Annotated in this window: 56 protein-coding genes and 1 pseudogene (1 of these 57 only partly in view); 28 read left to right on the forward strand and 29 right to left on the reverse strand. The window is 67.7% G+C overall.

What is annotated here, in order from left to right; all coding sequences use genetic code 11:
• Window positions 1-190: 190 nt before the first annotated feature.
• A complete protein-coding gene (locus ACWDKQ_RS01340; protein ID WP_450136780.1) occupies window positions 191-1,186 on the reverse strand; it encodes a LacI family DNA-binding transcriptional regulator in 996 nt (331 codons plus the stop codon).
• Window positions 1,187-1,432: 246 nt separating this feature from the next.
• Between ACWDKQ_RS01340 and ACWDKQ_RS01345 the strand changes: the two genes are divergently transcribed.
• The 3 genes from ACWDKQ_RS01345 (at window position 1,433) to ACWDKQ_RS01355 (ending at window position 5,557) form a co-directional block, all read left to right on the forward strand.
• Window positions 1,433-2,848, forward strand: a complete 1,416-nt coding sequence (locus ACWDKQ_RS01345; protein WP_450136781.1) for an L-fucose/L-arabinose isomerase family protein — start codon at window positions 1,433-1,435, stop codon at window positions 2,846-2,848.
• Between the two features lie 190 nt (window positions 2,849-3,038).
• Window positions 3,039-4,538, forward strand: a complete 1,500-nt coding sequence (locus ACWDKQ_RS01350) for an FGGY-family carbohydrate kinase (protein WP_450136782.1) — start codon at window positions 3,039-3,041, stop codon at window positions 4,536-4,538.
• Between the two features lie 80 nt (window positions 4,539-4,618).
• Window positions 4,619-5,557, forward strand: coding sequence for an alpha/beta hydrolase fold domain-containing protein (locus ACWDKQ_RS01355; RefSeq protein WP_450136783.1), 939 nt, complete (start codon window positions 4,619-4,621; stop codon window positions 5,555-5,557).
• Between the two features lie 22 nt (window positions 5,558-5,579).
• Here the strand turns inward: ACWDKQ_RS01355 and ACWDKQ_RS01360 are convergent, their stop codons facing one another.
• The gene (locus ACWDKQ_RS01360; RefSeq protein ID WP_450136784.1) at window positions 5,580-6,524 is read right to left on the reverse strand and encodes a DNA recombination protein RmuC; all 945 of its coding nucleotides are present in this window, start codon (window positions 6,522-6,524) and stop codon (window positions 5,580-5,582) included.
• A 332-nt stretch (window positions 6,525-6,856) separates the two neighbouring features.
• Between ACWDKQ_RS01360 and ACWDKQ_RS01365 the strand changes: the two genes are divergently transcribed.
• The 4 genes from ACWDKQ_RS01365 to ychF all read left to right on the forward strand — a co-directional run bounded on the left by ACWDKQ_RS01365 (window position 6,857) and on the right by ychF (window position 12,588).
• The gene (locus tag ACWDKQ_RS01365) at window positions 6,857-8,041 is read left to right on the forward strand and encodes an exonuclease SbcCD subunit D (protein ID WP_450136785.1); all 1,185 of its coding nucleotides are present in this window, start codon (window positions 6,857-6,859) and stop codon (window positions 8,039-8,041) included.
• Complete coding sequence (locus ACWDKQ_RS01370; protein WP_450136786.1) at window positions 8,038-10,989, forward strand: AAA family ATPase; 2,952 nt, start codon at window positions 8,038-8,040, stop codon at window positions 10,987-10,989. Before ACWDKQ_RS01365 ends, ACWDKQ_RS01370 begins: the two co-directional genes overlap by 4 nt.
• 187 nt (window positions 10,990-11,176) lie before the next feature.
• A complete protein-coding gene (locus tag ACWDKQ_RS01375) occupies window positions 11,177-11,413 on the forward strand; it encodes a hypothetical protein (RefSeq protein WP_450136787.1) in 237 nt (78 codons plus the stop codon).
• Between the two features lie 95 nt (window positions 11,414-11,508).
• A complete protein-coding gene (gene ychF / locus ACWDKQ_RS01380) occupies window positions 11,509-12,588 on the forward strand; it encodes a redox-regulated ATPase YchF (protein WP_450136788.1) in 1,080 nt (359 codons plus the stop codon).
• A 178-nt stretch (window positions 12,589-12,766) separates the two neighbouring features.
• On the opposite strand, the gene ACWDKQ_RS01385 is transcribed toward ychF, so the two are convergent.
• From ACWDKQ_RS01385 to ACWDKQ_RS01440, 12 genes are all read right to left on the reverse strand, one after another.
• Window positions 12,767-13,933 carry a tyrosine-type recombinase/integrase gene (locus tag ACWDKQ_RS01385; RefSeq protein WP_450136789.1) on the reverse strand — a complete coding sequence of 389 codons (1,167 nt, stop codon included), beginning with the start codon at window positions 13,931-13,933 and terminating at the stop codon, window positions 12,767-12,769.
• Between the two features lie 3 nt (window positions 13,934-13,936).
• Complete coding sequence (locus tag ACWDKQ_RS01390) at window positions 13,937-14,116, reverse strand: helix-turn-helix transcriptional regulator (protein WP_450136790.1); 180 nt, start codon at window positions 14,114-14,116, stop codon at window positions 13,937-13,939.
• Window positions 14,117-14,118: 2 nt separating this feature from the next.
• The gene (locus tag ACWDKQ_RS01395; RefSeq protein WP_450136791.1) at window positions 14,119-15,600 is read right to left on the reverse strand and encodes a replication initiator; all 1,482 of its coding nucleotides are present in this window, start codon (window positions 15,598-15,600) and stop codon (window positions 14,119-14,121) included.
• 117 nt (window positions 15,601-15,717) lie between these two features.
• Window positions 15,718-16,644, reverse strand: a complete 927-nt coding sequence (locus ACWDKQ_RS01400) for a hypothetical protein (RefSeq protein ID WP_450136792.1) — start codon at window positions 16,642-16,644, stop codon at window positions 15,718-15,720.
• A 13-nt stretch (window positions 16,645-16,657) separates the two neighbouring features.
• Window positions 16,658-16,846, reverse strand: coding sequence for a hypothetical protein (locus ACWDKQ_RS01405; RefSeq protein ID WP_450136793.1), 189 nt, complete (start codon window positions 16,844-16,846; stop codon window positions 16,658-16,660).
• A gap of 11 nt (window positions 16,847-16,857) precedes the next feature.
• Window positions 16,858-17,436 carry a GGDEF domain-containing protein gene (locus tag ACWDKQ_RS01410; protein ID WP_450136794.1) on the reverse strand — a complete coding sequence of 193 codons (579 nt, stop codon included), beginning with the start codon at window positions 17,434-17,436 and terminating at the stop codon, window positions 16,858-16,860.
• Window positions 17,437-17,518: 82 nt separating this feature from the next.
• A complete protein-coding gene (locus ACWDKQ_RS01415) occupies window positions 17,519-19,015 on the reverse strand; it encodes an FtsK/SpoIIIE domain-containing protein (RefSeq protein WP_450136795.1) in 1,497 nt (498 codons plus the stop codon).
• 90 nt (window positions 19,016-19,105) lie between these two features.
• Entirely contained in the window at window positions 19,106-19,285 is a 180-nt protein-coding gene (locus tag ACWDKQ_RS01420) for a hypothetical protein (RefSeq protein WP_450136796.1), read from the reverse strand.
• Window positions 19,285-19,539, reverse strand: a complete 255-nt coding sequence (locus tag ACWDKQ_RS01425; RefSeq protein WP_450136797.1) for a hypothetical protein — start codon at window positions 19,537-19,539, stop codon at window positions 19,285-19,287. Before ACWDKQ_RS01425 ends, ACWDKQ_RS01420 begins: the two co-directional genes overlap by 1 nt.
• A gap of 48 nt (window positions 19,540-19,587) precedes the next feature.
• Window positions 19,588-19,779 carry a hypothetical protein gene (locus ACWDKQ_RS01430; protein WP_450136798.1) on the reverse strand — a complete coding sequence of 64 codons (192 nt, stop codon included), beginning with the start codon at window positions 19,777-19,779 and terminating at the stop codon, window positions 19,588-19,590.
• Between the two features lie 164 nt (window positions 19,780-19,943).
• Complete coding sequence (locus ACWDKQ_RS01435) at window positions 19,944-20,183, reverse strand: hypothetical protein (protein WP_450136799.1); 240 nt, start codon at window positions 20,181-20,183, stop codon at window positions 19,944-19,946.
• 342 nt (window positions 20,184-20,525) lie between these two features.
• Window positions 20,526-20,891, reverse strand: coding sequence for a hypothetical protein (locus tag ACWDKQ_RS01440; RefSeq protein WP_450136800.1), 366 nt, complete (start codon window positions 20,889-20,891; stop codon window positions 20,526-20,528).
• 168 nt (window positions 20,892-21,059) lie between these two features.
• On the opposite strand from ACWDKQ_RS01440, the gene ACWDKQ_RS01445 reads away from it, so the two are divergent.
• Together ACWDKQ_RS01445 and ACWDKQ_RS01450 are read left to right on the forward strand one after the other, a co-directional pair.
• A complete protein-coding gene (locus tag ACWDKQ_RS01445) occupies window positions 21,060-21,827 on the forward strand; it encodes a GntR family transcriptional regulator (RefSeq protein WP_450136801.1) in 768 nt (255 codons plus the stop codon).
• 21 nt (window positions 21,828-21,848) lie between these two features.
• Entirely contained in the window at window positions 21,849-22,517 is a 669-nt protein-coding gene (locus tag ACWDKQ_RS01450; protein ID WP_450136802.1) for a YdcF family protein, read from the forward strand.
• A gap of 760 nt (window positions 22,518-23,277) precedes the next feature.
• Here the strand turns inward: ACWDKQ_RS01450 and ACWDKQ_RS01455 are convergent.
• Both ACWDKQ_RS01455 and ACWDKQ_RS01460 read right to left on the reverse strand, forming a co-directional pair.
• Window positions 23,278-24,657: a PIN domain-containing protein gene (locus ACWDKQ_RS01455; RefSeq protein WP_450136803.1), complete on the reverse strand. Its 1,380-nt coding sequence runs from the start codon at window positions 24,655-24,657 to the stop codon at window positions 23,278-23,280.
• A 583-nt stretch (window positions 24,658-25,240) separates the two neighbouring features.
• Window positions 25,241-25,801: a hypothetical protein gene (locus ACWDKQ_RS01460; protein ID WP_450136804.1), complete on the reverse strand. Its 561-nt coding sequence runs from the start codon at window positions 25,799-25,801 to the stop codon at window positions 25,241-25,243.
• 146 nt (window positions 25,802-25,947) lie between these two features.
• Here ACWDKQ_RS01460 and ACWDKQ_RS01465 point away from each other — a divergent pair, with 146 nt between their 5' ends.
• Window positions 25,948-26,097 (forward strand): hypothetical protein, encoded by a 150-nt coding sequence (locus ACWDKQ_RS01465; protein ID WP_450136805.1) that lies wholly within the window; start codon window positions 25,948-25,950, stop codon window positions 26,095-26,097.
• A gap of 641 nt (window positions 26,098-26,738) precedes the next feature.
• Window positions 26,739-27,704, forward strand: a complete 966-nt coding sequence (locus ACWDKQ_RS01470) for an FAD-dependent oxidoreductase (protein WP_450136806.1) — start codon at window positions 26,739-26,741, stop codon at window positions 27,702-27,704.
• Between the two features lie 116 nt (window positions 27,705-27,820).
• Here the strand turns inward: ACWDKQ_RS01470 and ACWDKQ_RS01475 are convergent, their stop codons facing one another.
• Window positions 27,821-28,114, reverse strand: coding sequence for a 4a-hydroxytetrahydrobiopterin dehydratase (locus ACWDKQ_RS01475; RefSeq protein ID WP_450136807.1), 294 nt, complete (start codon window positions 28,112-28,114; stop codon window positions 27,821-27,823).
• A gap of 52 nt (window positions 28,115-28,166) precedes the next feature.
• Window positions 28,167-28,580, reverse strand: coding sequence for a GNAT family N-acetyltransferase (locus ACWDKQ_RS01480; RefSeq protein ID WP_450136808.1), 414 nt, complete (start codon window positions 28,578-28,580; stop codon window positions 28,167-28,169).
• Between the two features lie 973 nt (window positions 28,581-29,553).
• On the opposite strand from ACWDKQ_RS01480, the gene ACWDKQ_RS01485 reads away from it, so the two are divergent.
• The 3 genes from ACWDKQ_RS01485 to ACWDKQ_RS01495 all read left to right on the forward strand — a co-directional run bounded on the left by ACWDKQ_RS01485 (window position 29,554) and on the right by ACWDKQ_RS01495 (window position 32,609).
• Entirely contained in the window at window positions 29,554-30,240 is a 687-nt protein-coding gene (locus tag ACWDKQ_RS01485) for a response regulator transcription factor (RefSeq protein WP_450136809.1), read from the forward strand.
• Entirely contained in the window at window positions 30,237-31,610 is a 1,374-nt protein-coding gene (locus ACWDKQ_RS01490) for a sensor histidine kinase (protein ID WP_450136810.1), read from the forward strand. The genes ACWDKQ_RS01485 and ACWDKQ_RS01490 overlap by 4 nt, the downstream gene beginning before the upstream one ends.
• Window positions 31,611-31,760: 150 nt before the next feature.
• Window positions 31,761-32,609, forward strand: a complete 849-nt coding sequence (locus ACWDKQ_RS01495; RefSeq protein ID WP_450136811.1) for an NUDIX domain-containing protein — start codon at window positions 31,761-31,763, stop codon at window positions 32,607-32,609.
• Here ACWDKQ_RS01495 and ACWDKQ_RS01500 read toward each other — a convergent pair whose 3' ends face one another.
• Both ACWDKQ_RS01500 and trpS read right to left on the reverse strand, forming a co-directional pair.
• Complete coding sequence (locus tag ACWDKQ_RS01500) at window positions 32,610-33,269, reverse strand: Uma2 family endonuclease (protein ID WP_450136812.1); 660 nt, start codon at window positions 33,267-33,269, stop codon at window positions 32,610-32,612.
• A 136-nt stretch (window positions 33,270-33,405) separates the two neighbouring features.
• The gene (gene trpS / locus ACWDKQ_RS01505; protein ID WP_450136813.1) at window positions 33,406-34,371 is read right to left on the reverse strand and encodes a tryptophan--tRNA ligase; all 966 of its coding nucleotides are present in this window, start codon (window positions 34,369-34,371) and stop codon (window positions 33,406-33,408) included.
• A gap of 209 nt (window positions 34,372-34,580) precedes the next feature.
• Here trpS and ACWDKQ_RS01510 point away from each other — a divergent pair, with 209 nt between their 5' ends.
• Window positions 34,581-34,892, forward strand: a complete 312-nt coding sequence (locus tag ACWDKQ_RS01510; protein WP_029535177.1) for a YciI family protein — start codon at window positions 34,581-34,583, stop codon at window positions 34,890-34,892.
• Window positions 34,893-34,934: 42 nt separating this feature from the next.
• On the opposite strand, the gene ACWDKQ_RS01515 is transcribed toward ACWDKQ_RS01510, so the two are convergent.
• The gene (locus tag ACWDKQ_RS01515) at window positions 34,935-35,141 is read right to left on the reverse strand and encodes a hypothetical protein (protein WP_450136814.1); all 207 of its coding nucleotides are present in this window, start codon (window positions 35,139-35,141) and stop codon (window positions 34,935-34,937) included.
• A 279-nt stretch (window positions 35,142-35,420) separates the two neighbouring features.
• Here ACWDKQ_RS01515 and typA point away from each other — a divergent pair, with 279 nt between their 5' ends.
• From typA to dapC, 7 genes are all read left to right on the forward strand, one after another.
• Window positions 35,421-37,340, forward strand: a complete 1,920-nt coding sequence (gene typA / locus ACWDKQ_RS01520; RefSeq protein WP_450136815.1) for a translational GTPase TypA — start codon at window positions 35,421-35,423, stop codon at window positions 37,338-37,340.
• A 410-nt stretch (window positions 37,341-37,750) separates the two neighbouring features.
• On the forward strand, window positions 37,751-39,343 hold the full coding sequence (locus ACWDKQ_RS01525) for an ABC transporter family substrate-binding protein (protein ID WP_450136816.1): 1,593 nt from the start codon (window positions 37,751-37,753) through the stop codon (window positions 39,341-39,343).
• A 279-nt stretch (window positions 39,344-39,622) separates the two neighbouring features.
• Window positions 39,623-40,534: an N-acetyl-1-D-myo-inositol-2-amino-2-deoxy-alpha-D-glucopyranoside deacetylase gene (gene mshB / locus ACWDKQ_RS01530; protein ID WP_450136817.1), complete on the forward strand. Its 912-nt coding sequence runs from the start codon at window positions 39,623-39,625 to the stop codon at window positions 40,532-40,534.
• Window positions 40,531-40,893: a hypothetical protein gene (locus ACWDKQ_RS01535; protein ID WP_450136818.1), complete on the forward strand. Its 363-nt coding sequence runs from the start codon at window positions 40,531-40,533 to the stop codon at window positions 40,891-40,893. The genes mshB and ACWDKQ_RS01535 overlap by 4 nt, the downstream gene beginning before the upstream one ends.
• 15 nt (window positions 40,894-40,908) lie before the next feature.
• On the forward strand, window positions 40,909-41,676 hold the full coding sequence (locus ACWDKQ_RS01540) for a hypothetical protein (protein ID WP_450136819.1): 768 nt from the start codon (window positions 40,909-40,911) through the stop codon (window positions 41,674-41,676).
• A 140-nt stretch (window positions 41,677-41,816) separates the two neighbouring features.
• On the forward strand, window positions 41,817-42,137 hold the full coding sequence (gene fdxA / locus ACWDKQ_RS01545; RefSeq protein ID WP_010694171.1) for a ferredoxin: 321 nt from the start codon (window positions 41,817-41,819) through the stop codon (window positions 42,135-42,137).
• Complete coding sequence (gene dapC, locus ACWDKQ_RS01550) at window positions 42,134-43,258, forward strand: succinyldiaminopimelate transaminase (protein ID WP_450136820.1); 1,125 nt, start codon at window positions 42,134-42,136, stop codon at window positions 43,256-43,258. The genes fdxA and dapC overlap by 4 nt, the downstream gene beginning before the upstream one ends.
• Window positions 43,259-43,502: 244 nt before the next feature.
• Here dapC and ACWDKQ_RS01555 read toward each other — a convergent pair whose 3' ends face one another.
• The 7 genes and pseudogenes from ACWDKQ_RS01555 to ACWDKQ_RS01585 all read right to left on the reverse strand — a co-directional run bounded on the left by ACWDKQ_RS01555 (window position 43,503) and on the right by ACWDKQ_RS01585 (window position 49,883).
• On the reverse strand, window positions 43,503-44,444 hold the full coding sequence (locus ACWDKQ_RS01555; protein WP_450136821.1) for a CHAD domain-containing protein: 942 nt from the start codon (window positions 44,442-44,444) through the stop codon (window positions 43,503-43,505).
• Between the two features lie 368 nt (window positions 44,445-44,812).
• Window positions 44,813-45,799: a 2,3,4,5-tetrahydropyridine-2,6-dicarboxylate N-succinyltransferase gene (gene dapD, locus ACWDKQ_RS01560; RefSeq protein ID WP_450136822.1), complete on the reverse strand. Its 987-nt coding sequence runs from the start codon at window positions 45,797-45,799 to the stop codon at window positions 44,813-44,815.
• 179 nt (window positions 45,800-45,978) lie between these two features.
• A pseudogene (locus ACWDKQ_RS01565) lies at window positions 45,979-46,434 on the reverse strand (LppA family lipoprotein); the annotation flags it as partial.
• A gap of 18 nt (window positions 46,435-46,452) precedes the next feature.
• Window positions 46,453-47,061 (reverse strand): alpha/beta hydrolase, encoded by a 609-nt coding sequence (locus ACWDKQ_RS01570; protein WP_450136823.1) that lies wholly within the window; start codon window positions 47,059-47,061, stop codon window positions 46,453-46,455.
• 196 nt (window positions 47,062-47,257) lie between these two features.
• Complete coding sequence (locus tag ACWDKQ_RS01575; RefSeq protein ID WP_450136824.1) at window positions 47,258-47,797, reverse strand: LppA family lipoprotein; 540 nt, start codon at window positions 47,795-47,797, stop codon at window positions 47,258-47,260.
• A complete protein-coding gene (locus ACWDKQ_RS01580; protein ID WP_450136825.1) occupies window positions 47,794-49,569 on the reverse strand; it encodes an alpha/beta hydrolase in 1,776 nt (591 codons plus the stop codon). The genes ACWDKQ_RS01575 and ACWDKQ_RS01580 overlap by 4 nt, the downstream gene beginning before the upstream one ends.
• A gap of 8 nt (window positions 49,570-49,577) precedes the next feature.
• Entirely contained in the window at window positions 49,578-49,883 is a 306-nt protein-coding gene (locus ACWDKQ_RS01585) for a hypothetical protein (protein ID WP_450136826.1), read from the reverse strand.
• A gap of 205 nt (window positions 49,884-50,088) precedes the next feature.
• Between ACWDKQ_RS01585 and dapE the strand changes: the two genes are divergently transcribed.
• Window positions 50,089-51,165 carry a succinyl-diaminopimelate desuccinylase gene (dapE, locus tag ACWDKQ_RS01590; RefSeq protein ID WP_450136827.1) on the forward strand — a complete coding sequence of 359 codons (1,077 nt, stop codon included), beginning with the start codon at window positions 50,089-50,091 and terminating at the stop codon, window positions 51,163-51,165.
• A 32-nt stretch (window positions 51,166-51,197) separates the two neighbouring features.
• Here the strand turns inward: dapE and ACWDKQ_RS01595 are convergent, their stop codons facing one another.
• Complete coding sequence (locus ACWDKQ_RS01595; protein ID WP_450136828.1) at window positions 51,198-52,214, reverse strand: slipin family protein; 1,017 nt, start codon at window positions 52,212-52,214, stop codon at window positions 51,198-51,200.
• Window positions 52,215-52,437: 223 nt separating this feature from the next.
• Here ACWDKQ_RS01595 and ACWDKQ_RS01600 point away from each other — a divergent pair, with 223 nt between their 5' ends.
• From ACWDKQ_RS01600 to ACWDKQ_RS01620, 5 genes are all read left to right on the forward strand, one after another.
• Complete coding sequence (locus tag ACWDKQ_RS01600; protein WP_450136886.1) at window positions 52,438-53,223, forward strand: LOG family protein; 786 nt, start codon at window positions 52,438-52,440, stop codon at window positions 53,221-53,223.
• Window positions 53,220-53,804, forward strand: coding sequence for an LOG family protein (locus ACWDKQ_RS01605; protein WP_450136829.1), 585 nt, complete (start codon window positions 53,220-53,222; stop codon window positions 53,802-53,804). The genes ACWDKQ_RS01600 and ACWDKQ_RS01605 overlap by 4 nt, the downstream gene beginning before the upstream one ends.
• Before the next feature lie 298 nt (window positions 53,805-54,102).
• Window positions 54,103-54,942, forward strand: coding sequence for a dihydropteroate synthase (folP, locus tag ACWDKQ_RS01610; protein WP_450136887.1), 840 nt, complete (start codon window positions 54,103-54,105; stop codon window positions 54,940-54,942).
• A gap of 602 nt (window positions 54,943-55,544) precedes the next feature.
• A complete protein-coding gene (locus ACWDKQ_RS01615) occupies window positions 55,545-55,877 on the forward strand; it encodes a PadR family transcriptional regulator (protein ID WP_450136888.1) in 333 nt (110 codons plus the stop codon).
• Between the two features lie 43 nt (window positions 55,878-55,920).
• Window positions 55,921-56,043 carry the 5' portion of a DivIVA domain-containing protein gene (locus ACWDKQ_RS01620; RefSeq protein ID WP_450136830.1) on the forward strand. The gene runs 228 nt beyond the window's last position, so the window shows 123 of its 351 coding nt (coding positions 1-123); it begins with the start codon at window positions 55,921-55,923; the stop codon falls past the right edge of the window.

A 56,043-nucleotide genomic window follows, 5' to 3' on the forward strand; every position in this document is an offset into this window, starting at 1 on the left:
GACCACGTGGGGCCTTCCCTGGTCGAAGATCGTTTCTTGGTCGAACTTCTTTTACCAGGGACCCCACGTCCCACTCTCCCCGGGCCAGCGCTACCCGATCACACACCCATTCCGGCAGGCCGCCCTCCAGACACTTCTTACTGAGATCACCTCAGTGAAGCGAACGGAATGCTCCGTTCGCTTCGTGGCGTCAGGGACGGGCGCTGCTGCCTCGCGTGACGAGGTGGGCCGACAGTGTGGTGGTGGTCGTGTCGGTGCGTTCCCCGCTGATCCGGTCCAGCAGCAGCTGGGCGGCCACCGCGCCCATGTCGTAGGCGGGCTGGGCGACGACCGTCAGCGGCGGGTCGAGCAGCGTCGCCCAGGGCGGGTCGTCGAAGGCCACCACGCCAATGTCCCGGCCAGGCCGCAGGCCGAGCTCGGCGCACGTCTCCAGCACGCCGACCGCCATCATGCTGTTGGCGACCAGGACCGCGTCCGGCGGGTCGTCCTGGGTCAGTAGCGGTCGCGCGGCCTGCTTCGCCCCGGCGGCCTTGAACTCCGAGCGCCGCACCAATCCCGCCTGTGCCGGAAGCTTCGCAGCGCGCAGGCCGTCGCGGTATCCGGCGAGGCGGTCGTCCGCGGTCAGCACGCCGCTGGGGCCGGTGAGGCAGCCGATCCGCTGGTAGCCCTGCGCGACCAGATGCAGCGTCGCTTCCTTGGCGGCGAGCCTGCTGTCGACAAGCACCGTGTCGCCGGGGGAGTTCGGCAGCGGCCGGTCCACCGCCACCACCGGCGTGCTGTTGCGGCTGAGCAGTTCGGCGCTGTCCCCGCGGCCGGTCGGTGACAGCAGCACCCCGGCCACCCGTTCCTGCAGGGCGACATCGATGTACTCGCGCTCCTTGTCCGGTTCGTCGTCGGAGTTGCAGAGGACCACCGAGTAGCCCGCAGCGTGCGCCACGTCCTCGACGCCGCGAGCGATCGCAGTGAAGAACGGGTTCTCCACGTCGGAGATGATCAGAGCAAGCACCGCGGTCTCCTGCTTGCGCAGGTTGCGGGCCGGGCCGTTGGGCCGGTACCCGAGCTCGGCCGCGGCGGCGAGCACCCGCGCGGCCAGCGCCGGATCGACGGTGCTCTTGCCGTTGAGCGCACGCGAAACCGTCGCAGTGGACACCCCGGCGCGGGTCGCCACATCGCTGATCGTCGCCACGGTTTCCTCCACGTGCCCTCTACCCGAGTGATGGCGGGCCACCTGCCTTGACAGTCCGCGTCCCGCCAGAATAGCGTCCGGGTAAACGATTGCTCACCGGTCTCATCGGCAACTGGGTGAGGAGCTTTCCCGGTCAGGCGATCCGCAGGGAGTTCACCGGTGGCGCACCGGACGGAGCCATCGACGCGCCCCCGCCACCGGTTCCACAGCAGTCAACACCGCCTGTCAGTGAACTTGGGAGGAACTGTGGCTCGCATCGGTGTCGTCAGCATTTCCGACGGTCGTGACCACGTCCACGCCCGGAACGCGGACTTCATCCAGTCCAAACAGGATTCTCTGGTCCGGTCGCTGCGCGCGGCCGGGCACGACGTGGTGGTCGGTGACGACCTGGTCGCCACCAACGTGCTCGCCACCTCGGTCTCCCGGAAGGTGGCCGCGGCGGACGTGGACGTCACCGTCTTCTACTACTCGGTGTGGGCGTTTCCCCACTTCACCATGCTCGCCGCCGACGCCACCAGCAGCCCACTGGTGCTCGTGGCCAGCACCGACCCGACCGAACCTGGGCTCGTCGGCATGCTCGCCGCGGGTGGTGCGCTGGATCAGATCGGCCGCCGCCACACGCGGGCCTGGGGTGCCCCGGATGACGCCGAACTGGTCGAGAAGATCGGCGTGCACGCCAAGGCCGCCGCCGCGGTGCAGTCGCTGCACGGTGCGACGTTCGGCCGGTTCGGCGGGCGGCCGATGGGCATGAACACTGCAGTCGCCAACACCGACCAGTGGATGCGTAAGTTCGGCATCGACGTGGAGGAGATCGACCAGTACGAGCTGGTCCTGCGGGCCGAGAAGGCGGACGCCGCCGAGGCCAAGAAGGCACGCGAGTGGATCGAGAAGCACGCCGCCGGGGTGCACTACGACGGCAAGAAGCTGACGCCGGAGTTGCTGGAGCGGCAGATCCGGTCCTATCTGGCGATCCGGGACATCATCGCGGAGCGCAACCTCGATTTCTCCGGCATCAAGGCGCAGCCGGAGCTGACCGAGAACTTCGCGACGATGGATGTCACCGAGGCGTTCCTGAACGACCCCTACGACTGGAACGGGCCGAAGGAACCGCACGTCTGCGCCACCGAGGCGGACATGGACGGCGCGCTGACCATGCAGCTGTTCAAGGCGGTGGCCGACACGCCGGTGCTCTTCGCCGACGTGCGGCACTACCACGGTGACCGCGACATCTGGGACCTGTGCAACTCCGGCCAGCACGCCACCTGGTACGCCGCCCGCAGCGGCGACCCGGCGGAGAACCTGGCGAAGGTCAACTTCTACCCGGAGGTGTTCTTCTTCCCGGCCGGTGGCGCGTCGGTGCAGCACATCGCGGCGCCGGGGCAGATGACGCTGGGGCGGTTGACCCGCGAGGACGGCGAGTACCGGCTGCAGCTGATGCTCGGGGAGTTCGAGAGCTACGACGATGCGACCAACCAGAAGCTGATGGACCAGTCCACGCCGGAGTGGCCGCACGCCTTCGCACGGCTGGACGCGCCGGGAGAGCTGTTCCTGTCGAAGTTCGGCGCCAACCACATCCACGCGGTTCCGGGCGACCACCGCGCCGCCCTGCGCGCTGTGGCGGATCAGCTGAACGTCCGCCTCGACGAATGGACCAGGGGCTGACCGCATCCCGGTCCAGTGCGAGTGTCTGACCACGACGCCGGAGGCTGTGGGCAACTCCCGTGATTCAAATGGAAATCGGACCTTCGATTTCCATTGAAATCTGCCCCTCCACGTCGGGGCACCTCGGGCGCGGTGTGGTCGACGATCGCTGGTGTTCCGGGTTTTCGTGTTGACGAGGAGGATCGCGCAGGTGGCCGAGAAGGTGTTGCTCGGGATCGACATCGGCACGGCGAGTTCCAAGGGGGTGCTGGTCAGCACCGACGGGCGGATCATCGCCCGCGCCAGCCGACCGCACGAGACCTCCTACCCGCACCCGGGCTGGGTGGAGCACGACGCGGAATCGGTGTGGTGGGCGGACTTCCTGGAACTGGCCCGGGAGTTGGTGCCCGCCGCCGAGGGCCGGGAGATCGCCGGGCTCGGCGTCAGCGGCATCGGTCCTGTGCTGCTGCCCGCCGACGGCGGCGGCAAACCCCTGCGGCCGGCCATCCTCTACGGTGTGGACACCCGCGCGACCGAGGAGATCGCGGAGCTCACCGAGGAGTTCGGGGCCGACGAGATCCTGCGCCGGGGCGGCTCGGCGCTGTCCAGCCAGGCCGTTGGGCCGAAGATCCGCTGGCTGGCCAAGCGCGAGCCGGAGGTCTACCAGCGCACCGAGATGCTGCTGATGTGCAGCTCCTACCTGGTGCACCGGCTGACCGGCCGGTACGTACTCGATCATCACTCGGCCAGCCAGTGCGATCCGCTCTACGACCTGCAGGCCCGCGGCTGGTCGGCGGACTGGGCGCAGCGGGTCGCGCCGGGGCTGCCGCTGCCGGAGCTTGCGTGGCCGACCGAGGTCGTCGGGCGGGTCACCGCGCAGGCGGCGGCCGAAACCGGGCTGCCGGAAGGTCTTCCGGTCACCGCGGGCACCGTGGACGCATGGGCCGAGGCCACCAGCGTCGGCGTGCGGGAGTCAGGCGAGGTGATGTTGATGTACGGCACCACGATGTTCTTCGTCCAGGTGTTGACGGACGTGCAACCGCACCCGGCGCTCTGGGGCACCTGCGGGGCGTTCCCGGACACGTACACGCTGGCCGCCGGGATGGCGACCTCGGGTGCGGTCACCCAGTGGTTGCGCAGCCTCGTCGACGGCGATTTCGCCCAGCTCGTCGAGGAGGCGAGCAAGGTGCCGGCGGGCAGTCGCGGGTTGCTACTGCTGCCGTACTTCGCGGGCGAGCGGACGCCGATCTTCGACCCGGACGCGCGCGGCGTCCTCGCCGGGCTAACGACCAGCCACGGCCGGCCCGAGCTGTATCGGGCCGCACTGGAGGGCATCGGTTTCGGGGTCCGCCACAACCTCGCGGCGATGGGCGAGGCGGGCGGCACGGCCCGGCGGCTGGTCGCCGTCGGCGGCGGCACCCAGGGCGGGCTGTGGACCCAGATCGTTTCCGACATCACCGGTCAGGAACAGCAGATCCCGGCCGAGACGGTCGGTGCGGCGTACGGCAACGCGCTGCTCGCGGGCCTTGGCACCGGCACGGCTGTCGCCCCGGAGGCCTGGAACCCGGTGACGCGGACGGTCCGGCCGAACCCCGAGCACACGGAGCGTTACGACGAGTTCTTCCGGCACTACCGCGACCTCTACGACTCCACGGTGCGGATCGCGCACTTCTTGGCAGGTGAGCAGCGCGCCGCGGACGAGCGTGGCTGATCACTGAATGTATTGACACTGATCTTGTTAAGCTAAGGCATTCGGGTGAACCGTAACAAGATCGGGGAGGCACGGAGCCGATGGCGGTGACTCGGCGTGTCTTAGCGGCCTGTCTCGCCCTGGCGACGGTGGTCGCGGCCGGGTGCTCGCGCGAATCGGATGCTGACGAAGCGCGGCCGGCCGAGGTCGCCACCCGCGATCTCGGCGCGGCCAGCGTGCAGCGCGACCTGATCTACGCGGACCGCGATACCGGCGCGCTGAAGCTCGACCTGTACCTCCCCGAGCAGCGCGAGCCGCCGACCCCGCTGATCGTGTACGTGCACGGCGGCGGCTGGGACGCCGGCGTCCGCACGCTGGACGCCGACTCCGGCGCGCCGGAGTCGTTGACCGCCCAGCGCCTCTTGGAACGCGGCTACGCAGTGGCCACAGTGGACTACCGGTTGACCGGGGTGGCGCAGTACCCGGCGCAGGCGGTCGACGTCGCCGACGCCGTGCGCTGGCTGCAGCAGCACGCCGGGCAGTGGCGGTTGGACGCCGACCGGATCGGGCTGTGGGGCGCCTCGGCCGGCGGTCACCTGGTGTCGCAACTGGGCGCGGTGGCAGGGGATCCGGAGAAGCCGGGCGGCGGGCTTACCGGGATCCGGGCGGTAGTGGATTGGTTCGGACCGGTCGACATGAGCGCCGAGGCGCAGTTGGCGCACCCGCAGATGCAGCAGTACGCGAGCAGGGTCGTCCGGCAACTGCTCGGGTGCATGCCGGTGGAGTGCCCGGGGAAGGCCGAGTCGGCGAGTCCGATCAAGAACATCTCCGGGGACGAGCCGCCGTTTCTGATCCAGCAGGGCACGGCGGACTCGCTGGTCCCGATCGACCAGAGCCTCGACCTGGCCCGGGCCCTGCGCAGGCTGGGGGTGTCGGCGGAACTGCACCCCTACGAGGGCCTGGACCACGGCTTCGGCAAGGGCCCGCACAACACCCTGATAGTCGACACCGTCGCGGCCTTCGTCGAAACCCACGTCTGAACCACGAGCGAGCGGCGGTCCGTCACGCCCCGTTGGGCGTGTGCTCAGGGACGCCGTTGACCAGGCCTTCTTCGTCGTGTCGGACGGTGCCGACGTCGCCCGAGCCCGCGGCTTCGGCCAGCGGCTGCACCGTGCTCCGGAAGGACTCCAGCGCGTCGAGTTCGCGGCGGCGGGCCGAGACGAAGCGCTGCAGGTGCGTGCTTGAGAGGTTCACCGCTTCCACCGCGTTGGACGCGGCGCGCTGGGCGCGGACCGCATGTGAGCGCACCTGCTCGATGTCCTCGGCGATCGTGCGTTCCGTCGCGGCGAACATCGACGCCGACGCGAGAACGGCGAATCCTGTTGGTCCGCAGAGGAAAACCCGCTTACCGAGCAGCCAGGCGAGCAGCTGCGGGTCGGTGTCCAGGGCGGCGACCACGGCGGCGTCGGACGGCACGAACATGATCGAGCCGTAGATCGCATCGGCCCACTTCTGGTAGCCCTTGCCCGCGAGGTCGGTGGCGCGGGAGCGGATGTTGCGGACGTGCACCCGCAGCGCGTCGGTGCGTTCTTCCGGGTTGTCGGTCTCCATCGCCTCGGCCCACACGGCAAGGCTCGTCTTGGCGTCTACCGGGACCTGCCGCCCGCCGCCGACGGCCAGCACCATGTCCGGGCGAGCGGAGCCGCCGCCGGCGAGGTCGGTCTGCAGCGTGAAATGGATGCCTTCGCGCAGCCCCAGCGAGCGCGCGGTCTCCACGAGGACCTGCTCGCCGAGCTCGCCGCGACCGGTGATGGAGGCGAACGTCACTTCGTAGCGCCGCAGAGCCGCCTGATGCTCAGCGGTGCGGGAGCGTTCGGTCTCGAACATGCGCAGCGCTTCGTCGGTGCGACGTGCGCTGTCCGCGTACAGCCGCCAGATCAGCATCAGCGCAGCCGCGAACAGCAGCGTCAGCACGACGACAATGGTGATCAGGACGCCGGTACCCAACACGAGCTCCGTCCGGTAGTGGCCGTGGCAGCTCAAATAATGGCCGACGCACCCCGCGACATCACGCACAGCCACGCCGCGAACGCGATGCCGGATCCGTCCGATCCGCCAGGTTGGACCGCAATTCAATCGAAACTGGACATTCGATTTCAATGAGAATTGCGGCTAGTTCTCCTATCCCTCCTGGTCAGGGTGGGTTTGCGTTGGGTTGTTGCGGCAGTCCAACGCGGTCGCGAGAGCCGACCTGCGCAAACGCGCTCCTAGTGGGCGACACGCCGAAGCGGTGCGGGGGGTCCGCGATGTCCGGCGGGGGCGTCGATAGTTTTGGGCCCATGCGAGTGCTGCACACCTCCGACTGGCACGTGGGGCGGACGTTCCACGGCCGGGATCTGCTCGGAGATCAGGAAACCGTGCTGGGTGGGCTGGCCGACCTGGTCGTCGAGGAGCAGGTCGACGTCGTGGTGATCGCCGGCGATCTCTACGACCGCGCCGTGCCCTCGGGCGAGGCGGTGCAGACCTGCGTGCGAGTGCTTGGCCGGATCCGCGAGGCGGGCGCCCAGCTGGTGGTCACCTCGGGCAACCACGATTCCGCCGCCCGCGTCGGTGCTTTCGCCGAGTTCGCCGCGGCCGGCGGACTGCACCTGCGCACCCAGATCGCGCGGCTGCACGAGCCGGTGGTGATCGACGACCGGCACGGCCCGGTCGCCTTCTACGGCATCCCATACCTCGAACCGGACCCCGCACGGCACACCCTGCGGGCCAGCGCCGACGTGCCCGGGGCCAGCGCCGAGATCCAATCGCGTGGCCACACGGCCGTGCTCACCGAGGCGATGAACAGGGTGCGTGCCGAACTGGCCGAACGTCCACGAGGGACTCGTTCGGTGGTTCTGGCGCACGCCTTCGTCACCGGAGGCGACAGCAGCGATTCGGAGCGCACCATCGCGGTCGGCGGCGTCGAGCAGGTGCCGGGCTCGGTGTTCGACGGCGTGGACTACGTCGCGTTGGGCCACCTGCACGGCCCGCAGCGGCTCGCCGAGCACCTGCGCTATTCCGGCAGCCCACTGGCGTACTCGTTCTCCGAAGCGGTGCACCGCAAGTCGGTGTGGCTGGTCGAACTGGACGCCGGCGGCCTGGCCGGTGTCCAACGGCGCGAGCTGCCGGTGCCCCGGCGGCTGGCGACGATCCAGGGGCTGCTGGAGGACCTGCTCAACGAGCCGGAGCACGCTGAGCTGGAGGAGTGCTACGTCTCGGCGACCCTCACCGATGAGGTGCGCCCGCTGGAGGCGATGCGGCGGCTGCAGCAGCGCTTTCCGCACGCAGTGCACCTGGAGTGGAAGCCCGCGGCCGGTCGCGCGACGGCGCCGCTGCGCTACGCCGAGATCGTGCGCGGCCGCGACGACCACGACCTGACCGCCCGGTTCGTCGCTGACTGCCGGGGCGCGGAACCGAGCGAATCCGAACGCGCGCTGCTCGACGAGGCGCTGCGCGCCGTAGCCGCGGCGGAGGGTGCGAAATGAGGCTGCACAGCCTGGAAGTCACCGCGTTCGGCCCGTACCGCGACCACCAGCGGGTGGACTTCGACCGGCTTGGCGCCGACGGCCTCTTCCTGCTGCACGGCGACACAGGCGCGGGCAAGACGACGCTGCTGGACGCGGTCGCCTTCGCCCTCTACGGCACGGTCCCCGGTGCTCGCGGTGAGGCGAAGCGGCTGCGCTGCGACACGGCCGAGCCCGACACCGCCACCTTGGTCGTGCTGGAGCTGACGGTGCAGGGGCAGCGGCTCCGGCTGGAGCGCAGCCCCGAGTACCAGCGGCCGAAGAAGCGCGGCGACGGTTACACCACGCAGCAGGCGAAGGCCTCGCTGACCTGGGTCGATGGCGCGCCCACCGAGCAGCCGCCGGAAGGCCTGACGCGCATCGACGAGGTCGGTCGCACGGTGCAACGCCTGCTGGGCATGACGGTCGACCAGTTCTTCCAGGTCGTGATGCTGCCGCAGGGCGAGTTCGCCAAGTTCCTGCGCTCGGACACGGCGGAACGCGAGAAGCTGCTGGAGAAGCTGTTCGGCACCCAGCGGTTCGGCGAGGTCGAGCGCTGGTTCGTCGACCGCCGCCGCGAGCGCGGGCGGGACGTCGAGGAGCAGACCCAGCAGGTCCGCGTGCTGCTTGCGCGGGTTTCGCAGGTCTCGGGCAGCGAGCCGGACGCCGGCGCGGACGAGCAGAACTGGTTGGAGGACATCGAAAAGCGGTCCGTCCGCGCGATGGAGGGCTCGCAGGCCGAGCACTCCCGCCTGCGGCGCGAGCGGGAGGCCGCCGAGACGAAGCTGACCGAGCGCCGCGAGCTGGCCCAGAGGGTCCGCCGCGTCCGGCAGGCCAACGCGACCCTCGCCGAGATCGGTGAACAGCAGGACCAGCACGACGCCTGGCGGGCCGAAAGGGAAGCCGCGCAACGCGCGGTTCCGGTGCTCGCTGCCAGCAGCGCAGCATTGCGGGCGGAGCAAGAACGCGACAAAGCACGAGCCGAGGCCGTCGCCGCAGCAGCTAGCTGCGAGTTGGACGCCGAAACGCCGCTGACCGAACTTCGTTCGCTCGCAGGTGCCAAGCGGGAGGAAGCAGGCGGCCTCGCGCACCTGATTCCCGAGGCGCAGCAGCAGGAAACCGACCGGAAGAAGCTGACGTCACTCGGCGAGCGGGTTTCCGCGGACGAGGACCTGGAAGCGGAGCTCGTCGGGCAACAGGCCACGTTACCCAACCGCATCGGCACCTCGCGGCAGCAGGTCGACGAGTCGAAACACGCCGAGCTGCGGTTGGAAACCGTGCAAGCACGCGGCACCGAGGTGGCGGCGCTGCTGCGGACCGCACGTGAACTCCCCGATGCCCAGGAGGAACTCGCGGCGGCGACAGCCCGAGCACAACAGGCGATCGACGCCCATCAGCAAGCCCGTGACCTGCTGCAAGACCTCCGCGCCCGCAGGCTCGCCGGGATGGCCGCGGAACTCGCGGCCCGGCTCTCGCCCGGCCAGCCGTGCCCGGTTTGCGGCTCGGCGGAACACCCGGAGCCCGGCAAACCGATCGACGACCCGGTGCGCGCCGAGGACGAGGACAACGCTCAAACCGCCGAGCAGGGCGCGGCAACCCGTCGCGAAAAGGCCGCCGCGGAAGCGCAAAGCGCCCAGCAGCACGTCGATAACCTGGCGGCACGACTGGGCGAACACACCGAGGCTGACCTCGCCGCCGAGCTCGCCGAACTCAGAGCCGAACGCGACGCGCTGCAGAACACCGCCGCACAGCTGCCGCAGCGCACTAAGCGGCTCGCCGAGCTCGAAAAATCCACCGAGCGACTGGGCGAGAAGCTGTCCGAGGTCCGCACCCGAATCGCGGCGACCCGCAGCGAACACGCCACCCTCGTGACCACAGTGGACGATCGTGAGGCGAGACTCCGCGACGGACGGGCAGACTTCCCAAGCATCGCCGATCGCCGGAAGCACCTGCTCGACATCGCAGCTCACCTCGAACAACTCGCCGCCGCCCGGACAACCCGGGACGACGCCGAAAAGCGCCTCGCCGAACACGAAACCGCCCTGGCCGAATCCGCCACCACGGCAGGCTTCGACGACGTGGCCGCCGCGCTCGCCGCCGAGCGAAGCGAGGAACGGCTCGCGCAGCTCACCGAGGCGCTAGCCGAGGTCGAAGAGCGCGCCGCGGGCGCGCGCGCAGCGCTGGCAAGCGCGGAGCTGTTCGGCGTCAACGCCGATGCCGAGGTCGGCCTCGAAGAGGCCACCGAGGCGGCAGTCGTCGCGCGCGAAGCGGCGGAGCGCGCAGCTGCGCTGGCGCATCGCGCCGAGCAGCGGCACCGCGACATCGCGCAGCTCGCGGAGCGGCTGCGCGCAGCGTGGGCGGAGCTTGGGCCGGCGTTGGCGGAGCACGCGGAGCTGGAGGCGTTGGCGGACGTGGTCAATGGGCGCGGGCAGAACGCGCGGAAGATGTCGTTGCGCGCGTACGTGTTGGCCGCTCGGTTGGAGGAGGTCGCGATCGCGGCCACTCGGCGGCTGCAGCGGATGAGCGGCGGGCGGTACTCGTTCGTGCATTCCGACGCGGCCGGGGCGCGGGGCACACGCGGTGGCCTCGGATTGGACGTGCTCGACGACTACTCCGGCAAGGTTCGCCCCGCCAAGACGCTCTCCGGCGGCGAATCGTTCCTCGCATCGCTTTCGCTGGCTCTCGGACTGGCTGATGTCGTGGCCGCCGAGACCGGCGGCGCACTGCTGGACACGCTGTTCATCGACGAGGGCTTCGGCACGCTCGACGCCGACACCCTCGACCTCGTGATGGACACCCTCGACGACCTGCGCGCTGGCGGCCGGGTCGTCGGCCTCGTCTCCCACGTCGAGGAGATGCGTCAACGGATCTCGGTCCGCCTCCGAGTCCGCAAGTCCCGCGACGGCTCCACCCTCGAAATCCGAACCTGAAGGTCCACAGTGGATTTTCGCTGACGAGCTAGCAGACGGTCCGCCACCGATCCGGCCAGGTCTCGGCGTCGCCCGATTCCGGCAGCCCGAGCAGGGATTCCGCCGCTTTGGCGGGGAGTGTCTCCCCGTGCGGGGGAATTCGATCGAGGTGGGTGCAGTTTGCGCGTTTCATCCCTATCGTCGCGGCATGACCCGATCGAAGATCAGTACCAGGCGCGGCTTCCGGATCCTCGGCGCCGCGACCGGCGCGGCGTTCGCCCTGGTGATCGCGGCGGGGTGCAACGACCCGGCACCCGCACCGGAACGGCAGCAGGAGCAGCAGGACAGCGACGACCAGCAGGGCGGTGACCAGCAGGGTGGTGACCAGGAGGGCGGTGACCAGCAGGGCGGTGACCAGCAGGGTGGTGACCAGGTGGACGACTGACGTCGCGGGGCGGGGTGCGCATCCGGCTGCGTATCTGCGCACCCCCGCGCGACCGGCCCCGATGCTTCGGTGGGCGAGCACCTAGACTTCGGGGTGTGAGTCTCACCCTCGGAATCGTCGGGCTGCCCAACGTCGGCAAGTCCACCCTGTTCAACGCGCTGACCAGCAACGACGCTCTCGCGGCGAACTACCCGTTCGCCACCATCGAGCCGAACGTGGGCGTGGTGCCGCTGCCGGACGAGCGGCTGGACAAGCTCGCCGAGGTCTTCGGCTCGGCGAAGACGGTGCCCGCCACGGTGTCGTTCGTCGACATCGCGGGCCTGGTCAAGGGCGCCTCGGAGGGGCAGGGACTGGGCAACAAGTTCCTCGCCAACATCCGCGAGGCGGACGCGATCTGCCAGGTCATCCGGGTCTTCGACGACCCCGACGTGGTGCACGTCGACGGCCGGGTGGACCCGTCCAGCGACATCGAGACGATCAACACCGAGCTGATCTTGGCCGATCTGCAGACCCTGGAGAAGGCGCTGCCGCGGCTGGAGAAGGAAGCGCGCACCCACAAGGACAAGCGCCCGGCGTTGGAGGTCGCGCAGCAGGCCAAGGAGATCCTCGACTCCGGCGAGACCCTATTCGCGGTGGGCCTCGGCAAGGACACTCCGGACCTGCGCGAGCTCAACCTGCTGACCACCAAGCCGTTCCTCTACGTGTTCAACGCCGACGAGGGCGTGCTGGCCGACGAGGCGAAAAAGAAGGAGCTGAGGGACCTGGTCGCGCCCGGCGACGCGGTGTTCCTGGATGCCAAGGTCGAGGCGGAGCTCAAGGAGCTGGACGAGGAGTCCCAGCGCGAGCTGCTGGAGTCGATCGGCCAGGCGGAGCCGGGCCTGAACGCGCTGGCCCGCGCGGGCTTCCACACACTGGGCCTGCAGACCTACCTGACGGCCGGTCCGAAGGAGGCGCGGGCCTGGACGATCCGCCAGGGCTGGACGGCGCCGCAGGCGGCCGGAGTGATCCACACCGACTTCGAGCGGGGCTTCATCAAGGCGGAGATCGTCTCCTTCGCCGATCTGATCGCGGCCGGCTCGATGGCGGAGGCCAAGTCGGCGGGCAAGGTCCGGATGGAAGGCAAGGACTACAGCATGGCCGACGGCGACGTCGTGGAGTTCCGCTTCAACGTCTGATCAGCGGCGTTTCTGCTGGTAATTGACTCACGGTAGGTCGGCGATCGTCAGTCGTTCGTCAGTCGGCCGGGGTTCGTCATCGGCGACGGGCGAACGCCGACCCAAGAACCCACGAAGGGCCGGGCTTGGATCTCCTGCGTATGAGTCCCAAGCCCGGCCCTTCTCTGGTTGCCAGCTATCAGGTCGGTACCAGTTGGGCGGCAGGCGGATCATCATCTCCGCCGTCCTCCGAAGCTCTCGGCAGCTTGCCGAGAACACCACCGATCAGACCAGACGCAGCACTGCGCGTTCGATCAGCCGCGCTCGGCCAAAGGTGGGCGTAGGTGTTCAGGGTGATCGTCGCGCTTGAATGCCCGAGCGCCCGCTGTACGGTCACAACGTCGCACCCTGCCGCGATCAGGCCAGAGGCGTAGAAGTGGCGCAGATCGTGAAGTCGGATGCTCTCGCACGAGGCAGCCGTACGAGCTTTGCGCCACCAGTAGCCGACTGTGTTTTGGTGGGGTGGGAGTCCTTGCTCGCCCTCGAACAACCAGCGATCTCGATTCTCTCCAGGTCGATGCTTCTCCAGGTAATCGCGAAGCATCTCGACGAGGACATCAGCGAGGTAGACGGTTCGCTCAGACCCGTACTTTGGAGCTCTGATCTCCACTTGCTTGCCGTTGGCGCGCTGGACCTGTCGAGTAACCCGCAGAATTCGAGCCTCCAAATCGATGTCTCCAGCCTGGAGTGCCGCAGCCTCACCCAGCCGGAGCCCGGCGAATGCGCACAAGGCGATGAAGACCCTGAAGTGCTCCTCTGAACAGTCGAGGAGCTTTCGAACTTCCTCCGACGTAGGGAGATTCAAGGATGAGCCCTTACGCGCACGCGGTAGACGAACGCCTTCGCTCGGATCTGCCGGAATGATGCGATCTCGGACCGCAGCGCGAAGAACTGCCCTGACGTTGTTGAAGCGCGTTCGGATGGTGCCGGGTGCGAGTCCCTTTTCTCGGCCGTACCCGCGTAGCTCGGTCTCCATGTGCTTCACCCACTGCTCGACATGCGATCGGAGAAGGCGGCTAAGGGGGACGTCCCCGAAGGTCACAGAGTCAGCAGCTAGGCGCATTGCCCGTTCGGTACCAGGTACCCAAACCTGCCGAGCCGACCACTGACCGAAGTACTCGGCGAAGGTGACCCGTCCCGCCTTCGGATCAACAAACTGGCCGGTCGTAAGGGCTGCCGTCTGGTCGTCCAGCCACTTCTGCGCATCGATCTTTCGGCGGGTGGTCTTCGTGATCTGTTTCCCGCCCGGCACTGGCCGAAACTGGGCTTGCCATCGGCCATTTGGCATCTTTCGAATGCTTGCCATCGATCACACGTCCAGCCCGACGACCCAAGCTTCAACCTCATCCGGGCGGTACCGCAGGTGCCTTCCGATCTTCCGAGCGCAAGGACCGTAACCCCTGTGCCTCCACTGATAGACGGTGGCAACCGGAACCTTCAGATAGCTCGCAACATCTTCCGGACCCCACAGGTTGCGGATCATGGTCATGGTCAGTCTTTCCTTTCGGTGGCGTAGCGGTGTTTGCGTGCCTCGCGGGTGCGTTCCGCGATGGCGGCGGCGAGTTCACGTTCTTCGTCGGAGCGGTGGCCGACGCTGGTCATGTCCCAGTGGTTGACCACGGCGACGGTGTCGGCTTCGACGCCGAGTTCGGCGAGGTTCTGCTCAAAGCGCCAGATCTGCCGGTCTTCGCGGAGCTGCTTGAACGTGGTCGAGTACGCCCGCGATTTGGACAGGAAGTGCCCACGGAAGGCGAGCATGTGCGTCCAGCGCCGCAGGTTGAGTTCATCGAGCGGCCCGGGGATCCAGCCGCCGTTGTCGCAGGTGCCGCAGTGATGGATGGAGGCGCAGGGGCAGCCGCCGGCTTGGTGCTCGCCGTGGGGGTGGCAGTCGGGGCAGACGATGGGTGCGCCGAGGTCCCATGCGGTGCGCATGATCTGTTTGTGGTGCTCGGTGGTGCGCAGGAGCTCGATCACTGTGCGGGAGCGGATCGGCCGGTCCGCGGCTTCGGACTTGCCGGTGCCCTTGGTGGCGTACTTGGCCACGTAGGAGGCGATCCGGTCATCGCTGATCGTGCCGTGCTCGTCCTCGAACCGGCGCGCGTCGGCCGGGCGGATCGGCCGGATGTCGACCTGTTCACCCCAAGCCAGCGTCAGCGCCTGGCCGCCGTTGAACTTCGGTGAGGTGACCGTGGTGTCGGCGTGAGCGGCCCACACAGCGTCGGCCAGTAGATCGACCGTGCCCCACGCTGGGGTGGCGTCGATCGCGCCGTCAGGGCCGTCGAGGCGGATCACGGCGTGGAAGTGGATGATGCCGCGCCGCTGGAACTCGGCGACCTTGGCGTACGAGAGCCGGGCGTGGTCGGTGAAGTCGCGGACGGTGATCCCGGCCGCGCGGGCGAGGTGCCGCCGCAGCTTCTGGGTGAAGCGGTTCCAGAGCTTGCCGCTGTGTGCCTGCCACAGGACGTGCCCGGTGTAGTCGTAGCCGTCGGGGTCGATCGCTTGGCCGATCAGCGGGTCGTGTTCGTGGTGGTAGCGCCCGCAGCGGCAGGGAGCGTGCTTGCCGGTGGCGGTGGTGCGCCGGTTGTGCACCGGCCCGAACGACGGGGCGGTCAGGGTCACGAACAGGCGGGGTTTGTCGGACACGGTGACCGGGACGCCCTTGGAGCCGCCGGAGAGGCCCGCGCGCATTAGCTGGAAGGCGTCGGCGGCGTAGCGGTCCGAGCAGGCCGGGCAGACCGATTCCCGGCGGTTGCCGCAGGGGGACAGGATGTGCCCGCTGGTCTCGGCCGGGCGCCCGTCTGGGCGGGTGAGTACTTGGCCGGTGGTTTTGTCGGTGATCTGCCAGCTGCCGGAGAGCCGGACCGGGTGCAGGCAGCCGTAGACGTCTTCGACCTTCTTGCGCCAGTCGCGGTAATCGGGGGCTTGGATGCGTTGCTTGATGCGGTCGATGTCCGGGAGCGTGGGCAACACCATGTGGTGACCTCCAGGGGGTAGAGCCCGGCGGGCATCACCACCTGGTCCATCCCCGCGCGGTGCTGCCCGCCGAGCATGGTTGTGCTGTATCTGTTTTCAGTTGTGCCGCAACGGGTTTCAGTTGAATGCGTGGCCGTTGTGGGTGGTGAACTCGGCCGCGACCTGTTCGGCGATGTCCGCAGAGAGCTTGGCTACCCGCTGGATGTCGGCGGCCGTGAACTCCCGCCCTTCGGCCAAGGCCCGGGCTCGGGCGTCATTGAGCGTGTGGAGGATCGGAGCGGGGAGCCGTGGAGCCCGCCGGATCGCAGGCATCACCGGAGCCGGTACAGGTTCGGGAACCGGTGCTGGGGCTGGTTCGGGAACGGGTGCAGGGGTCGGAGCTGGGGCCGGTTCGGTGGCCGGCCGCGCCGGTTCGGGTCCGGGTTCGGGTTCTGCGGTGTCGTCGGCCTGGTCGGCGGTCTCGTAGATCAGGAGCATGATTTCCCGCCGTTTGGCCTGGATGACCGGGATGACTTCGGCGATGCCGTAGACGATGACCGGTATGATCGCGTGTACCGCCGCCGAGCCCAGGTTGAACTCCTGCCAGCGGCCCCGCAGCAGTGGCGTGATCTGCGGGATGACGTTCATGGCCAGCGTGGAGGCCAGCAGGACCTTCTTCAGCCGGTACCACCACTCGTGATCCGGGTCGAGACCGTAGGAGAGGATCACGGCCTCGAAGTTGAGGATCACGATCAGCAGCCCGGCGAACATGGGCTCGACCGTCCACGCGGCCCACCACAGCGGATCCGTGCGGGTCGCATCGCCCGCAAGGAACTTCTGGACACCGGCCGTGGTGAACACCAGGCCCAGCGACAGGAAGAACCACAGCCCGATCAGGGTGCGGCGGGTCTGCCGTTCCATTTCCACGGCCTGCAGGTCCGGGTCCCGCACCAGGCCCCGCAGTTGGCGAGCCTCGAAAATCCGGGCACCGAGCTTGCGTACCCGCCGGGTCTTCCCGGTCTTGGCGGGGGCGTTGTCGTCGTGTTTACGGCGCAGCAGGCCCACGTCCGTGTCCTTCCTATTCGCTGTGGGGCTTGAACAGCCAGATCAGGCCCCGGATGAGCAGGACCAGGCCCGCGCCGATCCCGATCGCCCATGCCGGGGTGACCAGCAGCCACACCAGCGCCAGCACGCCGAGCACGACCGCGAGTAGCAGCAGGCCGGTCAGGATGCTGCGGCCGGTGAGGTGAATGTTGATGCTCTGCACTTTGAAACTCCTTACTGTGAAACGGAAACCGTTTCTTGAGTGGTGTGGGTGCGGGTGGTGTGTTTGTCGCCGTACATGCGGTCATCGGCCGAGGCGAGCAACGCGGATAACTGGGCGGTTTCGGCCGGCGCGGTCATCACGCCCAGGGACATCGACACCTCGACCGGCTGACCGTCGATCTCGGTGATCGTGGCTACCGCTGCCTGGAATTCCCGGGTCCGTCGTTCGGCGTCGTCGGCGCTGACGACCCAGGGGAGGAGGACTGCGAACTCGTCGCCGTGCAGGCGAACCGGGACCTCACCGCGGAATGCCATGTGTCCCAGGACCGCGCCGACCTCGATCAGCACCCGGTCCCCGAACCGGTGCCCGTAGGTGTCGTTAAACGCTTTGAAACCGTTCATGTCGCCGACCGCCACGGCCACCAGGCCCCGCCGATGCCAGCGAACCCGGTTGAACGCGGCCTCCAGCGCCTCACGGTTGCCCAGCCCGGTCAGCGGGTCCGTTCTGGTCTGCCGGAACAGCCGGTAGGCGCAGGTACCGGCGGCCATGGTGGTGGCGGTGGTGACACCCAACGCGAGTTTTGCCAACATGGGAACTGCCTCTCTACAGGGGTAGGCCCGCCCGGGTTGCTCTTGCCCGAGGCCCGGGCGGGCCGTCTGAAACAGGGAATGGTCAGGCGATCTCTTCGTCGCCCTCGTCGTCTTCGTAGTAGTCGTGTTCTTCGGTCTCGTCGTCGTCGACTTCGAGCTTTTCGAAGTCGGTGCTGTAGATGTCCTCTTCGGGCTGTCCGGCGTGTTCGTCGTCGGTGGCCTCGCGGCGGATCGGGGTGACTGTCGCGCCCCGGTCGGTGCAGAACCGGACGAGTTCGGTGATGTCGTCGTCGGTGGTGTAGGCGGCACGGACCCGCAGGGGTTCCCGGCGGCCGTCTTTCTTCACGTAGGCGACGCCCGCGAGGTACTCGGGGATCTTGTCGGCGAACGCGCCCGCATCGCGCATGCCCTCACCGAGGCACATGTCCACATACGACGCGGAATCCAGCCGCAGCGCGATCTTCGTGGGGAACAGACCGCGCATCGGGATGACGTCCTTGGTCGGTTCCTGCGACGCGGCCACGGTCCGGCCACCCACCGCCCGGTACTGCGTGAGCGCCTTGCTGAGATCCAGCTCGAACGGTGCCCGGATCGCCTTGTCCGCGTAGGCGGTCATCGCGGCCAGCTCATCGCAGATCAGCAACTCCAGCGGCGTCTCCAGCGACGGCGTGAAGGTCCGGACCCCTTGGCGGCCGAGCTCCAGCTTCCGGGCGTCGAGAACGCTGGTGTACTCCTGAATCAGCTTCTGCCCGGCCTGGTCGCTTTCGGCGAACTCGTAATACATGTCCTCGCCGATGCCGAACTCCATGCCGCCCTTGGGGTCGATCACCCACAACCGCACCAAACCGTTCCGGATCAACGGGGCCAGGGCACGCAGAAGCGCCCACATGAACGAGCCCTTCCCCGCCCCGGTCGCCCCACCGAGAAGGATGTGCAGGTCCCGGCCCAGCAGATCCAGCGTGAAGTCCCGGCCGTATTCGTCCCGGCCGATCGGCAGCCGCCGCAGATCCACCGCCTCGACCGACTCCGCCAGGTCCGGCAGGGGCACGAACATGTCGTCGAACGGTTCACGCCGCTGGAAATCCAGCGCGATCCGGCCGGGCTTGAGGTGGCGCACGTTGGTCGAACGCGCCCGAAACGAGTTCGCCAGTCGGTTGATCACTTTCTCGAAGTCCTCCGGTTCTTGGCCCTTGGCCATTCGGACGTGCACGGTGTCCCATGACCACGTGCTTTTCACCCGCGTCACGCGCGGAGCCAGTGTGTTTCCCTTGTGATCGTTGGTGGTGAGGTTGCAGGCGGTCATGATCCGAAGCCATTGCCGCCGGTAGGACCACCACCGTCTCCACCACGCCCGCAGCAGGCGACCGGCGAACCTGTCGAAGGTCGGCCGGTCCAGCAGCCGCCAGGAAGCGCCGGCCACCACGGCAATCCCGGCCGCCATGAGCACGGTCTGATACCCCACCCACAGCACCGCAGCGTCCAGCACCACCACCGAGCCCACCGAACGCGGATGCCGCGCGACGAACCGTGCCGCCGCCCGAACCGGGGTCCTTTCCGTGCCCACTCGCGTGTCCCGCATTGCCGCCTTACCTTTCTACGAGCAGAAGAAAAAGGGGGGCGCTGGTTCTCCGCAGAGATCAACGCCCCCTGTGCCGAGTCGGAGCCGGTATCAGCTCCGGCGCTGGGTCATCTCCAGCTTGGCGACCAAATCGCCAACCGAGTTCCGCATCTTGTTCAGCGAGGTCCCCATACCCTTCGGGACCCCGAACCTCTTCAAGTGGTTCACCAGCGCCAGCATCGTCGAATCGATGCGCCGGACCGTCGCGTGCACCTCGTCACCACGTGCCATTATTTCTGGTATCCCTTCGCCACATTCGGACCGCCCTTCGCGGCGATCGCGTCCCGAACCCCGAACACGGACGACTGCGCCGCGCCCGCCAAATCCCCAACTTCCTCGAAGTCCTTCTTGACCATGATGTCGTCTTCCAGGAACTCCACCCGCGACAGTTCCCGGAACAACGCGTCCAGCAACTCCCCGATCTTCTTCAACCCGGCGACAGCGGGCGTGTTCTTCCGCATCCCGACCGGCAAATTCGCATTCACGAACCAATTCCCCTTTTCTCAGTAGTCGTATCCGCGCCCGTTTTCGGGCTACGAGAAGTTCAGGTCACCGTGGATGTCGCCCGCAACCATCACGTGCGTCTCCACCTGGCCGAAGTTCAGGTTGACGATGCCTGGCGTGTCGCGCTGAGCCCTGGTCGAACCGGGCTGCGACCACCGCTTCCGAGGCTTGCTGGACCGGCCGCCGAACTCCGCAGCACCCGTGTTGGAGTTGAGCCTCACTTGCTCCCACCTTCTCCGATGCATCCCGAACCGTGAAAACCGTTCATCAGTTCACCCCCTTACTGGGACCGCTTCACCTTCACGAAGCGCTTGCAGAACGCATCCTGCGAGTGCGGGTAAAGCCACTTGTCGCAGTCGCAAGCCGGGCAGTACTTCAGCGACATCTAACTCTTCCTTTCCCCAGCCGGAACCGGCTGATAATCAGGGCACTTCTCCGAGTCACCCCAAGAACTCCGGTGCGGAACCTCCGAACCGCAGAACCGGCACGGCAGCAGCGTCGAGACCTCGCTCAATCCGCACCAGCCGATCTCCCGGACCTTGTCGTCGTCTTCGAACACGTACACCACCGACGCCTGACGGCCACACGTACACAACTCGCCAGGACCCGCCGGACGTTCACTCATCAACGCCACCCGCTTCCTTTTGGACTGGAGACCATGAAGACCCCCGGCATGAGCAGGAATGCCGTCCCGATTCCGGGGGTCAATATGGCCTCCCCGACGCATCAATTCGCGCCGAAAAAGGCATAGCTCGGCCCACTATGTAATTCTCAAAGAACAGGAATTCACTAAATTCGACTCAAGCGAATTCAGTCAGAATCGCTTTCGTACGGATTAGGGGCATACTCGACAGCGGAACTGAACACCCAGCCGTCGCCCCCGCAGATCTCGCAGTCCGGCCCCCAGTGATCAGGGCAATCATCGGGCAGTGGATGAGGCCACCACGGCATGTCTTGTTGCAGCATCTCAGCCACCGAGGGGGGTTAGGCCGTTGGCCTTGAACGAGATCCCCGACGAGTACCGGCCGTTGCGCTCGGTCTGCCACGGGCTCGTCGTCGCGTCCACGAGCTGGACGTAGGTGCCCTCCTCGAAGCCCTCACCGGGGTCGGCGGTCAGGGTCACCTTGATCTCTTCGCCCTTCCCTGCGAACTCGCCGGGCTGCGGCAGCTTCTTCGCGAACAGCGACACCACGAACTGCTGCGCTCCGGTTTGGCGGTCCGTCACCGGTTCCATCTCGCCCGTGTCGCTGTTCTCCTTCATCTTGATCGTCGGAGCCTCCGTGATCATCAGCTTGTATCCCTGCATGTTCACCGGGATGTTCTTCAGTGCCATCACTGCCTCCGAGTAGCTCTGGGTCTGTCCTGCGCGACCAATTAGGTCTACATCTATTAGACATCAAGCTTCGACGGTTGTCAATAGATGTACATCTATTGACTTGTTGGACGCTGCGCTGGCGATAGGAGTACGGTTATCGCCGCAGGTCAAAGGGAGGTCACAGGCATGGGAACCGGTTACAAGGAGGTCGCTGCCGAGCTACGGCAAGCGATCGAGGGAGGGGAGTATCCACCTGACTCGACCCTCCCCAAGCAGAAGGAGCTTGCCGAGCGCTATGAAGTCAACCTCGGCACGGTGCGCAAAGCCATCGCGGCCCTTGAGGCGGAGGGGCTTGTCACTCCAGTGCGTCGACGCGGCACTGTCGTCCGGAGACGCCCGCCGATGCGGAGGCTTGGCGCAGATCGGTATGCCAAGAGCAAATGGAAGTTCGGCAACGTTGTTGCGTTTGCTGCGGACCGTGAAGCTTCAGGTCGTGGGTGGAAGCCGCAGGATCAAACCAACAAGGTCCGGAAGATCGAGGCAGATCAGGAAGTGGCTGACGCACTCGGGGTGGAGGCTGGAACACCCGTGTACGAGCGGGCCCGACTTGTCAAAGATCGAGGAACGCCGACCCACACCTTGACGAGCTACTACCGCCCTGAGGACGTTGAAGGCACCCCCTTGGTCGACCCAGCGGAAGGGCCAGCGGGGCGTGGCGGCGGGTTCGCGGTCCTGACCATCCAGGGGCTAGAACCCGACACGATCACGGAAACCGTGTACGCGAGGATGCCGACCCCCGAAGAGGCGGGGACCCTAGAACTCCCGGCAGGCGAACCGGTAATGATCTTGAACCGGGCGACGCGCACCGCGAGCGGCCGTGTGGTCGAGTTCGCCCGTGGTGTGCACTCGGCATCACGGTTCGCCTGGTCGTACACGTTCACGATCCCCGACTGAACCGAGAGCGCGAGAGTCGCAATGAACGCACCGACAGTAGGCATCCCTGAGAACGTTCGGGCGGATGTGGAGCGGTTGTGGTATTACCACGACCTTCATCACGAACTTCGAGCCTGCGACGTGGGCGTCGGCCTGGGCAGCCATGACCTTGGCGTTGCAGACCACATCGTCGACCTCTACCAGGCCGGGAACTTTCCGCTGATCGTGTTCACCGGCGCGAACGCACCGACAACCGTAGGACGGTTTCCCCGAGGAGAAGCCGTGCACTACCGCGAGCGTGCCCTTGAACGCGAAGTTCCCGACTCGGCAATCCTGGTCGAACCGCAAGCGACCAACACAGCCGAAAACATCGAGTACACCCGGAGGCTGTTGGCCGTAAAGGATATTGCAGTCGGCTCGATCCTGTTGGTGTCACGGCCCTACCAGCAACGGCGAGCGTTCGCCACGGCCAAGAAGATTTGGCCCGAGGTCGAGATCATCTGTAGCTCGCAGCGTCTACCGCTGGACGAATACGTGCGCGCCATTGGAGACTCCGACCACGTGATCAACATGCTCGTGGGGGACACCCAGCGCATCACGGTCTATGCCGAACGCGGTTTCGCGATCCCCCAGGAAGTTCCAGACGAAGTCAATGCCTCGTACCGCCGACTCGTTGATGTCGGCTACGTCTCCAGGCTTGTTCGTGACTAGGGCTGCTGTCTGCCGCGCAGCAGTTGCACCAGGCCCCAGTCCACGTGTGTTTAAACTTTCTCTACTTCATCAAGGGCGGCCCCTGCGGGGCCGCCTGCCTGCTGTATGCGAGCCCGGCCAAGGCCGCCGACCCGCTGTATGCGAGCCCGGCCAAGCCGGACCGCCGGATGCTCCCTTCGGTCCGCTCCGGCGGCCGGCGGCCGGGCGCGAGCGGAAAGATCGGCGGCATCGTCCGGGCGCGAGCGGAAGGCAGGCGGCCCCGCAGAAGCCGCCGAGATGGAGATCTGAACCTCAGGCATCCTGACTCCACTGGTCGGCTGGGCGAGCCTTCGAAGAACGGTGCTGGGCACGTCGTCTAGCTGGTCGCCTTACCACTCCAGTAGGCTGCGCCCGGTCGCCCGCCGAACGGGGTTACCTGGCTGTGGTCCTGAACCAGATTGCCACTTAATTGCCACGAATCATCCGAAATCAACGCCAAACTTCGGCAAACGATGAAAAGTGAGCTCCCGGCGTTTGTGCAGGTAATCAAGGGCGGCCCCTGCGGGGCCGCCTGCCTGCTGTTTCCCCGGCCGGGCCCCGGCGTCCCCGGCGGCCCGGCCTGACGGGAAGGCAGGCGGCCCCGCACCGCAGAAGGGGCACGCTGAAGCGCAAAGAGATGTCCTCGTCGGACGGGCAGGCCAACAGGGTGAGGGTTCAAGATCGGATGCTGCGGTTCGGTCGTGGCTGTTCTGCCCTGCAGGTGAAAGGACAAGAGCCCGATTTAGCTTCCTTTGTCGGTCTCGTCTCTGGCGCGCTCCTCGTCTGAGATTTCAGCCAGTCGCCTTACCTCGGATCTACGCCTATCCAGTGCCGTTTGGTGTTTCGAGATCCCTCTATCGACGTCAGTCTCTTCCATGCGGAAATAGATTCCGCTCCCGAACTGGTTCCACCTTTCCTTGGCGACGTTAATTTTGTGGATCAAGCTACTCTGCCGTCTTTGCAACTTGCGCTCGATTTCAAGGATAGCCTTGAAATCGTCGCTGCCGAACTCGGTATCGTCGAGCGCCAACGAAATGCCCTTCAGTTCCTCTTCGGCGTCCGCAAGTTGCGACTCTAGCATTTCGATTCGATTCAGATGTGCTCCTAGATGGCTTGTAGGGGGAAGCGCTGATCGCTTAGCGAGCAAGATATCTAGATACTCCCCGATATGGCTGGTACCAGCTTCCGTACCCGCTTCCTGCTCGTGCCGTGCCAGATTTTGTATCGACTTCCTCCGCTTTTCTTCTGATTCGATAGTGGTTCTGATTTCCTCGACAGACCGTGCGGCGGCCGGTTTTGCAGATCTCTCTGCGAACTTCTCAAGAAATCGAACGGAAGAGTAGGCATAGAAAATTCGCCCAGTCTCGCGTAGAAATTCATCGCGAAGCTCTGGTCGAGGACCGAGCATTTTTCCGTCGACTTTCTGCCACCAGTCCTCTTTGCTGTCGTCGGTAACGAAAAGTACATCCTGCTCAGTCTCTTTTGCGTGGTTAATCAGTTGCGACCACAGTATGAAGTCCCCATATTTGGCATCGCCGGACTTTTGTGAGTCCTTATATCCGGGAGGGATTTTCGATGTGTAGCGCTCTTCTGCCGTGGATTGTAGCCTCTCCTTCTCTATGTCGGTGAACGGCGGCCCGACGCGGTCACTAAAAAGCTGCGCCATCTTTTCAAGGACGGGGTCATCGTGAAGGCTTACCCCGTACGACTCGATCCCCTCCGCATGCTCTTCTTTAATCTTTCCAATTAGATCTTCTTTGAAACGGTCAATCTTTTGACCTATCTTTGTCATATCAAGGAACGGGTTGCGCGAGAGTGCCTCGACCTCGCTTTTCAAGGTATTCAAGTGTTTTTCGGCAAGTGTGGTAACCTTTTCGCCTAGATCCAGTTGTTCTTTTATTCGCTCCAAGCGTTGGGTGTGGAATTCATTGGCTACCTGGTGTGGTATCCACAGTCTTGACTGTAGCTCCTCTAGTACCCTTAGCAACTCCTTTCTTGTGTTCACCGAATACCGATAGAAATGCACTAAAGTATTAGTGTCTAATACTACAAGGGCTTTCGTCCAGATTTGATCGAGCTCGCCTTCCGTTAAGGGAAACCTGCCGAAGAAACTTTCGCGCATTCTTCCTCGTCTTCTCGTGGTCCCAACATGCTCACTTTCAAACATGGTATCGCGGTAGCGCGATCTTCGTTACTCTATCGCTAGCGATGGTCGAATTGTGCTTGTCGCTGTACGAACCGCGATCGACCGTAGGCCCTGCATCACCGTTTTCGGTGCGGCTGGCCACTCGAAGTCCCGCGAGCTCCAGGCCATCCGACGGGTTGCGCCCCGTCTTAGCCCCGGAAAATAACGTCAAATGACGGCAAGCGACGTGTCGCAACGGGCATTTGCAATAGTGATCACCGCAGGTAGTGGTAGACATTGAGCTCTGATCGCAAACAACGCCAAGCGTGGCCTCAGAATCCGCAGATTCGGAGTTGTCCGAGCATCGAGAGCGCTCTCTGTACGCAGGGCGGGTGTACCTTGAGCCGTGTGGTCGCCAGCCGCCCTGCGCCGCCGAACGGTGTGCTCGGTCGTCAGCCGTTCGTCAGCACGCCGAAAAGGGCCGCAAAACAACGAGAAGTTATGAACAACGTCTCAGCAGGTCAGAGGTGGTTTCGGTTGGATCTGCGCTGATCGGAAAGTCGCTCGTAATCGTTCCGCTTCAACGTCTGATCAGCGGCGTTTCTGACCTGTTGCCGGGCGGATTAGCGCTCCTTGAACAAGTCGGCGCACTCTTTTTGTCGGGGCAGGTCGCCGGGCCCGCGGTGGGACGACGCTGCGGTCCAGGCCTGGGTGGGGATGGTGTCCAGGCTGCCGTGCCGCCGTCGAGTGTTGTAGTGGTCGCGGACGGTATCCAGACGTTGCTGGAGTTCCTCGGTCGAGGCCGGGGGCTGGGGTAGTAGTGGTTGAGGAGCTTGTCGGCGGTCTGGTGCAGGCGTTCGCACTTGCCCAGTGTCTGCGGGTGATAGGCGCTGGAATGGATCATCCGGCTGCCGTGCCTGGCGGTCACGGTACGGGAGAAACGGCTGGTCAGGGTCTTGTCCTTGACTCGGTCTTTGTGGGCGAAGGCGGAGCCGTTGTCGGCCAGGACCATGCCCGGTGTACCCCACTGGACCACCGCTTTGTCGATCGCGGTGATCGCGGCGTCGATGGTCTGGGCGGGCGCGACGTGGGAGGCGACCCAGGCCCGGCTGCAGTCGTCGATCACATCCAGGGCGACCACCCTGGTGCCGTCGGCCAGCGTGTGCTCGGTGCCGTTGATCTGGTAGCAGTCCCGCAGACGCGCGTAGGAGAACCGCCGCCACGACGAGCGAGGCTTCTTGGCCGGGGTCTTGGCCAGCCAGCTGCCCGTGTTTGTCGAGGATCCGGTTGATCGTCGACCGCACCGGCACCCGCCACGCCCGCGCCGTCCAATTCTGGGTGTTGGCCAGTGTTTCCAGCTCGGCCTGGATGTTGTCGGCACCGGCATCGGGCGCCAGTTCGGCCCGCCGCCGCACGATGTGCTCGACGAAGACGTGACCAAGCGACACATCACCCAAGACATGACCAATGACACAACTCATCGGACTCAAGATCCCGGTATATGCAGCGGCCAAAGGCGCTCAGGGGGTGTGGGCCGCGGAAACGGGTTCAGGGGAGTGGGCGGGAGCTCGCGATCGTTCGGACGGCGAGGATGACCTGCTCGTCCGGCAGGTCAGCTCCGGCCGTGAGACGCAGGGGGAGGCCCCATCGGGCACCGGCGGCGGGCGGAAGAAGGCAACCACGACACCGTCCTCGCGGCCCATTCCGCCGCTTGGTTCGGGGATTCCGCGGGATTGACAGCAGCGCCCGGACCGCTCGTGGAGGTCCCGGTTTCGAATAATCCTTTGTGGAGCAATTCGGGATGTGCCGAACGCCGCTGCTGCGGAGGGCTGATGCGTATCTTGTTCATCACCGGCACCAAAACCGACCGCGGCAAGAACATCGCGCAGCTGAGCGGCGCAGCCGCGACGGAGCAAGTGCGGCACTGCGGCACTCGGATCCGCTCGCGCCAGCGACGGTCGTGCGACGCACGGGATCGCGCGGCGGCGTTCTGCGCGTCCCGCGTCGGGCGTTTGCACTTGTGTTAGACGGCCCGTTCAAGCCCGTCGAGTCGCCGGTTCACTGCTAGCGTGTCGAAGATGACCGCATCCGCAGTCCCGGTGCTGGTGATCGGCGCGGGCGTGCAGGGCCTCACCACCGGGGTCGTCCTCGCCGAAGCGGGCCAACGCGTGCGCATCCGGACCGCCGATCGGCCGCAGGACACGACTTCCGCGGTCGCGGGCGCGATGTGGGGTCCGGCGATGCTGCGACCCGCCGAACGGGTGTTGTACTGGGTGACTCGCTCGCACGCCGAGTTCACCGCGCTGGCCCGCGACGAGAGCTCAGGGGTGCACCTCGCCGCCGGGCGGATGGCGGCCCGCTTCGACCTCGGTGATGCGGTCCCGTCCGAGGCCAAGCTGATCCCCGACCTGCGCCCCTGCACGCCGGAGGAACTGCCGGAAGGGTTCGTCAGCGGTTACCACGCGACCGTGCCGCTGATCGACATGCCGCGCTACCTCGACTACCTTGTCGCCAGGTTCCAGGCCGCCGGCGGCGAACTGCAGCTCAGCCCGGTGCCGTCGCTGGCCGACGCGGTCGCCGAATCCCCGACGGTGGTCAACTGCACCGGTGTCGGAGCGCGGGAGCTGGTCGGCGATCCTGGCGTCCGCCCGGTGCGCGGCCAGCACGTCGTGGTGCGCAACCCTGGGATCGACGAGTACTTCATCGAGCTGTCCGACTCCGGTGAGTTCGCCGCGTACATGCCGCACGGCGATCGGGTGGTGCTCGGCGGCGTGGCGGTCGAGCACGACTGGAACTTGGTGCCGCGCCGCGAGGTCAGCGAGGGCATCCGGCGTCGCTGCGCCGAGGTGGAACCGCGGCTGGCCGACGCCGAAGTGCTCGCGGATCTGGTCGGGCTGAGGCCCGGCCGGGAGGCCGTGCGTGTGGAGGTCGAGGAATACGAAGGCGGGCGCATCATCCACAACTATGGGCACGGGGGCAGCGGCGTGGCGCTGTCGTGGGGATGTGCCTTCGAAGCCGTGGACCTCGTCGAAGGGATCGCCTGAACCCAGGGTTTTGCCTGGTCATGTCCCGTGAGCGGGTCCGGGTGCGATGGCCCCCAAACCGCTCACGGGCAACGACCTGCGCAAACATCATCCAGGCGGGGGCAGCGGGCCGGTCACTATTCGAATTGCTCCACGACGTTGTCGATCTCTTGGGCGAGCGAGGTGTCGTTGGCCGTGATGCCGCCCTTCGAATGGGTGGTGCAGTAGAACGTCACGGTGCGCCAGCGGATGTCGATGTCCGGGTGGTGGTTCTCGTTCTCGGCGATCTCGGCGATCCGGGTCACCGCCTGGATAGCCTGCGGGAAGCCGCCGAATTCGACGGTGCGGGTCAGCTTGACGCCGTCCTGGCGCCACTCCGGCAGGTGCTGGAGCGCGTCGGAGACCTGGGTGTCGGTGAGCAGTTCGGTCATACCGACATGGTGGACGTTCGACGCGCCGACCTCCACCCGGCGAGCAACCCGATCACGAGAGGAGGCTGGGGCGTTCCAGGTAGGTGTGGTCGGGCTCGACGAATCCGTACGCGCGGTAGAGGTCGTGCGCGTCGTCGGTGTGCAGCATCCAGCGGAAGGCACGGCCGGGGCCGTCCTCGATCATGCCCTGGACCAGCGCCTTGCCGATGCCGTGGCCGCGCGTCTCCGGGGCGACGAACACGTCGGCCAGGTACGCCGTGCCCACCCCGTCGGAGAACGCCCGGGCGAAGCCGATCAGCCGACCGTCCGGCTTCCGGTAGGCGCCGACCACCCGCCAAGCGAGGTCGATCTGCCGTTCGAAGTCTTCCCGCTCGCGCCACTGACCCCAATACGCCTGCGTGGAAAGGAATTCCCACACCACGTCGCGATCGATTCGAGCCCGCGAGTCGTCCACCTCGAAGTCCATGCACCGAGCCTAACGGCCCACGCGACCGGATTTGCTGGCGAAACCGCGCAGCAGGAACCGGTACGCAGAGCTGAGGTTCCGCTACCTGCACCGCCACGCAAAACGCCCCTGGGAGCAGGTTCTGCAGGCAGGTGTGGAGGGCCGTGAGGAGGCGGTGGGAGCGGCTGTCGAAGCCTTCGGTTCGCATTCAGACACGGACTGAAGGCGAACGCCACGCCTAGGCGGGGCCAGCAGCCGAACAGAAAACCACCCGCTCCGCTGTGGCCGAAACCGGTGGCCTCCGGGCCGAACGTCTCGATCGAATCCTGCAGCTCGTAGCCCAGTCCGAAGGACAACGGCCGACCCGCTCCGGGGTCGGTGCCCCCGCTCTCCTCACCTCAACGCACCCCGCTGGCGTTGCGTTTTCAACCAGCTACTGATTGATCAGTCAATCGATCGCATCGACTTTCGCGGACGCGATGGAGGCTGTTAAGCCGCCATATGCAGGTGAGACATGTCGATCCGACGGTTCAACCCTTGTCTTCTCTTGCTACTTCCGCAACGATTGATCGTCTTGTCGAACCGCATTTGGCCATGGGTTCGCCAGTGCCGGAGCGCTCCGGGGCGCGCTTCGGCGACACCGGGAACGACGTTTGTCGTAGGTGGTTCGCCCGGCGCTAGCCGCCCGATCCCATGGCGAGGGACATCACAGTGAGCCGGATTGAAGGTGTCAGCGCATGGCGTCGATCCACTTCGGACAGTGACCGCAAGGGAATCGTTTTCCGAGTATTTTGACAAGGTCGATGCCGGGCGCCGGCCTCGACGTCCGGCGTCGAAGCGTCGTAGCCGCCGGTCGTGTACCCCACCGGTACCGGGGCGCGTACGAATCCGGAGCGACTGCCAAGGCTGAGATCAACCTGAGAATGGGGCTCGGAGCTGAGATCATGCTGAGATTTCCCTGCCGTCGGGGTTGCCGGATCGGCATGCTTGGGCCATGGTTCCGCGGGTGTTGGTGGTGGACGACGAGCCGGGAGTTCGCGCTGCGCTGCGCCGCGGGTTGTCCGCCGAGGGCATGGACGTGACCGCCGCGGCCGACGGCACCGATGCCCTGCGCCTGGCCTCGACCGGCGCTTTCGACGTCGTCGTGCTGGACGTCATGCTGCCCGGCCTGTCCGGCTACCGGGTGCTGGAGCGGATGCGCGCCGACGACGTGAACACCCCGGTGTTGTTGATCTCGGCGAAGAACGGTGAGGTCGATCAGGCCGACGGACTGGATCTCGGCGCGGACGGTTACCTGGTCAAACCCTTCTCCTTCCTGGTGCTGGTCGCGCAGGTGCGCGCGTTACTGCGGCGCCGCGACTCCGCTGGGCGGCAGGCGAGCCTGCGGGTCGGCGAGCTGGAGATCGACCGGGCCACCCGCGAGGTGCGCTGGGCTGGCGAGGTGATCGCGCTCTCGCCGCGCGAATACGGGCTGCTGGTCGCGCTGGCCAGCCACCCGGAGGCGGTGGTGCCCAAAGACGACCTGCTGCGCATGGTGTGGGGCGAGGAGCAGTTCGTCACCCGCAACGTCGTCGAGGTGTACGTCGGTTACCTGCGCCGCAAGCTCGCCGCGGCCGGCGCCGGGGAACTGGTGCAGACCGTGCGCGGCCAGGGCTACCGGGTCTGCGTCGAAACGGCATGATCGCGCGCCTGCGCCGGTGGTGGCACCGACGCACCATCCAGTTCCGGACCAGCGTCGTGGCCGCCGCCGTTGCGCTGATCGGACTCGGCGTGATCGCGCACGTGAGCACCGGGGTCGTCAGCTGGCTGCTGATCGACTCGGTCGACACCGACTTGCAGCGCACCGCCACTACGACCGCGAGCCGCCTCGCCGGTGGGACCGCGCCCTCCGCCGTGACCACGCCCGAGATCCGGGTGCTGGATACCTCTGGCGCGCCGCTGGACGGGCTGCCCGAGACGAGCCTGCACCACTGGCAGATCGACGAGCTGCGCTCCGGCGACGGCGTGATCGACTTCGAGCCGCCCGCCGAAGTCCACCGGTGGCGCGGCGTCGTCGTGCCCGACCCGACCGGCCGGCCGCTGCTCGTCGTCACCGGCGCGAGACTGGTCGGGTTCACCGACACCGCAGGCAAGACCGGCCGCTTGCTCAGCTTCGGGTCGATCCTCGCCGCCGCGCTGGTCGGGCTGGCCACCTGGCTGGTGGTGCGCCGTTCGCTGCGCCCGGTGGAACGGATGCGGGTGGCCGCCGCCGGGCTCCCCGAAGGTCAGCGGCTGCCGGTGCCCGAGGCAGCCGACGAGATCCGCGCGCTCGCCGAAGAGCTCAACACCATGCTCGCCCGGCGCGACGCCGACACCGAGCGGTTGCGGCGGTTCACCGGCGATGCCGCGCACGAACTGCGCAACCCCGTCGCGTCCATCCGCGCCCAGGCCGAGGTCGCAGTGATTCACCCGGACCCGGAACTCGCCCACGAGACCCTCCAGGACATCGCACACGAAGCGCAGCGCCTGTCGGCCCTGGTGGAGAGCCTGCTCGCGTTGGCGCGGGCCGAGCGCGACACGGCCGCACCCGGGCAGCCGGTCGACCTCGTGACGGCGGTGCGCGCCGCCGCCGATCGGCTCGAACCGCCGGGCGCGCCCGGCACCGGCCCGCGGATCGCGGTGGAGGTCCCGGCCATACCGGTGCTGGTGCTGGCCGACCCGGCGGAGGTGTCGACGGTGCTCGACAACCTCGTCGGCAACGCGTTGCGCTACACCCGGACGCTGGTGCGGGTCTCAGTTTTCGCTGATGGCATGGGCTCCGCCGGAGCGGATTGGGTGCGGTTGGTGGTGGACGACGACGGGCCCGGAATCCCGAGGGCGCACCGCGAGCGGGTTTTCGACCGGTTCCACCGGGTCGAGCCGGACCGGGCGCGCAGCACCGGCGGTGCCGGGCTCGGGCTCGCCCTCGCGGCCGAGGCGGTGCGCCGTCGAGGCGGCGCGGTCCGGGCCTTGACATCGCCGGACGGCGGTGCCCGCGTCGAGGCGCGCTGGCCCCGGCACGCGACCGGCTGAGCGCCCGCGTCCTGCGGCAGTACCGGTTGCTGGCGCGGCTGCCGTTCGCCTGGCATTGAGGTGCGGTCGAGCGCGTAGTGCACCCAAGCAGCGCGGCCTCCGACCAGGCGGTGGCGGGTGACCCGCTCGGGTGGGGCAAAATGTCTGCACGTGTCGGTTTTGCGGAGCACCGGACTGATCGAGGCACCCCCGGCCACGGTGGGGGCCGCGCTGCGGCACACTCGCACCGCCGAGGTCGGGCTGGCCGCCCTCGGCGTCAATGGCCGCGCCGCGACCCGTCCGGCCGCGCTGCTCGTCCCCGGTGACGAGATCGTCTTCCACACCAGAATCGCCCGCCTCCCTGCCGATCTGACTACTCGAATCGTGCGCGCCGATGCCGACACGATGAGTTCCGTGCTCATTTCCGGCCCGCTGCCGGAATTGCGCCACGAATCGGTACTCGCCGAGGTCGGACCCCGGACGCTGGTAACCGACTCGTTGCACTGGACGACGCCGTTGGGCCCGCTGGGACGGCTCGCCGACATCACCGTCGTCCGCCGGTTCGTGCTGGACGTTCTGGCCGCGCGAATCGCCGCCGTGCGCGAGCTCGCCGAATCCTGGTCGTCCCGGCCGATCGTCGTCGGCACCGCAATCGTCCACAAGGGACTACTGCTGGCGCAGCAACGCCGCTACCCGGCGCCGGATGCGGGCCGCTGGGAACTGCCCGGCGGCCGGGTCGAGCCGGGCGAGGACGAACCCATCGCCGTAATCCGGGAATGCCGGGAGGAACTCGCCGTCGAGGTTCGCCCGACCGGCCGCGTCGGCACCGACGTCCCGCTCAGCAACGGAATGCTCCTGCGCATCCACGCGGCCGAACTCGCGGACCCCACGGCAACACCGAAAGCGGTGGAGCACAACGAAGTCCGCTGGGTGTCGGCGGACGAACTGGCCGAACTCGACTGGCTCGACGCCGACCGGGTCCTGGTCCACTCCCTCCGCGAGCTACTCGCGGAGGCCTAACTAAGGCTCCAGCAGCTCGGCTGGGTCGAATGACAGCGGGAACGGCAGCTCTGTTTCGAAGATCTCGACTTCGGAGCCCCTGGCCTGTGGTCGATATTTGCCGTCCTGCAACCGCAGCAGTTCGACGTCCACGCGGCCGTCTGAGTAATCCACTTCAACGCGCATGAAGTAGGGGATGCCGACTTTGGCGCACCTCGCGGGTTTGTTGACGCGGTCGTACTGCTTGCTGGACGGCGATACGCATTCGCCGGCGAGCAGCACATCCTCGGGGGGAATCCAGATGCGCCCCTGGCCGGATTGCTTCAGTACGACGAAGTCCGGTTCGATCCACTTCTTCACATCGAGCAGTACGTTGACTGTCAGGTAGAAGCGGTACCCGCTCTTGGACGCTGTCAGTTCCAGGTATTTCCCCAGCGTCCACACGGCGAACATATTGGCCGTTCCTTCGCGCGGGCTCATGATCAGCTTCCCGTCCAGGCACTCGTACTTGACCGGGGGCATCCCCGGGATCGGTAGGTACCTTTCGGCAAGCTCGGGCGTCCACAGGCCGTCCAGGTCAACGAGCGGATCGAACGGGGCGTGTGGGTCGAACGATGGTGCAGCCACGGCGGCACTCCTCTCGACCAAGAACGCGGTGTTGCCTTCCTTCACGGTACCCATGAGTCCAGGCTGCCGATACTGATCAGGTGTTCGCCAGGTGATCCACTCGAACTAGTGAACGAATGCGCAGGTAGTGCAGGGCGAAGGGCGCCCGTGACCCAGTGGCCGGGTCGCGGGCGCCCCTCGCCGGAGCGGATCAGCGCAGACCGGTGACGCGGAGGGCGCCTTGCAGGCGGGGCTGCGCCCGTTCGCTCGCTCGCTTCGCCCCGTGCGCCCGGATGCGGTCCAGCTCCATCGGGGCGTCCAGCAGCTCCCGGGCGCGTTCACGCACCGGTCGCAGCTCCTCGATCACCGCCTCGGCCACCGCCTCCTTGAGCTCCGCGTAGGTGCTCGCAGATTCCGTTGCGGCGTAAGGGCTCGTGCCGTTGCAGGCGGCGAGGATCTCCAGGAGGTTCGCCACGCCCGGCCGACCGTCCGGGTCGTACCGCACCTCGTCGAGGCCGTCCGTGACCGCGCGGCGGAACTTGCGCCGGATGGCGTCCGGCTCATCGAGCACGAAGACCACGCCGGGGCTCTGCTGGTTGGACTTCTCCATCTTGCGCGTCGGGTCGGCGAGATCACGGATCCGCGCCGCGGTCTTGGGTACCACGGCCTCCGGTATGACGAAGACGTCGCCGTAGTTGGCGTTGAACCGGCGGGCCAGCGTACGGGCCAGCTCCACGTGCTGGTCCTGGTCGCTGCCGACCGGCACCTGGGTGGCGCCCTGCAGCAGGATGTCGGCGGCCATCAGCACCGGATACGTCAGCAGGCCGACCCGGACCGACTCCTGCCCGGCACCCCGCTCCTTGAACTGGATCATCCGGGCGGCCTCGCCGTAGGAGCAGGTGCATTCCAGGATCCAGTTCAGCGTCCCCAGTTCGCCGACCAGATCCGATTGCACGAACAGCGAATCGGGTTCGATGCCCGCCGCGAGCAGTACGGCGAACTGCTCCCGGGTCAGCGAGCGCAGCCGCTGCGGACGGTGCGGGGTGGTCATGGCGTGCAGGTCGGAGACGAAGAACAGGTCTGCGGGTTCGCGCTCTGCGGCCCACCGCCGCACGGCGCCAAGGTAGTTGCCCAGCTGGACGTGGCCGGACGGGGTGATGCCGGACAGGCGGGTCATTGGTCTCTCCCGGGTCTTGGGCCGCTGCCCGCCAGGATCGACCTCATGCAGCTCGGCCGCCCGGCGGAGCGGCCGATGATCTGCGTGTCAGTGCACGATGTCGCTGGGCCGCCCTCGGACGGCCCACCACATGTTCGACATTGCGCGCACGCCGCAATGTTACCGCTTGGTGATCGGCAGCGGTCAAGGAGAAGGGCTACGGTGAAAGAATGTTTGTAGTGCTGCTGCAATACACCGCGCCAGAATCGGATATCGACGGTCAACTGGTAGATCACTACGAATGGGTTACCCAGCATTACGACGCTGGCGACTTCATCGCCGCCGGCCACCGCCATCCGCGCAGCGGCGGGGTGATCATCGCCCGGGCGATGTCCCGGGGCCGGCTCGACGCGATCCTCGCGACCGACCCGTTCGCGCTGCACAAACTCGCACGCTACGAGGTCATCGAGTTCACCGCGCTGCGGACGATCCCCGAGCTGGCGAAGTACGCCGACCCGCTGTCCCCTGCCGCTCGCAAGTAGTCCCAGAGCTATCCGCGAACCACGGCAGGTGCCGCGGTCAGATCATTTCGTGCTCTTTTTCTTTGCCTCTTTTTTGACCTTCTTTTGGGATTTCTTGACCTCTTCCGCCTTGGCCTCGCGCAGCAAGTCGCGCAGCACCACGATCGGGCAGCTCTTGCAGGGTGGTCGAGACCGACAACATTTCTTCTTGACCTTGATGGTGCCTTTGCCCACGGTTTGTTCTTCCGATGCCGAGACGGGGTTGGGCACAGGCTAGGCGAACCTAACCTTGATTGGCGAACTTGATGTTGGGAACCGGGCGTCAGATGTTGCGCTGGGCACGCGACGGCCGGTCCTGCATCAGGTTGCACTACCCTGGGGAGAGCCGCGCGTCGACGTGCGTGAGCCTCCGCTCGGCGGGGGTTGCGCCCATGAGCTCCGCAGCAGCGGCGCAGTGGAGCCGCGGCTCGGTGCCTTGCGGATCACCCCGCACCCGGACGAAGTCGACCAACCCGCCGCGCCCACCTGCGCCGATCCAGGAGTACCCGCGTGTCCGCCACCAGCGTCGCCGCCCTCATTCGCAGTGATCTGCGCAACGTCGCAATCGTTGCCCACGTCGATCACGGCAAGACCACCCTGGTGGATGCCATGTTGCGGCAGTCCGGGGCCTTCTCCGAACGTGCGGAGCTCGTCGACCGCGTGATGGACTCCAACGACCTGGAGCGGGAGAAGGGCATCACGATCCTCGCCAAGAACACCGCGGTCCGGCGGGAGACCGACGCCGGGCCGGTGACCATCAACGTGGTGGACACCCCCGGCCACGCCGACTTCGGCGGCGAGGTCGAGCGCGCCCTGTCGATGGTGGACGGGGTGCTGCTGCTGGTGGACGCCAGCGAAGGCCCGCTACCGCAGACCCGGTTCGTGCTGCGCAAGACGCTGGCCGCCGGACTGCCGGTGATCCTCGTGGTGAACAAGGTCGACCGCCCGGACGCCCGCTGCGCCGAGGTCGTCGAGGAGGCCCACGACCTGCTGCTGGAACTGGCCAGCGAGCTCGACGGCGAGGTCGAGCTCGACATGGAGGCGATCCTGGACCTGCCGGTCGTCTACGCCTCCGCTCGCGCCGGTCGGGCCTCGCTGGCCCAGCCGGTGGACGGCGAGCTGCCCGTCGAGGAGGACCTCACCGCGTTGTTCGACGTGCTGCTCAAGCACGTGCCCGCGCCGTCCGCGGACACCGAGGCGCCGCTGCGCGCGCTCGTGACGAACCTCGACGCGTCCTCCTTCCTCGGCCGCATCGCGCTGTGCCGCATCCACTCCGGCACGTTGCGCAAGGGCCAGACCGTCGGCTGGTGCCGCGCCGACGGCACCGTCGAGAAGGTCCGGCTCACCGAGCTGCTGATCACCGAGAATCTCGACCGGGTGCCGTGCAACGAGGCGTCCGCGGGCGATCTGGTGGCCATCGCCGGTATTCCGGACATCACCATCGGCGACACCCTCGCCGACCCCGACGCCCCCGAGCCGCTGCCCCGGATCACCGTCGACGACCCGGCGATCTCGATGACCATCGGCGTCAACACCTCGCCGCTGACCGGCCGCAACGGCGGCACCAAGGTCACCGCGCGGTTGGTGAAGAACCGGTTGGACGCCGAGCTGATCGGCAACGTCAGCATGAAGGTGCTGCCCACCGAGCGGCCCGATGCCTGGGAGGTGCAGGGCCGCGGCGAGCTGGCGCTGGCCATCCTGGTGGAGACCATGCGCCGGGAGGGCTTCGAGCTCACCGTCGGCAAGCCGCAGGTGGTCACCCGGACCATCGACGGCCAGCTGTGCGAGCCGTTCGAGCGGCTGACCATCGACGCCCCCGAGGAGCACCTCGGCGCGGTCACCCAGCTGCTGGCCGGCCGCAAGGGCCGGATGGAGACCATGGACGGGCACGGCACCGGCCGCATCAAGCTGGAGTACGTGGTGCCCGCCCGCGGCCTGATCGGGTTCCGCACCGAGTTCCTCACCGAAACCCGCGGTACCGGCATCGCCAACCACGTCTTCGAGGGCTATTTCCCGTGGGTGGGCGAGCTGCGCACTCGGCACACCGGTTCGCTGGTGGCCGACCGGGCCGGCTCGACCACCACCTATGCGCTGCTGCAGCTGGCCGACCGCGGCAGCTTCTTCGTGGAGCCGGGCAACGAGGTCTACGAGGGCATGGTGGTCGGGGAGAACCCGCGCGCCGAGGATCTCGATGTCAACATCACCAAGGAGAAGAAGCTCACCAACGTGCGGTCGTCCACCGCGGACGAGCTGGAGCGGCTGGCCAAGCCGCGGACGCTCGCGCTGGAGGAGGCGCTGGAGTTCTGCTCCGGTGACGAGTGCGTCGAGGTCGGCCCGGCGGCGATCCGGGTGCGCAAGGTGGTCTTGGACGGCACGACCCGCGCCCGCGAGCGTTCCCGCGCCAAGGCCCGCGACAACAACGCCAACTAAAGGCGTGCCCGGGTGGCGATTTCGCGCGAAATCGCTGTTCCGCGCTTGCTGAGCTCCTACGTCGAGCCCGCCCGGGATTTCGCCGATCCGCACGCGGCGCGGGTGGGCGGCGAGGACACTGGGCTTCGACCCCGGTGTCGATCATTTCGTCGACGGCAGGAACTATGGAGGGCTCTCGCGCGTCTTCCGCACGTGCGAGCCGCCCCGGGTGGGCCGGGGTGTTCTGGGGGAGCAGACGTGAGGGGAGGTTCGGCGTGTCCTTGGGTCGATGCCGCCCACTGGCCGCTGTCTGCCTGCTGGTGACAACCGTCAGCGTGGTGGCCGCCTGCACGAATGCGCCCCCGCCGCCGCTTGTGCCACCGCAACCCCCGACGCAGTCCTCGACGACCAGCGCTCCGCCTACGCAGCCGATGCCAGTGGAGGTCGTCGTCGGTGTCGACGAGCTCGAAGGCGGGTTCAACCCGCACACGCTCGCCGACCTGTCGCCGACGAGTTCGGCGCTGGCCAGCCTGATGCTGCCGTCGGTGTTCCGCCCGGCGCCGGAGGGCAACCTGCAGCTGGATGGCACGCTGATGGAGTCGGCCGAGGTGGTGCCGGACGCGGAGAAGTTCACCGTGCGCTACCGGATCCGACGCGAGGCCAACTGGTCCGACGGCGCACCGATCGCCGCCGAGGATTTCGTCTACCTGTGGGAACAGCTGCGCTCCCAGCCAGGGGTGGCCGACCCGGCCGGTTACCAGTTGATCGACGACGTGGCGTCGCGGCAGGGCGGTAAGACCGTCGACGTCACCTTCGCCAAGCCGTTCCCCGGCTGGCAGACGCTCTTCAACAACCTGCTGCCCGCGCACCTGCTGCGGGACGCGCCGCGCGGTTGGGCGACGGTGCTCGACGGCGGCTACCCGGCTTCTGGCGGGCCGTTCGCGATCCGGCAGATCGACCTCGACCGCGGCGAGATCATCCTGGAGCGCAACGACCGGTACTGGGGCCCGCCCGCGCAGTCGGACCGGATCGTGCTGCGCGCGATCGACAAGGCCCGCCAGGTCGAGGCGCTGCGCAGCGGCGACAGCCACCTGGCGGTGTTTGGTGCGGACCGGGGCACCATGCAGGCGCTTCATGACCTCGGCGACGCGGTGCAGCTGATCACCGTGCCCCGCCCAGCCACCATGGAGGTGCTGCTGCGGCACGACAGCCGGGCGCTGGCGGAGGTCAAGGTGCGCCGAGCGGTCCTCGCCGCGCTCGACCGGCCCGCGTTGATCGAGGCCGGTACCGGTGGCGGGCCTGCGGAGCAGCTCCAGGCGCACGCCCAGGTGCTCGCGCCGTCCGAGCGCGGCTACACGCCGACCGAACCGGGGCTGCCGGACCGGCCGGACCCCGCGCAGGTCGAGCGGCTGCTCAACGAGGCCGGGTACCACCGCGGCGGCGGAGATTGGCTGCGGGACGGGCGGCCGTTGAACCTGGTCATCGCGGCGCCGTTCGAGCACGAGTCCTACATCCGGATCGCCGAGGCGGCCGCGCGACAGCTGCGGGACCAGGGGATCCAGGCGACCGTGGTGACGCCGACCGGTGATCAGCTGTTCGGCGAGATGCTGTCGGCCAATCCGCAGTCCGGCGAGTCCGGCGGGTCGGGGTCGGTGGACATGGCCATCGCGCCGCGTCCGGCCGGGGGCGACCCGGCGGCGATGTTGGCGTCTTCGTACGGTTGCCCAGGCGTGGCCAAGGACAGCGAGAAGCCGTTCCCGTACAACGACGCCGGATTCTGCGACCGGCTGCTGCAGCCGACGATCGACGCGGCGGTGACCGGTCAGGTGCCGTTCTCCGAGGCGTCGGCAGCCGTCGAGCCCGTGCTGTGGCGCGACGCGGTCGCGCTGCCGCTGTATCAGCAGGCCCAGGTGATGGCGCTGCGCCGGGAAGTGACCGGCGTCGATGCGGGCAACGGCTTGGCCGGGCCGTTCTCCACCGCTGCCCGATGGGTCGGGACGCACGCCGACAGCGACGGTTATTAACCCGCGCGGGCGGGTTGCCAGGCGGCGTTTCGGCGGAAATCGCCGCCTCTCCAGCCCCTCCAGGGCGCCTTTCACCGTCCGTGATGGGATCGCGCGGCTACTTAAGCGGATTCGGAGCCTGCAAACTGCGGAGACGCCGCTGCCTTCGGCTTGCGGGCGTTTCCGTTCCGCCATGGGTGCCGTGACCCGGTGGGCTGTTCGCGGCGCGCCGATACGGACATTCGGGGTAATGCCGCTACCGTGCGCAGTGTGGTGGGCGCCGCAGATTAATCTGGTCCGGTGACGCTGACGGCCCCACCGAGGTTGCTGCTGGTACACGCACACCCAGACGACGAGACCCTCTGGACCGGCGGGACGATCGCCCGCTACGCCGCCCGCGGCGTGCAGGTGGTCGTGGTGACCTGCACCCTCGGCGAGGAAGGCGAGGTCATCCCCGAGAGTCTGTGGGGTTTGGCCTCGGACCAGGCCGACCAGCTCGGCGGTTACCGGGTCGGCGAGCTGCGCTCGGCCTGCGCCGCGCTGCGCGTGGCCGACCACCGGTTCCTCGGCGGCGTGGGGCGTTGGCGCGACTCCGGGATGCTCTGGGAGCAGCCGGGCCAGGCAGGCGCGCTGTCGACCGCACATCCGCGCGCTTTCGCCACCGGTGACCTGCAGGAGCAGACCGATGCGCTGGAAGCCGTGCTGCGCGAGGTGAAACCGCAGGTGGTCGTCAGCTACGCGGCCGACGGCGGCTACGGCCACCCAGACCACATCCGGGCCCACGAGGTGACTGCCGCGGCGGCCGCGAAGGTCTCCGACGTGCAGCGGGTGTTCTACGCGGTTGTGTCCCGCGACGTGGTCGCGAAGGGGCTTGCCGCGTTGGCGCAGGCCGAGGACCTGCCGTTCGAGCTGCCCCAGCCGCACGAGTTGGCCAGCGTCGACGACGAGTCCATCACCACGGTCGTCGACGTGTCCGAGCACCTGCCAGCCAAGATCAGCGCCCTGCGCGCGCACGGCACCCAGGTCAAGGTGTGGCTGGACCAGTGGCACAACGGCGAAGGCGTCGCGGCCTACGCGTTGTCCAACGGTGTCGCGCAGCCGGTCGTGACCTCCGAGCACTACGTGTTGGCGACGGGTGATCCGCAGGGCTGCCGGACGGATCTGTTCGGCGGGCTCGGGGTGAGCGGAACCGAGCCGGTGGGCGACCGTTGACCGCAGGTGACCGTGTGCTGCTCGGCTTCCTGCTGCTCGATGCCGTCCTGCTGGCCCTGATCGAGCTGCTGTTCCTCCCGTCCTACATCGGCTCCGTGCAGTTCCCGATCACGGCCGCGGTGGCGGTGGTGACCACGCCGCTGCTGGTGGCCGAGGCCGCGAGGCTCTCGCCGAGGCGCCGGGTGGCCGGTGCGCCGCTGCTGGTGTGGTTCGCGACGGTGTTCGTGTTCGGAGTTTTCGGGCCGGGTGGCGACATCGTGCTGCTAAACGATTGGCGCGCCTTGCTGCTGATCGGCGGTGGCGCATTGCCGAGCGCGCTGATGCTCGGAATCGTGATGGGGAAGAACCCCAGGACGTGAAGTCCGGGAGCGGCGATGGCTGAGGTGTTGACCGACGAGCGGATCGCGGCCGTGCTGCGGCCGTTCGTGCGAGCGACCGCGCCGGTGCTTGATGCCTTGCGCGAGTCGGATCCGCTGCGGCTGCGCGGCCGGACCGGGGAGCTGGAGGTGGGTGAGTCCGACGGGGCGCTGCGGAAGGTCCTGCGCCAGCTCGACGGGATGCAACTGCCCGGCAGTTCCGCCTGGTATGCGATGTCCGTCGAGGATCGCTGTGACTGGTGGGCATCGCGGGTCGGGAGGTTCCTTGCGCTGGTCGCCGGGCTGCCCCGGTTCGGCGGGGTGATCACATCGCGGCTGCCGATCCGCAACGCTGTCGGCATCACAGGGCAGGGCTTGGTGTTGTGCGCCATCGCCGCCGAGCACGGTGTGACCGACCAGGCCGTGAAGGTGCAGCTGATCGCGGAGGTGCTGCTCGAACGCGAGCTCTCGGCTGAGCTCGCGGCGGGGCACGCCGAGGACGACGAACGGGTCTCGGAACTCACCGAGGACATCGAGGCTTCGCGCCGGGAGCACGGCCAGCCGACGCCGAAGGCGGTCGCGCGCACGGTGTGGCGAATGGCACGTGCACTGTGGGAGATCGATTCGGAACTCGACAAGCGACCGCAGGGCCGCTTCTGCCACGACTTGCTCGGCAGCGTCCCGGTCGTCGGCGTCGTAGGTGGCTACCTGGGCGAAAGATCGGCTCTGCGCAAGGTCGGGCGGCTCGGCGCGCAGTGGTTGCGGGGCAATGGTTTACGCCGTTAACCCGGCATCGTAGAGTCGGTCCGGCTCCCGCGCTGTGGGACCAGTTACGTGCCCAGGGCGGGTACGAGAGATACTGTCAGCAGTCGCCTCAGGAGGTTCCTGAGCGCGAGTAGGATAACGCTTCGAGCAGGAGAGCAACCGTGACCTACGTGATCGCCGAGCCCTGCGTCGACGTGCTCGACAAGGCATGCATTGAGGAATGCCCTGTCGATTGCATCTACGAGGGCGGGCGGATGCTCTACATCCACCCCGATGAGTGCGTCGACTGCGGTGCCTGCGAACCGGTCTGCCCGGTGGAGGCCATCTACTACGAGGACGACGTGCCGGAGGAGTGGGCCGCCTACACCAAGGCGAACGTGGACTTCTTCGACGAGCTGGGCTCGCCGGGCGGTGCCGCGAAGGTGGGCAAGGTCGACAAGGACGTCGAGCCCATCAAGAGCCTGCCCCCGCAGGGCGAATGAGCTCCGAAACCGGTCCGGGCGCCCCGGCGCCCGGACCCCGGGGCCCGCAGCTGCCGGACTTCCCGTGGGACTCGCTGGCGGCTCAGACCGCCACAGCCCGGTCGCATCCGGACGGCATCGTCAACCTCTCGGTCGGCACGCCGGTCGACCCGGTGCCGGAGAACCTGCAGCGGGCGTTGTCGGCGGTGGCCGACCAGCCGGGCTACCCAACCACGCACGGCACCCCGGAGCTGCGCGAAGCCGCCGTCGCCGCGCTGCACCGGCGCCACGGCGTAACCGGCCTGGCGCCGGACGCGGTGGTGCCGACCATCGGCTCGAAGGAACTGGTGGCCTGGCTGCCGACGTTGCTCGGCGTCCGGCCCGGTGACATCGTCGCGATCCCGGACCTGGCCTACCCGACCTACGAGGTGGGCGCGAAGATCGCCGGCGCCGAGGTGGTCCGGCTCGCGCCCGGTGAGCTACCCCCTGCCGGAACCGCTTTGCTGTGGCTGAATTCCCCGTCCAACCCGACCGGGCGGGTGCTGGGCGCGCAGCGGCTCGCCGACTCGGTTCGGGCGGCGCGGGAACTCGGCGCGGTGGTGGCCTCCGACGAGTGCTACCTCGCGCTCGGGTGGGAAGCCGAACCGGTGTCGGTTCTGCACCCCTCGGTGAGCTCCGACTTCCGCGGCGTGCTCGCTTTGCATTCGCTGTCGAAGTCCTCGAACCTGGCGGGGTATCGCGCCGGTTTCATCACTGGCGATCCGGATCTGGTTGGGCGCCTGCTGGAGCTGCGCAAGCACGCGGGGATGCTCGTTCCGCGCCCGGTGCAGGAGGCGATCACTGCGGCGCTGAGCGACGACGCGCATGTGAGCGCGCAGCGCGAGCTCTACGCGGCGCGGCGGGCGGTGCTGCGGCCCGCGCTGGAGGCGGCGGGGTTCCGCATCGAGCACTCGCAGGCGGGCCTGTACCTGTGGGCGACCCGCGGTGACGATGCTTGGCAGACGGTGGATTGGTTGGCGCAGCGGGGAATTCTCGTCGCGCCGGGCACCTTCTACGGTCCGGCGGGCGACCGCCACGTCCGCATCGCCCTGACGGCGACGGATGAGCGCATCGCCGCAGTCGCCAAGCGCCTGGGTGAATGACCTGTTCAGCCCCGTGAGTGCTGGGTGCTGTAGGGGCTGTTTTGGAAGTGGCCGTCCGGGATGTGGTAGGCCGGGCTTTTGTCTTTGAAGCGGCGCCAGCCGCTTAGCCCACCTACGACACTTGCACCCCTGCGGGTTCTCAGACGTCTCTGGCGAGGACAGCCCCGATGCCGGGCATTGGTCCTCTATAGTCCTCTATAGCGCCTAAAAGCACTCACAGGCGCTTTGTCAGGGGGAAGCGCCGTCAGATCGCCGCGGCCGCGGTGTCCAGGTCTTCCCAAGCCGATTTCCACTGGGTTCGGCGTGCTGCCTTGCGCGTCTGTTCGCGCTCGACCAGGCGCCCCGCCACGAAGGCGACCGCGGCGTCGACGTCTTCGCCCAGGTTGCTGAGCAGAGCGCGGACGCGCTCCTCCGCGACGCAGGCATCTTGGTGTTCCCCGAGCACGTCCTGGAACTGCCGCGCCGCCTTGATCAGCTGCTGCATCGGTTTCCCGAACGCGGGCTGCGCCAGCTCCGCGGTGTAGCGCACCCGCTTGCCCCGGATGCGCAGCGCGTGCAGTTCGTCGTCGGCGGGCACTTCCGGTAGCTGTGCAACGGACTTCCGGAGTTTGCGGAACTGGCCGACCACCAGCCTGCGCAGCTCGCGCTCAGCGTCCATATCGGACTCCGGAGTCGGCAGTCCGCAGCGGAGCGCGTCGGCGACCCGACGGAGCAGGGCCAGGTACCGGTCGCTGTCCAGCGCGGTGAGCATCGCGACTCGCGCGAGGCCGTGCTCGGCCTCCAGCCCGGAAATCAGCCGGTCCGCTGCGGCGCGCTCGTCGGCCGGGAGGTCGGCGCTCTCCTCGCGGAGCCGCTCCAGCAATACGTCGAGATCGCGGACCGGGCCCAGCGCCTTGCCCAGCCAGCCCAGCTCCGCGCGCAGCGGCTCCGACCAGTCCTGATCGAGCAACGGTCGGCCGGACAGCAGCATCGCGCGCATCCGGCGCACCGATACCCGCATCTGGTGCAGTTCCTCGGGATCTTCGCCTCGTCTGGTGCCAGGATCGTGCGCGATCAGGGCGCGCAGGCGGGCGTCCAACCCGGCCCGGATGTGCTCGGCGAGGGGCGCCCGCCGATCGGCCGCCAAGGGCTCGGCGGGCAGTTCGACAACGCTCGTCAGGTCTCGTTGCTGCCAGCTGGTAGCCATTGCCAATGATAAAACCGACCGCCCCGCGCGATGCCTAATACATCCAGTGGAAACCGCCCGGATTGCCGGTGAAGGGCCCCATCTGGGAGCGTATGTGCTCTGACCAGTGGTTTTTTGGTTTGTGGATCTTGTCAGGACGTGTGGTGGCCGTGTCAGGCTGCGAGCTGATCGTTGGTCGTGACAAACGCACGCAATGCTGAGGCACCATCAGGCAACTCGAGGCGGCAAAGGCATGTGCTGCCGAATTACCTCAGAAACCACGATCCCCGCAACACCCTTAAATCCAGGGTGTTGCGGGGATCGCTAGAACCCGCCCCGGCCCGAGGTCGGTCGAAGGCGCCCTTCGTGGTGCCGGAAGCCCGTTCGGGTCAGTCGTTGGCGTGGAGCGCCGCGTTTAGCTCCACCTTTCCGCCAGTGCGGGCGGTGACCTCGATCGTTCCGGTGGTGGAGTTGCGGCGGTACAGCAGGCCATCCGAGCCGGACAGTTCCAGGGCCTTGGTGATGGTGCCGTCCGGCAGTGTCACCTTCGTGCCCGCCGTGAGGTACAGGCCCGCTTCCACGACGCAGTCGTCGCCCAGCGAGATGCCCACGCCGCCGTTGGCGCCGATCAGGCAGCGCTCGCCGATGGAGATGACCTCCTTGCCGCCGCCGGAGAGGGTGCCCATGATCGAGCCGCCGCCCCCGACGTCGGAGCCGTCGCCGACGACGACCCCGGCCGAGATCCGGCCCTCCACCATCGACGCGCCCAGCGTGCCGGCGTTGAAGTTGACGAAGCCCTCGTGCATCACGGTGGTGCCGCTGGCGAGGTGCGCGCCCAGCCGGACCCGGTCGGCGTCGCCGATGCGGATCCCGGACGGCACGACGTAGTCGACCATGCGTGGGAACTTGTCGACGCTGTAGACGGTGACTGCGCCGCGCGCCCGCAGTCGCAGCCGGGTTGCCTCGAAGCCCTCCACCGGGCACGGGCCGTGGTTGGTCCACACGACGTTGGCGAGCAGGCCGAACATCCCGTCGAGGTTCTGCCCGTGCGGGCGGACCAGGCGGTGCGACAGCAGGTGCAGGCGCAGGTAGATGTCGTGCGCGTCGACCGGCTCGTCGGAGAGCCGACTGATCTCGGTGCGCACCGCGACGACCTCGACCCCGCGGGCCTCGTCCCGTCCGAGCAGGGCTGCCCCGGCCTCGCCAAGGGACTCGGCTGCCTGCTCGGCGGTCAGCCGCGTGGTTCCGGACTGCCCCGGCTCGCCGAGCTTGACGGTGGGGAACCAGGTGTCCAGCACCGTGCCGTCGTCGGTCACGGTGGCCAGGCCCACGCCGTGGGCACCCGTGGTCTGCGGGTCGGGAGACTGTGCACTCATACCGGGAACGGTAATCGGCGCAGGTGGCGGCGGCCCGCAGGGGTGGGTCTCACCGGGCGCGCCGGACGGCCCGTGGGTGCCAGAGGCTAGGGCGGGGTAGTCGGGATCGGCGCAGCCCGGTCGGCGGCTTAGGTTCCGCTACCCGCATCGCTACGCGACACGAGTGTGGAAACAGGCTTTCAGCCCTTTGCGGCGGCGAGCAGGTGACAGCCTGTGGTGATCATCAGCACCGTGTCGGCTGCGGTGCCGAACTGGTAGACCGCGCCGTACTGATCATTGCCGATGATCTCGTGGTCGCCGCTGCGGTTGACGATGATTTCGGGCTCGCCGAAGCCGTACTCGACGGTAATCTCCTGGACGATCTCCACGGCCAGTGGCCACTGGTCGTCCGGGAGGTTGCCGGGCGCCCGCCACGACTCCAGCACCCGGCTCTCCGCGTCGAAGACGTCCGGGAACTCGGTGCAGCCAGCCCGGCTGACCGGGTCCGACATCGCCCACGACAGCGGCCCGACCTCTGTGTTGAGGCGGTCCAGCAGTCGCTGCTGCATCTGTTCGTAGCGCTCGCTGATCTCCTCGATGCTGGGGCGCTGGTGGAGCAGGCTGCGCGGGTCTTCCACGATTCCCCCGTCGGGTCGGTGCTGGCGGCGGTCGCCTCAGGAGATGATGCCGGAGATCATGTCGCCGATGCCGCGGCCATCGTCCTTGACCGCCCGATCCGGGACTCCGGCCACCACGGTGCTCATGTTCTGGCTGGTACTGCCGGTGGTGAAGTAGCTGCCTGTGACCCTCGACTCCCTTGCCGTGCTCGGAGCCTTCGCGGACAGGCCGGTCATCCCCGTCCAGCTGGCTGGGGTCGCCGCCGAAGCGGCCCAGGTCGGCCACCAGTCGTTGTTCGCCTCGATCCGGTACGAGTGCCCGGCCGGCACCCTGAGGTCCTTCACATCGTCGGTGCCCACGCCGGGCGAACCGGAGAACAGCGCGTCGTCGACGCCGTAGCCCTCGCGCTGCATCGCGTATCCGGGGATCGTGGAGCCGTAGGATTGGCCGATCGCGGTGAGGTGCGGGTCATCCTCCCGTGAGGCGTTGATCCGCCCTTTTGCAGTTCGGCCTTCCGCCCTTGCCGCGCGCAGCGCTCGTCGTCTACGCGGGCGCGCTTGGCCTTGTCGCGGACCTCGGCCGGGATGCCGTCGCGGTTGCCGAGCCAGGCGGGCGGATTCTTGAAATACGCCTCGCGTTCGGCGTCCGACAACCACTTCCACCATTTGGCGTTCTCCGCCGGACCGCCGTCGGCCGGAGGTTTGGCGGCTGCCGCCATGGTCTGCATCGAGGCGGCCGCGAGGGTGTCGCCCGCGCCGGGGTCGATGCTGCCTTGTCTTTCGAAGTGCTCGGGTGCTGCGGAGACTCGGCCGTGAGTCCTTCGGGCTACCGCAGCAACCCGAAGGACTCGGCCGGCGACCGCTACCGGGGTCGGCCCTTGGCTGACTGGAGCAGGTGACAGCCGGTGCGGACGTTCAAGATCGTGTTCACCTTGGTGCCGAACTGAAGCTTCGCGCCGAAGTCGTCCCGCATCTCGACCTTGTGGTCGCCAGGCCGGTTCACCACGATCTCCAGCTCCTTGAAGCCGTACTCCTTGGTGACGTCGATGGCGATCTGCTGAGCCCGGCCCCACTGGCTGTCCGGGATGTTGCCCTCGTAGACCCAGGTGTCCAGGCTGTGCTCTTCGGCGCCGTCGACGTGCGAGAGCTCCTTGCCCTGGCAGGCCGCCTGGCCGCGGTCGCCCTTGTTGATCCACGGCGTCGCGAGGCCGAGATCGGCGGACAGCCGATCCCGCAGCTTCTGCTGCGTCTCCTCGTAGCGCGAGGTGATCTCTTCCATGGACGGTCGGTGCTGCAACATGCTGTGCGGGTCTGACACGTTTCCCCCGTCGGACGGTTCAGGTCCGCTCGCGCAGCTGGTGGCCAGCAGACCGCAGAGGACGGACAGGATGAGTTTTCTCATGAGAAGAGGTCCTTGATGCCGGATACCGTCTTCTCACCCAGGCCCTTGGTGCCGGACACCGTCTTCTCGCCGAAGTCGTAGATCGCGGAGCCTGCTTCCTGGGCTTGGTGCGGCACGTAGGAGATCACATCGCCGACGCCGTTGGTCTTGCCCGCCACGGTGTCCTCCGGCAAGCCCGCGACCACTGAAGCCATGTTGTGCTGGCTGGTGGTGTCGGGTTCCAGGTAATCGCTGTGGCCCTCGACGCCCTTGCCCTCGGCCGACTTCTCGGTTGACAGGTCCTTGAAACCGTCCATGTGGGACGGGTCGCCGCCGAACCGGGCGAAGTCCGCGACCGGGTCGTCCTTGGCTTCCAGCCGGTAGGCGTGTCCCTCCGGGACGTGGAGGTCCCCGATGTCATTCGTACCGACGCCGGGGGAGCCGAAGATGATCGCGTCGTCGACGCCGTGGCCGCCGCCCTGCAGGGCGTAGCCGGTGGTGGTGGAGCCGTAGGAGTGCCCGATAGCCGTCAGGTGCGGGTCGGTGTCGCGGGACTCGTTGATGCCCTTGTAGAAGTTGTTCAGCTTCTCCCCGCCTTCCTGGGCGGAGTTGGGGCTGACCACCGAATCGCCGAAAACGTCCGTGTCCTCGGACTTCTGCGGGGCCTCGTAGCCCAGCCAGGCCACCGCGGCGACGCTGTCGTCCCTGCCGTTGCGGTTTAGTTCGGTCTTCGATTCTTTGACCAGTTCCTGCATCTTCGAGTCGTAGTCGCCGAGGCTGCCCTGGACCGTCGTCGTGTAGCCGGGGTTGAACACCGAGACGTGGTCGGCGGTGTCCACATCGCCCACCGCCACGGCGGCCTTCATCCGCTCGCCGCTGCTGTCGAGCACCAGCAACTGGCGCGGCGGGTTCTCCTTGGCGATGGTCTTCTCGACCTCGTCGAGGGACTTGAGCTTGTCGTTGACCTGCTGGAGCTTTTCCTTCTCGTCCTCGGAAACGCCGCCCTGCTCCAGCTTCGCCTTCGCTGCCTGCAGGTCGCCGCGCATGTCGTCGATCCGGCCGCGGTTGGTCTCGTCGCGGACCTCCGCGGGGATGCCGTCGCGGTTGCCCAGCCATTCGGGCGGGTTCTCGCGCAGCGCCGCGCGCTGCTCGTCGGACAGCGACTTCCACCACTGGGCTGCGGCCTTCGGCGAGTCGTCCTCCGGTTTCCCGGCGGACTCCGAGAGGGCATTGATGTCGTCGGTGTTCGCGGCATCGGCCAGGGAATCGCCGTTGCCGGGCTTGATCTCGTCCTTCTCCGCTGAGGTCAGCGCCTTGGCGAGTTCGGCGTCGGTGCGTTGCGCCTCGTCGAGGATCTTCTCGATCGTCTCGACCAGCTTGTCGCGGACCTGGATTCGCTGTTGCTTGACCTGCTCCAACTGGTCTTCCGGCACGTCCTGCGGCGGCTTGACGTCCTTGACACCGCCCTCTTCGGTGATCTCGAAGCCGTTGGCCTGCGCCTCGTGGTCGGCCTGCTGGATCTGCTGCTTGATCCTGGCGACGTCGTCAGCCGCCGCGGCGACCGCGACCCGCACGGTGGAGACCTCGGCCACCAGCGAGCGCATGTCCGATATCAGCTTCTCGTGCTGCTTGGCCGAGCCGTCGGCGGCTTTCCCGGTCCAGCGCTCGGGGTTCTTGGCGCCGTCCAGCTCGTCCTGCAGGTTGATCAGGTCGTAGCGGCGCTTGCCGAGGTCGTTGTGGACGGCGTCGAGGCCCTCCGGTTTCCAGCGACGCACACCTGCGTAGGACACCATTTCGCTGCCTACCTTTCGGCCGGTGCTTCGAGGCGGCCTATGTCGGCCGCGCTGGACTCGTCGGAGTTCTGGTACTCCTCGGCGGTCGCGTTCAGCGAATCGCCGTGCTGGATGGCGGCCTCGCTCCAGGACTTGATCGCCTTCTCCCAGCTCTGCGCGACCTGCTTCGCCGCGCCTTCGGACTTGCCGCCGGGCATCGCCTCGGCGATGTCCTCGGTCGGGGGTCCGAGCTTGACCTGCCCGGCCTGTTCGCCGGCCGATTTCGCGCTCGCCCCAGCCTTCCTGAGCGCGTCGGGATTTGCCGTGTAATCCATGCCCACCTCCAGCGGCGGCAGCCTAGCGTGATGATCACGCGTTGGACGGTGGTTGCGCGGATCCGGTTCCCATCCGTTCCCGACGTCCGGCGAATTTCGTTTCTGCTGTTCAGGTCCCGTGAGTGCGTTCCTCCTGCGGTGGCGCTCAGCGGTGCTCACGGGCCCTACCAGCGGAAACGGAGCCCTCCCGGGTAGCCTCCGGGGCGTGACTGCGTCGTTTGACATCACCGCTGACCCCGTCGAGCTCACCGCCGCGCTGGTAGACATCCCCAGCGTTTCCGGCGGGGAGAAAGCCATCGCCGATGCGGTGGAGCAGGCGTTGCGCGCCCAAGCGCCGCACCTCGAAGTGCTGCGCAACGGCGACGCTGTGCTGGCGCGGACGAACCTCGGCCGGGATTCGCGGGTGGTGCTGGCCGGACACCTGGACACCGTGCCGATCAACGACAACCTCCCGCTGCGGCGCACCGGGTCGGGCGCCGAGGAGGTCCTGCACGGCTGCGGCACGGTCGACATGAAGGGCGGCGACGCGGTCATGCTGTACCTCGCCGCAACCCTCACCGAACCGCGCCACGACCTGACTTTCGTGTTCTACGACTGCGAGGAAGTGGAAGCCGAGCGCAACGGCCTCAACCGCATCGAGCGGGAACTGCCGGACTGGCTGGCCGGCGACCTCGCAGTGGTGTGCGAGCCGTCGAACGCCGCGATCGAGGCGGGCTGCCAGGGCACCATGCGGGTGGAGGTCCGCACCACGGGCACCCGTGCGCACACGGCTCGGGCATGGATGGGGGTGAACGCGATCCACGCGGCGCACCCGGTGCTGCAGCGGCTGGTCGACTACACGCCGCGCAACCCGGTGATCGACGGCCTGCAATTCCGGGAAGGCCTCCAGGCGGTGCGGATCGACGGCGGTGTCGCGGGCAATGTGGTGCCGGACGAGTGCGTGGTGTCGGTCAACCACCGGTTCGCCCCGGACAAGTCGCTGGCTGAAGCCGAAGCCCACCTCCGCGAGGTCTTCGACGGCTTTGAGGTCGCGGTGGTCGATGGGGCCCCGGGCGCGCTGCCAGGTTTGACCGCCCCGGCGGCGGCACAGCTGGTCGAGGCCTCCGGCGCGCAGCCGGTTGCGAAGCTCGGCTGGACCGACGTGGCCCGCTTCGCGGCCCGCGGCCTGCCCGCGGTGAATTTCGGCCCGGGCTCACCGACCTTGGCCCACACCAGGCAGGAGCACGTTGCGACGGCCGAGATCCGCCACTGCGCCGAGGTCCTCCACCGCTTCCTCTCGTGATCCTGAGGGACATTTGTGACCAGGCAATTCGGTCACGGGTGCCGCTCACTCGGCTCACCCTGCGGGATCAGGCGTTGCCGCATCGACTCCTCGCCGCTGCCTGCGCTCTCCGAGCGCTCCGCCGGCTTCGTCGTGCTCGCCCTCCGGCCGTCGGTTTCCTCGCGTTGCTGCGGCAGTTGTGCTGCCTCCGGCCCCGCCGCGGGAAGCTCCGCCGCCTCCCGCTCCGCGTCGGTGAGCTCCACCGGCTGCTTCGCGGGCTCCTCGCTCGGGGCTGCGCCTCCGCTCATGGCGGCGCCGATGTGCTTCGCGGTGTCGACGAACTGCAGGAGCTCGACCGGGAAGGGCAGCACCAGCGTGGAGTTCTTCTCCGCGGCCACTTCGACGACCGTTTCCAGGAGGCGCAGTTGGAGCGCGGCCGGGGTGTCGGCCATGACGTGTGCCGCGTCGGCGAGCCTGCGGGACGCCTGGAACTCGCCGTCCGCCGAGATGACTCGCGAACGCCTTTCGCGTTCCGCTTCGGCCTGGCGGGCGATCGAGCGCTTCATGGACTCCGGCAGCGAGACGTCCTTGATCTCCACCCGGTCGATGTGCACGCCCCAGCCCAGCGCCGGGTTGTCGATCATCAGTTCCAGGCCCTGGTTGAGCCGTTCGCGGTTGGACAGCAGGTCGTCCAGGTCGCTCTTGCCGATGATCGAGCGCAGCGAAGTCTGCGCGACCTGGCCGACGGCGAACAGGTAGTCCTCGACGTTGACGATTGCGCGCGCAGGGTCCTCGACCTTGAAGTAGACGACCGCGTCCACCCGGACGGTCACGTTGTCGCGGGTGATGCCTTCCTGGGCCGGCACCGGCATGGTGACGATCTGCAAGTTGACCTTCCGCATTCGGTCCATCACCGGGACGATCGTCGTCAGCCCTGGTCCGCGGGTGAGCTCCTGCAGGCGGCCGAAGCGGAACACGACGCCGCGCTCATACTGCTTGATGACCTTGACGCTCGCGGCTACGTAGATAACACCCAGGGCGATGATGAGGATCAGCAGTTCGATGAGCATGGCTGGCTCCCGGGCTCGATTCTGGTCGTGCCCGGCGACCCGCTCCGGCGCCTGCGTAGATCGAGGCGGATCTGCGTGGTGTGCGCGGCCGGCGTCGCCGGCGCCACTAGATCTTTTCTTCGTATCGTACGCCGCTGCACGCTCGTGTGAATCCCTCGTGAACAGGCATTTCTCTGGGCGGGCACGCGTTGGCCGCCGATCGCCCGTGCGTACTCTCGACCGCATGACAATCGAAGGCGTGTGGGGCGAGCCGAATGGCTCGGAACGCCCCCAGGAGAAGCAACGCGGACCCGTGGTGCTGCGCCGGGCGAGGTTGAGCGAGCAGACCACCACCGACCAGCGGCTGCTGGACTCGCGCGGCCCGTCTGACTGGGTGCACACCGATCCGTGGCGGGTGATGCGCATCCAGTCCGAGTTCGTGGAGGGCTTCGGCGCGCTAGCCGAGGTGCCGCGCGCGGTGACCGTGTTCGGTTCGGCGCGGACCCCCCGGGAACACCCAGAGTACGCAGTCGGCGTCGAAGTCGGCGCTGCGCTGGCCAGGATCGGGTGCGCGGTGATCACCGGCGGCGGACCGGGGGCTATGGAGGCCGTCAACCGCGGCGCGTCGGAGGCTGGCGGGCTGTCCATCGGGCTCGGCATCGAGCTGCCGTTCGAGCAGGGCCTTAACCCGTGGGTGGATCTCGGCGTCAACTTCCGCTACTTCTTCGTCCGCAAGACGATGTTCATCAAGTACGCGCAAGCCTTCGTCTGCCTGCCCGGCGGTTTCGGCACCATGGACGAGCTGTTCGAGTCGCTGACCCTGGTGCAGACGAAGAAGGTCACGAAGTTCCCGGTGGTGCTGTTCGGCAAGTCCTACTGGCAGGGTTTGTACGACTGGATCCGGGACAGCATGCACGGCGCGGGCAAGATCGGCGACAAGGATCTCGCGCTGCTGCACCTCACCGACGACATCGACGACGCGGTCGCCATCGTGCAGGAGGCGTACGAGGCGTGGGAGGCCACTCATTGAGCAGCGCTGGATCCGAACTGGGGAACATCGCCGGGGAGACCACTGTGGACAATGCGGTCTGCGTCTACTGCGCGTCGCGCCCGGTGCCGCAGCACCACCTGGACCTCGCCGCCGAGGTGGGCACCAAGATCGCCAAGCGCGGCTGGACGCTGGTCTCCGGCGGCGGCCGGGTGTCGATGATGGGCGAGGTCGCCCGGGCGGCGCGGGCCGGTGGCGGCCGGACCGTCGGTGTCATCCCGCGCGCCCTGGTGGATCGCGAGGTCGCCGACACCGAGGCCGACGAGCTGCTGGTCGTGGACACGATGCGGGAGCGCAAGGGCCTGATGGACGCGCACTCGACGGCGTTCCTCGCGCTGCCCGGCGGCATCGGCACCTGCGAGGAGCTGTTCGAGATCTGGACGGCCCGCTACATCGGCATGCACGCCAAGCCAGTCGTGCTGCTGGACCCCGATGGGCACTACCGCGGGCTGATGGACTGGCTGCACGGCCTGGTGAACACCGGTTTCGCGACCCAGCATTCGCTGGACGTGCTCACGGTGGCCAACGACGTCGACGAAGCCTTGGACGCCTGCGCCCCATGACCCTCCCGGACCAAAGCCAGGGGCGGCGCGGCGCGCGGAACGGCCGGTGGGCGTCAAGCAAGCGGTGTTAGCCGCTTTTTCTTTCGCCACGTACGCAACTCGCGCCGCCGCGGCTTCTCAGCGGCCGTCTCGCCAGGACAGTCCCGCTGCCGCGTTTTCGTCATGCACAAGCCGGGTCGAGGCGGCCGCTGGTGTTCCGCTAGCTGCACCGCTGCGCAAGCCGATCCGCATACCGCTCGGTCCTGGCGACGTGCCAGGATCTGCAGTTGTGCAACCACTCCGGTTCCGCGACAAGGACATGCCCCAGGACCGACCGCTGGTGATGGCGATCGTCAACCGCACCCGCGACTCGTTCTTCGACCGGGGTCGCACCTTCGAGACCGACGCAGCCACCACCGCCGTGGACCAAGCCGTCGCCGACGGCGCGGACATCGTCGACATCGGCGGGGTCCGCGCCGGGGCGCAGGGCGAGGTGGTGGACGTCGGCGAGGAGGTCCGGCGGGTGGCGCCGTTCGTCGCCGCAGTCCGGGAACGCCACCCGGGCCTGGTGATCAGCGTCGACACCTGGCGCCACGACGTGGCCCGCCAGGTGTGCGAGGCGGGGGCAGACCTGCTCAACGACACCTGGGCGGGCGCCGACCCGAAGCTCGCCGAGGTGGCCGCCGAGTTCGGGGTCGGCGTCGTGTGCTCGCATACCGGCGGCCTGCCGCCGCGCACCGATCCGTACCGGCCCCGCTACGCCGACGTGGTCGCCGAGGTGACCGCCGAACTCGTCGAGCGGGCCGAGTGGATGGTGCGCCTCGGGGTGCCCGCGCACGGTGTGCTGATCGACCCGACCCACGACTTCGGCAAGAACACCTGGCACGGCCTGGCGCTGCTGCGGCGGATCGGCGAGTTGGTGGCGACCGGCTGGCCGGTGCTGATGGCGTTGTCGAACAAGGACTTCATCGGCGAAACCCTGGGCGCGGAGGTCATGGAGCGGCTGGAGGGCACGCTGGCGGCCACCGCGATCGCGGCCTGGGGCGGCGCCCGGGTCTTCCGCGCGCACCACGTGGTGGAAACCCGCCGAACGGTGGAGATGGTCGCGGCCATCGCCGGCACCCACCCGCCGGAACAGGTCCTGCGAGCCCTGGCCTGAGTCTCCCCGGTTCCAATTGAAACTGGTGGTCAGAGGTCGCCGACGGACTGCTTCACGAGCTGGGTGAGGATCGCGATCGGCACGTCCGGTCGCACCTTGCTGAGCACCGGCGCCAGGCGCAGCCACCGGGATTGGACCCGCGGCGCCACCAGGATTGGACCTGCGGCGCGCTCAGGGGCGTTCGGGCCAACTCCTCGACGAGCTCCTCCAGGCGCCAATGCGCCTCATAGCGTTCCAAGGTCACCTCCGGGTGCTGCTCGATCACGTCGATGAGCACCACGAGGTAGGAGCGCAGCCGGTCGAGGGCCTTCTGCCGCGGAGCGAAGGTCGTCGCGGCGTCCAGTCGCGAGGAACCGGTGGTCGCATCCTGGGAACTGTCCTTGGGTACGGCAGACGACTCCTGATCACTGGCCCGGCACGTCCGACTCCGCCGTGTGTCGGATCCCGGCGATGTCAACGGGTTTTCGGCTTTGCGCCACCCGAACGGCGCACCCCCGGGAGGGTGTGATGGACGTCATCGGGGGTCCGGATCGCGAAAGGACTTAGGTCCTCTTGTGTATGGCCGGTGACAGTGGTCGCAAATGACCGTAGAGTCGCTACTTGTGAAGGCTGATGCGCTCCGCGGCCACCTGGACGCCCTGCTGCTGGCCACGCTCGACGGCAGGGCCCTGCATGGTTACGCGATCATCGAGGCGCTGCAGGAACGCAGTGGCGGCGCCCTTGATCTCCCCACCGGGACTGTGTATCCCGCGCTGCGCCGATTGGAGCGCGCAGCGTACGTGCAGAGCACCTGGAGCACCGTCGGCGGCCGGCAGCGCCGCACCTACCGCTTGACCCAGACGGGTGTGCAGACGCTGCAGGCCGAGCGCCGCGCATGGCGCGAGTTCACATCCGCCATCGAGGGCGTGCTCGAAGCGGCTCCCGCCAAGACGTGACCGTGGCCGCGGCGGTTCGCCGTTCGTGCCACGATTGACGACCGTGGCTAGTGCGCTCATCTACCTGTTCGTGGTGCTCGCGGTCGCTGCGGTGATCTACCTGCTGGCCTCGCTGGTCTTCGGACGCGGCGAGCAGCTGGCGCCGCTGCCGCCGGGCTCGACCCCG

The sequence above is a fragment of the Saccharopolyspora sp. NPDC000995 genome, from assembly GCF_053599315.1.

Excerpts from the sequence above, each read along its gene's own strand:
- ACWDKQ_RS01390 (WP_450136790.1), bottom strand. The coding sequence starts at position 14,116 with ATGACCATGATCCGCAACCTGTGGGGTCCGGAAGATGTTGCGAGCTAT.
- ACWDKQ_RS01450 (WP_450136802.1), top strand. The coding sequence starts at position 21,849 with ATGAACGCACCGACAGTAGGCATCCCTGAGAACGTTCGGGCGGATGTG.
- ACWDKQ_RS01410 (WP_450136794.1), bottom strand. The coding sequence starts at position 17,436 with ATGTTGGCAAAACTCGCGTTGGGTGTCACCACCGCCACCACCATGGCC.
- ACWDKQ_RS01490 (WP_450136810.1), top strand. The coding sequence starts at position 30,237 with ATGATCGCGCGCCTGCGCCGGTGGTGGCACCGACGCACCATCCAGTTC.
- ACWDKQ_RS01395 (WP_450136791.1), bottom strand. The coding sequence starts at position 15,600 with ATGGTGTTGCCCACGCTCCCGGACATCGACCGCATCAAGCAACGCATC.
- ACWDKQ_RS01415 (WP_450136795.1), bottom strand. The coding sequence starts at position 19,015 with ATGCGGGACACGCGAGTGGGCACGGAAAGGACCCCGGTTCGGGCGGCG.
- ACWDKQ_RS01365 (WP_450136785.1), top strand. The coding sequence starts at position 6,857 with ATGCGAGTGCTGCACACCTCCGACTGGCACGTGGGGCGGACGTTCCAC.
- ACWDKQ_RS01525 (WP_450136816.1), top strand. The coding sequence starts at position 37,751 with ATGCCAGTGGAGGTCGTCGTCGGTGTCGACGAGCTCGAAGGCGGGTTC.
- ACWDKQ_RS01370 (WP_450136786.1), top strand. The coding sequence starts at position 8,038 with ATGAGGCTGCACAGCCTGGAAGTCACCGCGTTCGGCCCGTACCGCGAC.
- ACWDKQ_RS01500 (WP_450136812.1), bottom strand. The coding sequence starts at position 33,269 with ATGGGTACCGTGAAGGAAGGCAACACCGCGTTCTTGGTCGAGAGGAGT.
- ACWDKQ_RS01595 (WP_450136828.1), bottom strand. The coding sequence starts at position 52,214 with ATGCTCATCGAACTGCTGATCCTCATCATCGCCCTGGGTGTTATCTAC.
- dapC (WP_450136820.1), top strand. The coding sequence starts at position 42,134 with ATGAGCTCCGAAACCGGTCCGGGCGCCCCGGCGCCCGGACCCCGGGGC.
- ACWDKQ_RS01575 (WP_450136824.1), bottom strand. The coding sequence starts at position 47,797 with ATGAGAAAACTCATCCTGTCCGTCCTCTGCGGTCTGCTGGCCACCAGC.
- dapD (WP_450136822.1), bottom strand. The coding sequence starts at position 45,799 with ATGAGTGCACAGTCTCCCGACCCGCAGACCACGGGTGCCCACGGCGTG.
- ACWDKQ_RS01445 (WP_450136801.1), top strand. The coding sequence starts at position 21,060 with ATGGGAACCGGTTACAAGGAGGTCGCTGCCGAGCTACGGCAAGCGATC.
- ACWDKQ_RS01440 (WP_450136800.1), bottom strand. The coding sequence starts at position 20,891 with ATGGCACTGAAGAACATCCCGGTGAACATGCAGGGATACAAGCTGATG.
- ACWDKQ_RS01585 (WP_450136826.1), bottom strand. The coding sequence starts at position 49,883 with ATGGATTACACGGCAAATCCCGACGCGCTCAGGAAGGCTGGGGCGAGC.
- ACWDKQ_RS01570 (WP_450136823.1), bottom strand. The coding sequence starts at position 47,061 with ATGGTGGAAGTGGTTGTCGGACGCCGAACGCGAGGCGTATTTCAAGAA.
- ACWDKQ_RS01510 (WP_029535177.1), top strand. The coding sequence starts at position 34,581 with ATGTTTGTAGTGCTGCTGCAATACACCGCGCCAGAATCGGATATCGAC.
- ACWDKQ_RS01435 (WP_450136799.1), bottom strand. The coding sequence starts at position 20,183 with ATGAGTGAACGTCCGGCGGGTCCTGGCGAGTTGTGTACGTGTGGCCGT.
- ACWDKQ_RS01540 (WP_450136819.1), top strand. The coding sequence starts at position 40,909 with ATGGCTGAGGTGTTGACCGACGAGCGGATCGCGGCCGTGCTGCGGCCG.
- ACWDKQ_RS01375 (WP_450136787.1), top strand. The coding sequence starts at position 11,177 with ATGACCCGATCGAAGATCAGTACCAGGCGCGGCTTCCGGATCCTCGGC.
- folP (WP_450136887.1), top strand. The coding sequence starts at position 54,103 with ATGCCCCAGGACCGACCGCTGGTGATGGCGATCGTCAACCGCACCCGC.
- ACWDKQ_RS01555 (WP_450136821.1), bottom strand. The coding sequence starts at position 44,444 with ATGGCTACCAGCTGGCAGCAACGAGACCTGACGAGCGTTGTCGAACTG.
- ACWDKQ_RS01580 (WP_450136825.1), bottom strand. The coding sequence starts at position 49,569 with ATGGTGTCCTACGCAGGTGTGCGTCGCTGGAAACCGGAGGGCCTCGAC.
- ACWDKQ_RS01455 (WP_450136803.1), bottom strand. The coding sequence starts at position 24,657 with ATGCGCGAAAGTTTCTTCGGCAGGTTTCCCTTAACGGAAGGCGAGCTC.
- ACWDKQ_RS01385 (WP_450136789.1), bottom strand. The coding sequence starts at position 13,933 with ATGGCAAGCATTCGAAAGATGCCAAATGGCCGATGGCAAGCCCAGTTT.
- ACWDKQ_RS01485 (WP_450136809.1), top strand. The coding sequence starts at position 29,554 with ATGGTTCCGCGGGTGTTGGTGGTGGACGACGAGCCGGGAGTTCGCGCT.
- ACWDKQ_RS01480 (WP_450136808.1), bottom strand. The coding sequence starts at position 28,580 with ATGGACTTCGAGGTGGACGACTCGCGGGCTCGAATCGATCGCGACGTG.
- ACWDKQ_RS01420 (WP_450136796.1), bottom strand. The coding sequence starts at position 19,285 with ATGGCACGTGGTGACGAGGTGCACGCGACGGTCCGGCGCATCGATTCG.
- ACWDKQ_RS01470 (WP_450136806.1), top strand. The coding sequence starts at position 26,739 with ATGACCGCATCCGCAGTCCCGGTGCTGGTGATCGGCGCGGGCGTGCAG.
- ACWDKQ_RS01600 (WP_450136886.1), top strand. The coding sequence starts at position 52,438 with ATGACAATCGAAGGCGTGTGGGGCGAGCCGAATGGCTCGGAACGCCCC.
- ACWDKQ_RS01475 (WP_450136807.1), bottom strand. The coding sequence starts at position 28,114 with ATGACCGAACTGCTCACCGACACCCAGGTCTCCGACGCGCTCCAGCAC.
- trpS (WP_450136813.1), bottom strand. The coding sequence starts at position 34,371 with ATGACCCGCCTGTCCGGCATCACCCCGTCCGGCCACGTCCAGCTGGGC.
- ACWDKQ_RS01355 (WP_450136783.1), top strand. The coding sequence starts at position 4,619 with ATGGCGGTGACTCGGCGTGTCTTAGCGGCCTGTCTCGCCCTGGCGACG.